The sequence below is a fragment of the Acidisarcina polymorpha genome (assembly GCF_003330725.1).
GTDB lineage: Bacteria > Acidobacteriota > Terriglobia > Terriglobales > Acidobacteriaceae > Acidisarcina > Acidisarcina polymorpha.
Map to the genome: position 1 here is coordinate 807400 of NZ_CP030840.1, position 57671 is coordinate 865070.

49 protein-coding genes and 3 pseudogenes (1 of these 52 running past the window's edge) are annotated in these 57671 nt (G+C 55.7%); 31 read left to right on the plus strand and 21 right to left on the minus strand.

Features of this window, described 5'->3' with window-relative positions:
• Together ACPOL_RS03575 and ACPOL_RS03580 are read right to left on the minus strand one after the other, a co-directional pair.
• Window positions 1-1319, minus strand: the 5' portion of a protein-coding gene (locus tag ACPOL_RS03575) for an ATP-binding protein (RefSeq protein WP_114205848.1). Its footprint begins 160 nt before the window's first position; 1319 of the gene's 1479 nt are visible here — the first part of the coding sequence; the start codon lies at window positions 1317-1319; its stop codon lies off the left edge, out of view.
• Complete coding sequence (locus ACPOL_RS03580; protein ID WP_236657205.1) at window positions 1300-1995, minus strand: response regulator transcription factor; 696 nt, start codon at window positions 1993-1995, stop codon at window positions 1300-1302. Before ACPOL_RS03580 ends, ACPOL_RS03575 begins: the two co-directional genes overlap by 20 nt.
• A 232-nt stretch (window positions 1996-2227) precedes the next feature.
• On the opposite strand from ACPOL_RS03580, the gene ACPOL_RS03585 reads away from it, so the two are divergent.
• From ACPOL_RS03585 to ACPOL_RS03600, 4 genes are all read left to right on the plus strand, one after another.
• The gene (locus ACPOL_RS03585; protein WP_114205850.1) at window positions 2228-3289 is read left to right on the plus strand and encodes a type III polyketide synthase; all 1062 of its coding nucleotides are present in this window, start codon (window positions 2228-2230) and stop codon (window positions 3287-3289) included.
• A complete protein-coding gene (locus ACPOL_RS03590) occupies window positions 3279-3992 on the plus strand; it encodes a methyltransferase domain-containing protein (RefSeq protein ID WP_114205851.1) in 714 nt (237 codons plus the stop codon). The genes ACPOL_RS03585 and ACPOL_RS03590 overlap by 11 nt, the downstream gene beginning before the upstream one ends.
• A 103-nt stretch (window positions 3993-4095) precedes the next feature.
• The gene (locus tag ACPOL_RS03595; protein WP_114205852.1) at window positions 4096-4731 is read left to right on the plus strand and encodes a DUF2306 domain-containing protein; all 636 of its coding nucleotides are present in this window, start codon (window positions 4096-4098) and stop codon (window positions 4729-4731) included.
• Between the two features lie 270 nt (window positions 4732-5001).
• Window positions 5002-5886 (plus strand): NAD(P)/FAD-dependent oxidoreductase, encoded by an 885-nt coding sequence (locus ACPOL_RS03600; protein ID WP_236657206.1) that lies wholly within the window; start codon window positions 5002-5004, stop codon window positions 5884-5886.
• Window positions 5887-5982: 96 nt separating this feature from the next.
• On the opposite strand, the gene ACPOL_RS03605 is transcribed toward ACPOL_RS03600, so the two are convergent.
• Window positions 5983-6243 carry a hypothetical protein gene (locus ACPOL_RS03605; RefSeq protein WP_236657207.1) on the minus strand — a complete coding sequence of 87 codons (261 nt, stop codon included), beginning with the start codon at window positions 6241-6243 and terminating at the stop codon, window positions 5983-5985.
• Window positions 6244-6247: 4 nt separating this feature from the next.
• Between ACPOL_RS03605 and ACPOL_RS03610 the strand changes: the two genes are divergently transcribed.
• Together ACPOL_RS03610 and ACPOL_RS03615 are read left to right on the plus strand one after the other, a co-directional pair.
• A complete protein-coding gene (locus tag ACPOL_RS03610) occupies window positions 6248-6454 on the plus strand; it encodes a YceI family protein (RefSeq protein ID WP_236657208.1) in 207 nt (68 codons plus the stop codon).
• A gap of 539 nt (window positions 6455-6993) precedes the next feature.
• Window positions 6994-7293 (plus strand): hypothetical protein, encoded by a 300-nt coding sequence (locus ACPOL_RS03615; RefSeq protein ID WP_150132893.1) that lies wholly within the window; start codon window positions 6994-6996, stop codon window positions 7291-7293.
• Window positions 7294-8110: 817 nt separating this feature from the next.
• Here the strand turns inward: ACPOL_RS03615 and ACPOL_RS03625 are convergent.
• Window positions 8111-11164 (minus strand): sensor histidine kinase, encoded by a 3054-nt coding sequence (locus tag ACPOL_RS03625; protein ID WP_150132894.1) that lies wholly within the window; start codon window positions 11162-11164, stop codon window positions 8111-8113.
• 863 nt (window positions 11165-12027) lie between these two features.
• Window positions 12028-15378 (minus strand): sensor histidine kinase, encoded by a 3351-nt coding sequence (locus ACPOL_RS03630; protein WP_236657209.1) that lies wholly within the window; start codon window positions 15376-15378, stop codon window positions 12028-12030.
• 694 nt (window positions 15379-16072) lie between these two features.
• Here ACPOL_RS03630 and ACPOL_RS03635 point away from each other — a divergent pair.
• The 5 genes from ACPOL_RS03635 to ACPOL_RS03655 all read left to right on the plus strand — a co-directional run bounded on the left by ACPOL_RS03635 (window position 16073) and on the right by ACPOL_RS03655 (window position 19530).
• Window positions 16073-16363 (plus strand): hypothetical protein, encoded by a 291-nt coding sequence (locus ACPOL_RS03635; RefSeq protein WP_114205857.1) that lies wholly within the window; start codon window positions 16073-16075, stop codon window positions 16361-16363.
• 68 nt (window positions 16364-16431) lie between these two features.
• On the plus strand, window positions 16432-16722 hold the full coding sequence (locus tag ACPOL_RS03640) for an oxidoreductase (RefSeq protein WP_114205858.1): 291 nt from the start codon (window positions 16432-16434) through the stop codon (window positions 16720-16722).
• Window positions 16723-17117: 395 nt separating this feature from the next.
• Window positions 17118-17597, plus strand: a complete 480-nt coding sequence (locus tag ACPOL_RS03645; protein ID WP_161557185.1) for a carboxypeptidase-like regulatory domain-containing protein — start codon at window positions 17118-17120, stop codon at window positions 17595-17597.
• Window positions 17598-17608: 11 nt separating this feature from the next.
• Entirely contained in the window at window positions 17609-18229 is a 621-nt protein-coding gene (locus tag ACPOL_RS03650; RefSeq protein WP_236657210.1) for a hypothetical protein, read from the plus strand.
• A 911-nt stretch (window positions 18230-19140) separates the two neighbouring features.
• A complete protein-coding gene (locus ACPOL_RS03655) occupies window positions 19141-19530 on the plus strand; it encodes a hypothetical protein (protein WP_150132895.1) in 390 nt (129 codons plus the stop codon).
• Window positions 19531-19825: 295 nt separating this feature from the next.
• Here the strand turns inward: ACPOL_RS03655 and ACPOL_RS36820 are convergent.
• Window positions 19826-20035, minus strand: a pseudogene (locus ACPOL_RS36820) (transposase); the annotation flags it as partial.
• A gap of 467 nt (window positions 20036-20502) precedes the next feature.
• Between ACPOL_RS36820 and ACPOL_RS03665 the strand changes: the two are divergent.
• From ACPOL_RS03665 to ACPOL_RS03690, 7 genes are all read left to right on the plus strand, one after another.
• Complete coding sequence (locus tag ACPOL_RS03665) at window positions 20503-23322, plus strand: ligand-binding sensor domain-containing protein (RefSeq protein ID WP_161557186.1); 2820 nt, start codon at window positions 20503-20505, stop codon at window positions 23320-23322.
• Window positions 23319-23945 (plus strand): response regulator, encoded by a 627-nt coding sequence (locus ACPOL_RS03670; protein WP_114205864.1) that lies wholly within the window; start codon window positions 23319-23321, stop codon window positions 23943-23945. Before ACPOL_RS03665 ends, ACPOL_RS03670 begins: the two co-directional genes overlap by 4 nt.
• A gap of 138 nt (window positions 23946-24083) precedes the next feature.
• The gene (locus tag ACPOL_RS03675) at window positions 24084-27266 is read left to right on the plus strand and encodes an efflux RND transporter permease subunit (RefSeq protein WP_114205865.1); all 3183 of its coding nucleotides are present in this window, start codon (window positions 24084-24086) and stop codon (window positions 27264-27266) included.
• Window positions 27256-28479 (plus strand): efflux RND transporter periplasmic adaptor subunit, encoded by a 1224-nt coding sequence (locus tag ACPOL_RS03680; protein WP_114205866.1) that lies wholly within the window; start codon window positions 27256-27258, stop codon window positions 28477-28479. The genes ACPOL_RS03675 and ACPOL_RS03680 overlap by 11 nt, the downstream gene beginning before the upstream one ends.
• Window position 28480: 1 nt before the next feature.
• Window positions 28481-29917, plus strand: a complete 1437-nt coding sequence (locus ACPOL_RS03685) for an efflux transporter outer membrane subunit (protein ID WP_161557187.1) — start codon at window positions 28481-28483, stop codon at window positions 29915-29917.
• Between the two features lie 131 nt (window positions 29918-30048).
• Window positions 30049-30360 (plus strand): outer membrane beta-barrel protein, encoded by a 312-nt coding sequence (locus ACPOL_RS36825; RefSeq protein WP_479686127.1) that lies wholly within the window; start codon window positions 30049-30051, stop codon window positions 30358-30360.
• On the plus strand, window positions 30251-30718 hold the full coding sequence (locus tag ACPOL_RS03690) for an outer membrane beta-barrel protein (protein ID WP_114205868.1): 468 nt from the start codon (window positions 30251-30253) through the stop codon (window positions 30716-30718). Before ACPOL_RS36825 ends, ACPOL_RS03690 begins: the two co-directional genes overlap by 110 nt.
• Before the next feature lie 137 nt (window positions 30719-30855).
• Here ACPOL_RS03690 and ACPOL_RS03695 read toward each other — a convergent pair whose 3' ends face one another.
• Window positions 30856-31137 carry a hypothetical protein gene (locus tag ACPOL_RS03695; protein WP_114205869.1) on the minus strand — a complete coding sequence of 94 codons (282 nt, stop codon included), beginning with the start codon at window positions 31135-31137 and terminating at the stop codon, window positions 30856-30858.
• Window positions 31138-31788: 651 nt separating this feature from the next.
• Here ACPOL_RS03695 and ACPOL_RS36010 point away from each other — a divergent pair.
• Both ACPOL_RS36010 and ACPOL_RS03700 read left to right on the plus strand, forming a co-directional pair.
• A pseudogene (locus ACPOL_RS36010) lies at window positions 31789-31944 on the plus strand (two-component regulator propeller domain-containing protein); the annotation flags it as partial.
• A 465-nt stretch (window positions 31945-32409) separates the two neighbouring features.
• Window positions 32410-34827, plus strand: a complete 2418-nt coding sequence (locus tag ACPOL_RS03700; RefSeq protein ID WP_161557188.1) for a ligand-binding sensor domain-containing protein — start codon at window positions 32410-32412, stop codon at window positions 34825-34827.
• A 561-nt stretch (window positions 34828-35388) separates the two neighbouring features.
• Here ACPOL_RS03700 and arsB read toward each other — a convergent pair.
• Together arsB and ACPOL_RS03715 are read right to left on the minus strand one after the other, a co-directional pair.
• On the minus strand, window positions 35389-36501 hold the full coding sequence (gene arsB / locus ACPOL_RS03710; RefSeq protein WP_114205871.1) for an ACR3 family arsenite efflux transporter: 1113 nt from the start codon (window positions 36499-36501) through the stop codon (window positions 35389-35391).
• Window positions 36502-36915, minus strand: coding sequence for an ArsR/SmtB family transcription factor (locus tag ACPOL_RS03715; RefSeq protein ID WP_114205872.1), 414 nt, complete (start codon window positions 36913-36915; stop codon window positions 36502-36504).
• Between the two features lie 74 nt (window positions 36916-36989).
• On the opposite strand from ACPOL_RS03715, the gene ACPOL_RS03720 reads away from it, so the two are divergent.
• The 4 genes from ACPOL_RS03720 to ACPOL_RS03735 all read left to right on the plus strand — a co-directional run bounded on the left by ACPOL_RS03720 (window position 36990) and on the right by ACPOL_RS03735 (window position 39926).
• Window positions 36990-37466 carry an ArsI/CadI family heavy metal resistance metalloenzyme gene (locus ACPOL_RS03720; protein ID WP_114205873.1) on the plus strand — a complete coding sequence of 159 codons (477 nt, stop codon included), beginning with the start codon at window positions 36990-36992 and terminating at the stop codon, window positions 37464-37466.
• Entirely contained in the window at window positions 37466-37867 is a 402-nt protein-coding gene (locus ACPOL_RS03725) for an arsenate reductase ArsC (RefSeq protein ID WP_114205874.1), read from the plus strand. Before ACPOL_RS03720 ends, ACPOL_RS03725 begins: the two co-directional genes overlap by 1 nt.
• Window positions 37868-37971: 104 nt before the next feature.
• Window positions 37972-38307, plus strand: coding sequence for a DUF1330 domain-containing protein (locus ACPOL_RS03730; RefSeq protein WP_114205875.1), 336 nt, complete (start codon window positions 37972-37974; stop codon window positions 38305-38307).
• A 227-nt stretch (window positions 38308-38534) separates the two neighbouring features.
• On the plus strand, window positions 38535-39926 hold the full coding sequence (locus tag ACPOL_RS03735; RefSeq protein WP_161557189.1) for a DUF418 domain-containing protein: 1392 nt from the start codon (window positions 38535-38537) through the stop codon (window positions 39924-39926).
• Window positions 39927-40340: 414 nt separating this feature from the next.
• On the opposite strand, the gene ACPOL_RS03740 is transcribed toward ACPOL_RS03735, so the two are convergent.
• On the minus strand, window positions 40341-41654 hold the full coding sequence (locus ACPOL_RS03740; RefSeq protein ID WP_161557190.1) for a M24 family metallopeptidase: 1314 nt from the start codon (window positions 41652-41654) through the stop codon (window positions 40341-40343).
• 284 nt (window positions 41655-41938) lie between these two features.
• Entirely contained in the window at window positions 41939-42883 is a 945-nt protein-coding gene (locus ACPOL_RS03745; RefSeq protein WP_114205878.1) for an NmrA family NAD(P)-binding protein, read from the minus strand.
• Window positions 42884-42973: 90 nt separating this feature from the next.
• Here ACPOL_RS03745 and ACPOL_RS03750 point away from each other — a divergent pair, with 90 nt between their 5' ends.
• A complete protein-coding gene (locus tag ACPOL_RS03750) occupies window positions 42974-43708 on the plus strand; it encodes a TetR/AcrR family transcriptional regulator (protein ID WP_114205879.1) in 735 nt (244 codons plus the stop codon).
• Window positions 43709-44079: 371 nt separating this feature from the next.
• A complete protein-coding gene (locus ACPOL_RS03755; protein ID WP_114205880.1) occupies window positions 44080-45273 on the plus strand; it encodes a TlpA family protein disulfide reductase in 1194 nt (397 codons plus the stop codon).
• 118 nt (window positions 45274-45391) lie between these two features.
• On the opposite strand, the gene ACPOL_RS03760 is transcribed toward ACPOL_RS03755, so the two are convergent.
• A complete protein-coding gene (locus ACPOL_RS03760; RefSeq protein WP_150132897.1) occupies window positions 45392-45637 on the minus strand; it encodes a hypothetical protein in 246 nt (81 codons plus the stop codon).
• Between the two features lie 463 nt (window positions 45638-46100).
• On the opposite strand from ACPOL_RS03760, the gene ACPOL_RS34495 reads away from it, so the two are divergent.
• Window positions 46101-46400 (plus strand): hypothetical protein, encoded by a 300-nt coding sequence (locus tag ACPOL_RS34495; RefSeq protein ID WP_236657211.1) that lies wholly within the window; start codon window positions 46101-46103, stop codon window positions 46398-46400.
• 11 nt (window positions 46401-46411) lie between these two features.
• Here ACPOL_RS34495 and ACPOL_RS03770 read toward each other — a convergent pair whose 3' ends face one another.
• The 4 genes from ACPOL_RS03770 to ACPOL_RS35680 form a co-directional block, all read right to left on the minus strand.
• The gene (locus ACPOL_RS03770) at window positions 46412-47749 is read right to left on the minus strand and encodes a M56 family metallopeptidase (protein WP_114205882.1); all 1338 of its coding nucleotides are present in this window, start codon (window positions 47747-47749) and stop codon (window positions 46412-46414) included.
• Entirely contained in the window at window positions 47750-48145 is a 396-nt protein-coding gene (locus ACPOL_RS03775) for a BlaI/MecI/CopY family transcriptional regulator (protein ID WP_114205883.1), read from the minus strand.
• An 852-nt stretch (window positions 48146-48997) separates the two neighbouring features.
• The gene (locus ACPOL_RS03780; RefSeq protein ID WP_114205884.1) at window positions 48998-51748 is read right to left on the minus strand and encodes an ABC transporter permease; all 2751 of its coding nucleotides are present in this window, start codon (window positions 51746-51748) and stop codon (window positions 48998-49000) included.
• 19 nt (window positions 51749-51767) lie between these two features.
• Window positions 51768-52319, minus strand: coding sequence for a PadR family transcriptional regulator (locus tag ACPOL_RS35680; protein ID WP_338026746.1), 552 nt, complete (start codon window positions 52317-52319; stop codon window positions 51768-51770).
• Window positions 52320-52631: 312 nt separating this feature from the next.
• Between ACPOL_RS35680 and ACPOL_RS33945 the strand changes: the two genes are divergently transcribed.
• Window positions 52632-52925 carry a recombinase family protein gene (locus ACPOL_RS33945; RefSeq protein WP_236657212.1) on the plus strand — a complete coding sequence of 98 codons (294 nt, stop codon included), beginning with the start codon at window positions 52632-52634 and terminating at the stop codon, window positions 52923-52925.
• Window positions 52926-52955: 30 nt separating this feature from the next.
• Window positions 52956-53084, plus strand: a pseudogene (locus ACPOL_RS36015) (helix-turn-helix domain-containing protein); the annotation flags it as partial.
• Between the two features lie 45 nt (window positions 53085-53129).
• On the opposite strand, the gene ACPOL_RS03795 reads toward ACPOL_RS36015, so the two are convergent.
• The 4 genes from ACPOL_RS03795 to ACPOL_RS34500 form a co-directional block, all read right to left on the minus strand.
• The gene (locus tag ACPOL_RS03795; RefSeq protein ID WP_114205886.1) at window positions 53130-54239 is read right to left on the minus strand and encodes an alpha/beta fold hydrolase; all 1110 of its coding nucleotides are present in this window, start codon (window positions 54237-54239) and stop codon (window positions 53130-53132) included.
• Complete coding sequence (locus ACPOL_RS36020; RefSeq protein ID WP_114205887.1) at window positions 54236-54484, minus strand: PadR family transcriptional regulator; 249 nt, start codon at window positions 54482-54484, stop codon at window positions 54236-54238. The genes ACPOL_RS03795 and ACPOL_RS36020 overlap by 4 nt, the downstream gene beginning before the upstream one ends.
• Before the next feature lie 231 nt (window positions 54485-54715).
• The gene (locus ACPOL_RS35405) at window positions 54716-54844 is read right to left on the minus strand and encodes a hypothetical protein (protein ID WP_275066506.1); all 129 of its coding nucleotides are present in this window, start codon (window positions 54842-54844) and stop codon (window positions 54716-54718) included.
• Window positions 54845-54913: 69 nt separating this feature from the next.
• Complete coding sequence (locus tag ACPOL_RS34500) at window positions 54914-55144, minus strand: HNH endonuclease (RefSeq protein WP_338026747.1); 231 nt, start codon at window positions 55142-55144, stop codon at window positions 54914-54916.
• Between the two features lie 232 nt (window positions 55145-55376).
• On the opposite strand from ACPOL_RS34500, the gene ACPOL_RS03810 reads away from it, so the two are divergent.
• Both ACPOL_RS03810 and ACPOL_RS36025 read left to right on the plus strand, forming a co-directional pair.
• A complete protein-coding gene (locus tag ACPOL_RS03810; RefSeq protein WP_114205888.1) occupies window positions 55377-55709 on the plus strand; it encodes a hypothetical protein in 333 nt (110 codons plus the stop codon).
• A 138-nt stretch (window positions 55710-55847) separates the two neighbouring features.
• Window positions 55848-56342 (plus strand): carboxymuconolactone decarboxylase family protein, encoded by a 495-nt coding sequence (locus ACPOL_RS36025; RefSeq protein WP_414633331.1) that lies wholly within the window; start codon window positions 55848-55850, stop codon window positions 56340-56342.
• A 104-nt stretch (window positions 56343-56446) separates the two neighbouring features.
• Here ACPOL_RS36025 and ACPOL_RS36030 read toward each other — a convergent pair whose 3' ends face one another.
• Entirely contained in the window at window positions 56447-56629 is a 183-nt protein-coding gene (locus ACPOL_RS36030; RefSeq protein WP_414633332.1) for an ATP-binding protein, read from the minus strand.
• Between the last annotated feature and the right edge of the window lie 1042 nt (window positions 56630-57671).

Sequence of the window (57671 nt, forward strand, 5' to 3'; positions counted from 1 at the left end):
GCCAGGCCGAGCCCGTGGCCGTTCGATTGCGGCCCCTTCACGCGCCGCTCGAAGATATGGGCGGCGATCTCGGGCGCAAAGCCGGGGCCGTCGTCTTCGACCAGGAGAATCGCTCGCCCCTCCTCCGCCCTCAAGGCGATCGCCACGGTCGAGGAGGGCGGCAAGTGCTTCAGCTCATTGTCGAAGAGGTTGGCAATCATGCGATGCAGCAGGCCGGAGTCTGCCCATATTTCGACCCGCTCCGCGCTGCGAAGTTGAATCCGGAGTCCTCGTTCGGACATGGACGGCTCATACAGGTCAACCATCGATCGCAGCAATTGGTCTAGGTCGATCGCGACGCGGTCGAGCCGCAGCGCGTCCGCCTTGGCTTCGGCGACATCAAGCGACTTGTTCAGAAAATCGGTCACCCTATCGAGTTCCTCGATCGCCGTTACCACGCTTTCCGCTTCTTCGCCCGCTCCTCCGGTAAGGGCCATCTCCAGTTTGGCCCGCACCGCAGTCAACGGGCTGCGAAGGTCGTGGGCGAGCGAGTCGGTGATGGTATGCAGTTGATGGACGGAGTTCTCGATGCGGTCCAGCATGGTGTTGAGCGTGGAAGCCAACTGGGCGATCTCATCCTTTCTGCGCGAGGTGGGCACTCGGCTTCTCAGATCGGATTCGCCAATTCGCGACGCTGCTTCGGTGATCCCGCGCACATGCCCCAGCATCCGGCGAGTCGTGTAGAAGACAATGGCCGCGCCAATCAGCACGATCGCCAGCCAGAGAAGAAGGAAGCGGAACCGCAGGCTCCTCAACAGCCGGCGCTCGTCTCTTTCCGACAAGCCAAGATAGATGCGGGTGCCGTCGCCTACTGCGACCGACGCCACCCGAAAAGGGATATCGAAGGCGTCGACGCGCAAGTCGGTCGGCGTGTCGGTCACTCGTCGGCCGTGCCGGATCGCGTCGAGATACGCGACGCCGTTCCCGGCCCCCACCCATAATGCTAGAGAGCCGTCAGCGCCCGTTTGGAGGAAAAAGACCGAATCGTTCTGTCCCTGACTGGAAAGAAGCCGGTTCGGAACCTCGCGGCTGGCGAGCTCGGCGACTTCCCCAACGACGCGTCCGTAGAGCGCGTCTTTGCGGGTTCGTGCGGCGACATCGCCGAGCACCTCCACTTCGCCCGAAAGCCAAGCGTCGCTGCGTCGCTGGATGTCCTTCGATACGAATCGATGAAGAAAGACAAAAACCACCATCGTGCCGCAGGCGAAGGCCAGCGTCGCCCAGAGCGATATGCGCCAAGCCGCGCTGCGCATGGTCGTCTTACCGATCTTTGAGAACATAACCCACTCCTCGCAGCGTTCGGATCAGCGGTCGACGCCCCTCGGCGTCCACCTTGCCGCGCAGCCGGTAGATATGCACATCGACCACATTGGTGTCCGGCTGGATGCGCATGCCCCACACTTGATCGAGGATCATCGAACGGGTGACGACTCGTCCCGCATTTCGGCACAGATACTCCAGCAGAACGAACTCCTGCGGAGTGAGGCTCAGAGTTTCGCCGCCCCGCGTGGCCTCGCGGCGAAGCAGGTCTAGTTCGAGATCGAGCACCCGCAGGCGGGTCGCCTCGGGAGGCGCGGAGGCCTTGCGCCTGAGCAGATTGCGCAGCCGCGCCAGCAGCTCTGCCATGGCGAAGGGCTTGGTGAGATAGTCCCCGCCGCCCTGTTCTAGCCCGTGCACCCGGTCGTCTACCGTCCGCCGCGCGGAGAGAATGAGCACCGGGGCATTCACTCCGAGTTGACGAAGCCGCAGAATCAAACTAATGCCGTCCTCGTCGGGCAGGCCAAGATCGATGATGAAGATGTCGTGGTGGCTTTCCGCTGCGAGTCGCTCCCCGGCCTTGCCGTTGCCGGCGACATCGACCTGATATCCGGCCTCGGTCAGAGAGCGCTTCAGAAATCCCTGGATTTCGATCTCGTCTTCCACCAACAGCAGACGCATGCGTCGATGGTACTGCATCTAGGCAAACGTTTCGCTTCCCGCCACCAATCGCCCCCATGAACAAATCGTCATCCCGAGCTTCGTCCCGAAGTGCTATCAAAAGAGTGAGGGTCTCGTCTCAACGAGTAGCCGTTGTATTGAGAATGCCAAGCCTGTCCTCTCAAGTTGTCGACCGTCGTCGTCTCTTCGTGGTTCAGCTGCTCCCAAAACACACGCGCGACATTTCTGAACCTGCTGAGGCTAACTGTGCATGACTACGGCTTACCTGAATCGCATCGCCACCGCCATACCCGAGCACGATATACATGAAGCCTTCGTCAGCTTCGCCGAGAGGATGCTGGCAGACCGGCGGCTGCAAACCATATTCCGCCGCATGGCGAGCCGGGCCGATATCTCACATCGTTATTCATTTCTCAATCCGCGGAGAGATTCGGACCGTCTGTCGGCGCACGACGCACATGGATTTTATCAGTCAGGCGGCTTTCCCAACACGGCTCGGCGGATGGAGATGTTTGAGCAGTGCGCTCCGGTGCTGATGAGGAAGGTTTTGGATCGGCTAGCGCTCACTGAAGAAGAACGCTCCGGCATCACGCATGTGCTGGTTACCTGTTGTACTGGACTCTATGCGCCGGGGCTAGACTTTGAAGTCCTTGATCATCTTGGTCTCTCAGCCGGCGTGGAGCGCACGATGATTGGATTCATGGGATGCTATGCCGCAATCAATACGCTCAAGCTGGCGCGGCACATCGTGCGCTCTGAGCCGAAGGCGGGTGTGCTCATGGTGAATCTGGAACTATGTACTGTGCACTTACAGGAGACGCAGGATCTGGAGCAGGTGCTCTCCTTCCTGGTCTTTGCCGATGGCGCAGCGGCGAGCCTCATTACCGCTCGTGAGCAGGGCTTCTCGCTGGACAGCTTTAAGGCGGTGATGGTGCCAAACACAAGGGAGCTGATTACTTGGAAGATCCGTGGATTGGGTTTCGACATGCTGCTCTCCGGGCAGGTGCCGGGTGAGCTGGGACGTGCGCTGCATGACGGCGAACTAATGGCCGAGCGGGATGGCATTAATCTCTGGGCGGTGCATCCTGGCGGGCGGTCGGTTCTGGATGCGGTGGAAAAGGGGTTGGAACTGCCAACGGATGCGCTGGCTGCGTCGCGCGAAGTGCTATCGTCCTTCGGCAACATGTCGTCGGCGACGGTAATGTTTGTGCTGGAGCGGATGATGCAGCAGGCAAAGCCGGGGCAGCATGGTTGTGCGATGGCATTTGGGCCGGGCCTAGCAGCGGAGACGATGAGATTCCATGTCGTCTAGCGCACAGCTCGACTTCAGTAGGCGGGTTTCTCCGCGTGAGTTACCGGAGTGGCTGGATGGCGACTGTAGTTATGAGGATTTCCGCGACTGCATGCGCAGTCTGGAAAACGTAAATCGTTGGCTGCTGGGTTATCGGCCAACGCTGGCCTGGCTGGAGCGTCTACCGCTCGGACTGAGTGGGCCTACGCACATCGTCGATGTCGGCAGTGGCGGAGGCGACTATCTGCGGCGGATTGCAGCCTGGGCTCGGCGAAGGGGCATCGCTGTCCGGTTGACGGGCATCGACGTGAATCCTTATGCGGCGCGTACCGCCGCCGACTCAACCCCTAAGGAGCTCGGAATCACATGGGTGACCGGTGACGCGATGTTGTACAGGCCGGAGAAGCCGATCGATATCGTGGTCAGTTCACTCATGACACATCATCTGGAGGACGACGAGATCCTCACGCTGCTGAGGTGGATGGAAGCGACGGTGCAGGTAGGTTGGTTTATCAATGATCTGGAGCGGGCTGCCTGGAGTTCTCGATTATTTGGGTGGGGGCCGTGGCACCGGATTGTGCGGCATGATGGACCAATATCGTTCCGGCGGGCCTTCCGAGAGGAGGATTGGCTAGGGCTGCTGGCGGCGGCTGATATTCCCCAGGAGGCAGCAACGGTGGAACGTTGGCGGCCGGGACGGTTGTGCGTTGGGCGGCGGAGGTGAAGTTAGTGAGTCTCACCCGTCTCATTGGACTCAGAGACATACAGCGTATTGTCCAAACCTTCGTGACGTACCTCATCACGTCTATTGATCCGAGAGGCGAATAATGGCATCTTCCACTCTATCTACACCGAGTGCCGGCCGCTCTAGATTCAAAGCGGCTCTCTGGATCTTTCTTGGTGTGACGACGCTCTTTGTCTTCATCACGTCAGAGGTCCTTCTCCTCACCGATTACCCGATGTACCATGCTTATCGCCTGCAGGTCATAGCCGACCGCGGACTCCTCATCCCGCACACGCTTTGCGGAACCTTTGCACTGCTGACCGGCCCTCTGCAGTTCTCGACGCGCTTTCGGCAGCGCCACCTGAAGCTCCATCGGGTGCTAGGGCGCATGTACTTCGTCTCAGTGATTATTGGCGCCTTTAGCGGGATTGCCCTTGCTAACGGGCGTCCGGGGCTGCCAGGAACGTCTATGCAGGGCGCTGCCTGGATCGTCTGCACTACCGCGGCCGTGATCGCCGCGCGGAACCGCCAGATTTCTGTGCATCGCCAGTGGATGGCCCGCTCCTACGCGGTGACGTTTACCTTTGTCTCCAGCCGCGTACTCAATCTGGTTCCCGCCTACTGGAGCCATCTTGGCGACGTACTGTCGGCGGTTGGCGTGATCGCTTTCACCCTGGTTTCCATTCTTCTGGTTGACCTCGGCCTCAACTGGCACGAACTCACCTCACGTCGTAACTGATCGTCGGCCGGCGATTATGAGAGTTTAAGATGTGGGTTTGCAAAATGTCCTATTTCATGAAGCTGGTCCCCACCAGCCGATTCAAGAGCACGGCTCGCCAGCGAGTTCCGGGATTCGCCTTGTTGAGTCCGGCGGGCCCGATACCAATCTCAAGATGACGATTCGGACAGAATGACGTTCAAACCGTTTTTCGAACCGTCTACCAGGTTAGATAGCACTAGAGAACCTCACTATGGATAGATAGAACATCCAGTGAACCAGGAGCAAAGCTTGCACGATGAAGTTCTCATCCTCGGCGGTGGAGTGGCAGGTTGTGCCGCTTCGATTGCACTCGCCCGCAAGGGACGAAGTGTAACGATGATCGAACGCGAACCCACACCGCGCCATAAGGTATGCGGAGAATTCCTAAGCGGTGAGGCGCTGGAGGACCTCCATGCGCTGGACATCGATGTGGCCTCGCTTGGTGCTGTACCCATCAATTACGTTCGCCTTGCCGCGGCCAGGCGCTCCGCTCAGGCTCCGCTTCCTTTTCCTGCGGCCTCGCTCACACGCAAAGCGCTTGATACAGCGCTCATTGCCAAGGCCATAGCCGTGGGAGTCCGCGTCGAGCGCGGCCGCAGTGTGCAGTCGCTCAAGCGGACGACAGGCAATCTCTGGCAGGCTATGCTCAGCGACGGAGCCACATTCGAAGCTCCAACCGCCTTTCTCGCCACGGGCAAGCACGACCTGCGCGGCCGCGGTCGTCCGAAGGACCCTCACCAATGGGTCGCCTTCAAGATGTATTACCGAATGTCTGCAGCCCAGACCGCTGAACTGGCAGACGCCTCCGAGTTGACACTCTATGCGGGAGGCTACGGTGGTATCCAACCGGTGGAAGACGGCATTACGAATTTCTGCTGTGTGGTGCAACGGCGGTATTTCGCATGTTCGGGTCTTCGCTGGAAAGGCCTTCTCGCGAAGATGCAGCAGGACTGCCCCCACCTCGCGATGCGGCTTGACGGAGCGGAGCCGCTGCTCGACAAACCGATCACCGTCACTCATATTCCGTACGGTTATCTCCGCCGCACGACCGAGGATGGACTCTACTGCATCGGCGATCAGGCAGCCGTAATCCCCTCGTTCACCGGCGATGGCATATCCATCGCACTGCAGTGAGTGTGACCGCGAGAGCTACGACTGCGAGGGATTTCACTGCATTTCTCTCCTGTAAGGTTCTGACTATCGAGAGTTGGTTCACGGCGTAGCTCGCTTTCAGTTGGCGAACGCCTGCGGAGCAACAGAGGCGCCCTGGGTCACGCGTGTGAGCCTGGCCGTTATGCGCATCGCGCCGGGCCAGACCCTGAGACAGAACGGCAGTACAGCGCGCGCGAGTGCGTTGCTTAAGCCATTGGCGGCGAGCTCGGCAAGGCGCATCTGGGGCAGCAGTGCGGAGCGCAGTTTCGGCTGAAAGACCGGTGCCGGCTCTGCGGCAAGATAGGCAGAGGCAGCACTGCGGGCAGGAGACTCGACCATTCAGGTGAACGGAGTGTTCACTCTGGTGGGTACGCCCCACGAGCTGACGATTCCGATGCAGATTCATGTACATGGATCGAAGGTAACGGCAAAGGCGCAATTCGTCGTTCCCTATGTGCAGTGGGGTCTAAGGAACCCAAGCTTCTTGATCTGGAAGGCTGAGAACGACGTGGCGATAGACCTAAGCCTCGTCGGCAATATCGCCAGTTAAGACCTCCGTTTGACTGGCTGGTCTGTTGCAGGCATGGCGGAGACGCGGAAGTAAGAGCAGGTTTGACCCAAAACCCCAAAAACCTAGGGCTGATGAAGATTCGCTGACGGGCCTACATCTGTGTAGATATGGGCGAGTTTCCCGCCACCGCAGAGAAGGCTTCCGGTCACCCTTCTCTTCCAGGTCTAAAAGTCGACATAGAGCTGTTCGAGATTACCGTCATGCTGATCCAGCGTCACCGTGATTCCGAAGTTTTCGGCAGTTCTAATGAGCAGCCCCAGACTCCGTAGTTGATATAGGGCAACACTTCGAATTCCACAGTGTATTCGCTTTTTCTTCGCTATATACTGATCTCATGTTTCAAGGGCCGAGTTCGTCCTTCCACGATTTTGTGATCACGTGCAAGCGGTGCAGCGAGAACCTGGCGGCGCGCATCCAGACGATGCCCGACGACTGGATCATCGAGACTTGCCCGTTTTGCCTTGAAACCCGGCGCTACCTCCCGCAAGAAATCTTTCGAGGGAGGATTTCCCACAAATATGCTGCACTCCGAGTGCGCCGTGGGCCTTGAGGTGGGAGGCTACAACGAACGCCCCGACTGGCCGAAGCTCGGCCCATCACTCCTGGTTGCCGCTTCAATGATTCTCGCGATCCGGACAGCGAAATGGGCAGCCCGGCACGATGAACGCCTCAGCAATCTGGATCTGGCTGTCGAGATTGACTATGCCGTCAGCATGGCGGGTGCCGTACTTTCAAAGCTGATGGCGAAGAATGACGCAATATTCCCGCAGAGGAAGGAGCCTTGGTATCAGGCGACGGATGAGGATACCCCGAAGTAACGGTAAGCTCGCTGGATTTAGCTGACTTATCCAAGCCTAAAAAACACCGTTTAGTTGGCTTTTTTACAGGATGTATGTTGTCGACGATACGCCGCCCAACGATCCTACAACGGTTAAGTGAGTCACTGAGTGGAAGACGATTCAGTCTTTCAGGAAACGCTTTGAACACGAACAAACATCTAGCTATACCTCATGTTTGCTGGTAGCCTTCAAGGGGAAATAAGTTGGTATGCGAATGAGTAACCAGGCCGATTACCCAGGGAGAAGAAAGTACCTAAACGCTCAGCTGCTACACAGGTTCCTCGTCTGGATGGAGGAGCGAGCCGCAGAACGGGTGAGGATTCGCCGTGCCAATTGCCCCTGGTGACTGCCAAGTCCAGGCGCTCTCGAACCGCAAAGCCTGTTCGAGTCGCAGATCTTCGCGACCGCCGTCAGCCAGAGCCGGCGCCCACGTTCCTTGACCTCTCAAAAAGGCTCCTTAATTGAGAGAATTGATCAACATACACGATCGGATGCTTCAGCCGATCGCCGATCCTCGGGTGGGATGCATTCCAAGCTATAGAAGCAATGACGCCGCCAAATTGGAAATGATGACAAGTGGCGCGAACTAAGCTTGTCGATTGACTTTGTCTAAGCCGGTGACAGGTAATAGAGCGAGCGTTTATCGAGTGTATACACGCGCAAAGACCTTATTTCTATAACAGGTAGTCCGGCTTCGTGCGATCCACAACCTCCCCACGAAGGACTCGCATGCTGCTCGCGCAGTTTGGGCTTCGTCAATCTGCGGGTAATGTCTCGATAGACAATGCAACCGAACTTACAAAGGATCATGGTTTCGAATGGCGCGGCGATAGAGATGACGGATCCTCGAGAATATGCCCGTGCCGGGGTGCAGGAAGCTCACGCTGCCGGGTACGATCACGGAGATATCGGTACCGGATTCAGCGGAACTAAGAATTGTCAGTCTTCCCTGAATGCGGGCAGCGCGCTCGCGCATGCCTTGCAGGCCATGGTGCCCCTCTCTTCCGCTCATGGCATAGCTTGGATCGATGCCGACCCCGTTGTCCCGCACATGAAGTGTAAGATCATGGCCATAGGTGAGTCCGATTTCCAGGTAGCTCCCGTGGGAATGCGCTTTTGCATTCAGAATCGCTTCGTGTCCGATTCGATATAGTTCGTCGCGAACGATCGGATGCAGCTCTTGCGCATCGCCAATGACCGAAGCCGAGATGGTCATCCCCTCAGGGACCACTCCACTTTCCGCGACCTGCCGCAACGCCGGCCCAAGCTCGTTCTTCAATGTCGTCGAGGACCGCAGCGAGTTCAGTGCCGCACGGCCCTCCGTAATCGCCTGCTCCAGCCAACCGGAGACCTGCCTCAATGCACGGTGCATTTTCTCCGTGTTCAAGGGTTCCTCAAGGCCGTCGTCGACTACGAATTTGCTGCCTTGAATCGTCTGAAGGAAGGTGTCGTGCAACTCGCGCGCCATGCGTGTACGCTCCGCGAGCCGTTCATCGAAGCGCACGCCGATGGCCATAGAGACCTGCCACACGCGAATGCGGTGCAGAATCCACCCGATGAGCATGACGAAGGCGAAGCAGAAGATCCGAAACCACGCCATCTGATACCACATCGGCGCAATGCTGAAGTCCAGAATTGCGCCCTCTTCATTCCACACTCCATCGTTGTTGCAGGCAATTATGCGGAACTGGTAGGTGCCCGGAGGCAGATCACTGTAAAACGCTTGGCGCCTTGTCATAGGATCCTGCCAGTCCCTGTCGCGACCCTCCAGTTTGTAGCGGAAGCGGACCTTCCCCGGGACCACAAAGCTAAGCGCCGTGTAGTCGATTTCAAGATCGCGAGTGAGCGCGGGGAGGCGGACCTGATCGGTCGGCGAATAGTTCTTTCTGTCCGCTACGATCTGCTCGATATGGACTGGCGGCGGGAGACTGTTTGTCTCCAGATGACTGGGATCGATCATCTGCACGACATTTTCATTGGCAAACCACAAGCGTCCGTCGGGAGATCGAGAGCCATGGGGTTGAAAAGCTGCAGACCACGGCCTAGCGCCGTCGAACATGTCGAAGGTCTCTGCCTTTACACTCGCCTTGGCGCCATTCCACCATTCCCTCAGTTCCGTATCTGCAACCCTAACCAGGCCACACTGGGCGTAAAGCCAAAGAGCATTATTGTTATCCGCAACCAAGCCGTACAGACTGTTGCAAGGAAGACCATTCTGGTTGGTGAGCGTCCGCAGCCTTCCATCCTTCCACTCAATAAGTCCAGACGAGGTCGCGCCCAGCACGGATCCATCAGCCCGAATAAGCATCTCACGCACCTGGGATCCAGCTGCGCTCCCGGGGGAAAAGGTCTCAAGCCGCCCCTGGCGATATCGAGCCAAGTTGCCGTCAACGAGGCCTAGCCAGATACCACCTTTAGGATCGGCGGCGAGCGAAGTTGCGGCTGGCATTCCGGGCGCAGGAAGTTCTTCACGGACCTCGCGACCTTGAATGCGAAGTAGTTTTGCGGGACTGCCAATAACTTCCGCCCAAACGTTAGTTTCCCGGTCTTCGGTCATCGCAATGACCGTCCCGATCGCAATGTTATTGGATCGCCGGATCGGATCGAATCTACCGTCCTCATAGACGTACAGACGATCCTCAAGTCCCACCCAGAGGCGGCCCGCATGATCTTCAAGCAGCGACGTCACTCGCTGGCCGGGCAAACCATCCTTCGATTGAATGGATGACAGCCGGTCTCCGCGAAGGTACTCCAGCGCGCCCAGATTTCCGATCCAGATCGTTCCATCACCCGCCGCGAGGACCGAATCGACTAGATTGGCGCTGAGCCCTTGGCGGGTTGAAAATGTTGTGACGCGCTCATTTCGAAAACAATCGATTCCCTCAGTCGTCGCAACCCACATGTTTCCTTCACGGTCCTCATAGAAGCCGCTGACGGAGTCGCTGGACAGACCGTCGACGCTGGAAAACCGATCGACCTTATTTCCGCGCAGGCGATAGATGCCCTGATCTTCGGTCCCAATCCACAGCGCGTCCTGGCGGTCTAGAAACAGCGCACTGACTTGCAGGGCGCTCCCGTGTAACGTAGGGTTGAGGGGCGTGGAAACGCCATGCACGAGCCGCTGCAACCCAAGGCCTGGTCCGCGGCGATCCCTTCCGCTCCATATCGAACCATCCGGCGCGGCGACGATGGCTTGAACACCGCTTAGTCCTTCTCCGCTCTTCGATGCTGAAGGAGTAAATACAGTGGACGAGCCTGCGCTCCAACGTGTCAGAAGGCTGGCGCTGCCGAACCAAAGACTTCCCTCGGAGTCCTCAGCGAGTGGTCCCGCATAAGGAGAATTGATTCCGTCGGCCACTCCATAGCAGCGGAGCGATGTGTCTTGAACCTCACAAAGTGGTCCCTTGTCATCATGAACTCGTGAGCGAGTGATCCAGATTCTTCCGTCGTGGCCTTGGATGATGGAATTGATGCGCCCTTGCCCGTCCATATAGTTGGTCAGGTTGCCGTTCTGAAGATGGGCGAGGTTCGCGGATGTTCCAATCCACAAGCCGCCATCCCTTGCTGCCAGGAGCGCAAAGATGCCGCTCGACAGAAGCTTTCCCTTCGGTGGAATCCACGGAACAAAGCGAACCCCGTCGAAACGGACGAGCCCGTTTTGCGTTCCAATCCAAAGGTATCCGTCGGTTGTTTGTGCAATAGCGTTTGGCGCGCCGCTGAAGACGCCGTCCTGAATTCTCCAAACCGTGTGCCCATATTGCGAGATCCGTGTGTTGGCATCGACTGCTCGGGCGGAGCAGGTTGCCAGCAGCAATGTCAAACCTAGTGCGAGTGAGCGTGAGGTCTTCAACTTGGCCGCCTTGTAGTTTCTCCGCTACTACTCCAGGGTCGATCTTCGGGTTAGCTTTGGTTCAGACGCGTAGAAGAGGTCGTTGCGGACTCTGCAGGATCATCAATTCAGTCCACTCAAAAAGCATTCCGAGGTAGCGATTCACTTTAGTGATATTCAATCGCTCATGGAACATCACAATCTTTAGTCGCGAACCTGTAGTCCACTACAGCCACAAATATCTGATGCTTGGGAGTCATTCAGAAGGCCTCAGCACTCATCCTCTCCGCCATCGAATTCGCCCCGGTCGAAGATGCCGCGACCGAAGCCAAACTCGCCCAGGCGGACTAACCCCCGAGTTCCCTCTTTCTATGGGCGGATCGCGCACCCGTCCGCTCCGCTTCGATCGCACGTTCCAACCCGCCTGTGTTCTTTCAAGTGATGGTCGAGATGGCTACTAACAGGGCTGGTGCACCTACAGGAGCTTTAGCCGGCCTCTTCGTGGACCCGGCGGCTGCAGGCGCTCCACTATATTTCTGGCGATGCGGCGATGTTCGTTGCACCGCATGGGAGTATAGACGAACGCTCTTTGAAGCTGGGCGACAAGCCTCGAATTCCACAGCGTTTTCGCTTTTTATTCGCTACATACTGGTCTCATGTTTCAAGGGCCGAGTTCGGCCTTCCACGATTTTGTGATCACGTGCAAGCGGTGCAGCGAGGACCTGGCGGCGCGCATCCCGCTCGGTTGGGAGCACATCAACCTCATCGGCGACTACCAATGGAAGGGTACCAGGTCTGATTTCTCCGAGGTTGGTCCGGCTTGAGGAGAACTACGCCAAATATCGATCAAAGCTAGGACAAAAAGCACCTCAAGCTACACGCAATCAATTGTTTCTTCGAAAGCGTCGGCGTCGGACGTTGGCCACAGCACCGAGCCAATGGCCTATCGATGTTCCCCGCCAATTCAAATAAGCAATGGTTCCGGGAACCTTCACTTCTACTTCCGTGCCGGCACCGAATCGATTCCACAATCTAAGTCGTGCGCCCATCTTCTCCGCGCGTTCCCGCATTCCGGAGAGACCCCAATGTCCCACGGAGCCACCGGCCCGCAATGTATCCTTCGAAATACCTTGACCGTCATCTCGAACGCGGAGGACCACAGCGGATGGATTAAATTCGACCTCGACCTCGATTCTGGACCCTTGCGAGTGGCGAAAAGCATTAATGATAGCCTCTCGCCCGATGAGATACAGCTCATCACGAATGATGGAGTTAAGCTTTCGAGGAACTCCTGTCGCAACGGCTGCAAGAACAATAGAACTATCCTTTTGGAGTTCCCGCGACCCTTCGGCCAGCGCTTCAACCAATGGTGTCTCCGGCCCAGTCTCGTGACGTAGATCCCGGATCCGGTCCCGGCTTTCATTAAGCAGGATGTCAGCTCGGTCTAGCGCATCCTCCAACACGGAATGCGCCTTAGAATCCTCGGAAATTAGATTCATCGCTACCTGGAAGCGAAGCATCAGACCGTGGAAGCCTTGGAGAAGTGTGTCGTGAAGCTCGCGAGCAATCCTGACTCGCTCTCCTACACGCTCTTCGAGGCGTAAGGAGTATTGCAGTCTCAGCTGATGCACACGATACAAATAGATCAACGAGACCAGGAGCGAAAGAAAAGAAGCGTATATAGACCGGAACCACCACGAGTTCCACCAAGCCGGCCGAATTAGTATCGTTAAAGTAGCCCCCGGTTGGCTCCATACGCCGTGACCCGTTGTTGCCTGAACTCTGAATGTGAAGGAGCCAGTAGGAAGGCTGGTGTACGTCACCGCACGTTGGTTGCTCCCCGTCTGATTCCAATCAGAGTCAAGTCCACCGAGCTTGTAACGATAGCGGGTCGACGACGGGTTGAGGTAACTTAGCGCAGCAAATTCCAGTGAAAGCATGGTCTGATTATGATTGAGTACTAGCTGATCTGACTGTGTGATCACTTGTCTGAGCGGTGAACCTGGCCCGACCGTTATGTCATGGCCTAACACGCGAACGTCCGTGAAAACCACCGGCGGAGCCCAGGCCGTCTCTGTTATTAGTTCGGGATGGAACGCTACGCCTCCGCTGAAACCACCAAAGTACATTTCTCCATCTGGGCTCTTGTAGCATGCAGCCCAGCCGGTAAGATCAGGACCCGGGAGGCCGTCCGCTGTAAAGTAGTTTCGGAACATCCGGCTTTGCTGATCAAAGCTAGAGATCCCTTTGTTCGTACTCATCCACAGCTTTCCTTGTCCGTCTTCGCGAATGCAAGAAACCACATTGCCGCTGAGTCCATCCCGTTCGTAGTAGGCTTCGGCTGCTCCGCTGCCGGGATCAAATTTATTTACCCCGTTTTGCGTGGCAAGCCACATAGTGCCTAGATGATCAACGAATACTGAATTCACCCGGCTGTCACTGACGCTTGTGTGGTTTGCGGGATCGTTCATGTACTCACTGAATCGGCTCGTGGCGGGATCGAATCGTTGGACACCATTGGCGTCAGTTCCAACCCAAAGCATTCCGCGACTGTCCTCTGTAATCCCCAGAAAAAGAGGTACGATATCTGAACCCGGCCGATATACCGTAAAGCGGTCGACCTCGCGGTCGAAACGGTCTAGGCCGTCCCAGGTCGACGCCCAAAGAGCTCCAGAATGATCAATCAGCAGGAATGTCACTATATTGCTGCTTAGGCTTGATTGGTCCGCCGCATCGTGGCGATAAGTCGTTACATGTCCGGTTCTCTTGTCAACACGGCTAAGGCCATCACCGAAAGTTCCCACCCAGATGCTACCATTGCGATCTTCGACCATAGAAATTACATGATTGATGGTGTCGAAGTTCGTGGTTATGTAAGTGGTTGATTCGCTAGCCTGCCTCCTGAGCCGGCGCAAAATCCTTTGACCTATCCATAAGTCGCCACTTGCGTCCTTCAAGACTGCGCCAACGAATGTGTCTCTTCCGTACTCCGCGGTCGCCGGTAGGAGGGGAAGAGATTCAAATGGCGTCTTTGTTGTAGAAAACAAGTTTGGTTCACGTGTTCCCATACCAAGCCAGATGTTTTGTTCCTTGTCTTCGTAGAGAGAAACAACAGAATTTTCCGCAAGGCTATTCGGATTTCCTGACTCATTGCGATACTGAATGAACCGCCCATGGTCACGATCAAAACGGAAGAGGCCGCCACCTTGACTTCCGAGCCAAAGCACCCCGTCGTGGTCCTCAAGGATGGCGACGAACCCGGAAAGAGCCGTAGGTGAAGAAGAGCTTTTGCGTAAATGAACTGGTGTCAGCGTGTTCGTCTTCTGATTGAAGATCGAGAGACCAGTCCCTAAGGCATGGATCAGCCAAAAGACACCATAACGGTCTTCGTAGAAGAAGCTCTCCCGTGGCTCGTATTGAGGAACATGGAGCAGAACCTTACCCGTCTTGCGGTCAAATTTATCTAATCCTTCGCGGGTTACAGCCCAAAAATTGCCCTCCCGATCTTCGCCACTTGACTTTACGTCGTTGCTGCTAAGGCTAGAGGGGTTGTTGGGGTCATGGCGATAGGTTTTGACGAGACCCGATACCGGGTTAAGTGTGAAGAGGCCGTTAGTGGTAGCGAGCCAAAACGCACCGTCGCTGTCTTGGCTAATGTGCTTGATGGTGAGTTGCTCGTGCCTTGCCTGAGAACTCTGGATCTGGTAATGGGAAAACGTCTCAGTAAACGGATCATATTTATCAAGGAACTGATTGCACCCGACCCATATAGAGCCGGACTTGTCCTTGAACAAAGCAGTGATATACACCCCACTCAGGCTTTTCGGATCTGCTGAGTCATGGAGGAAGACCTTGACTTTGTAACCGTCGTACCGATTGAGTCCGTATTGTGTGCCGAACCACATGAATCCCTGGTTATCTTGCACTATTTGGGACACCCTGACCTGAGAAAGCGCGTCACCTGTTGCCGCACGGTAAAAGCGGATATCCGATCCAGTCATCACGGGTGGCCGAACAGGCAAAGTCTGAGTAATCTGCGTACCTGAAATCAGATGAGTAGCTTGAGCTCCTAGGTCGTGCGTCTCGGCAATTGCAGGCATGCCCAAGACCAGCCAAGCGCAGACACCCCAAAAGCTGTTCAAGCGAAAGCGCCAGCGTGACTGAGTCCTCAACTCTGACACCGATTTAGCGAATGAGTCTCCGCAACCAACCTGCTGGTCAGGGCAGGTGTTCATACCACCACACGGCATTCTCGCCAGAACGGCGTCCGAGAGCATTTGTGCCGGCATGGAAGCGTGTTTGGTCTGCAGAGTAGCTCTCCCTCACCGACGGTGTCCTGCCGGCACAATGACTTGACGTCTGCCGTACAACCGGGCATCCGCGGAATAAGCACCCAGACCTAACACCCCCAGTGCACTCATCACGGTTAGTACAAAACACCAGTTGATTGTGTCACAGACTCACAAAAGGCGAGCTCCACGTTACCCTGCCTCGACCGGGGCGGCGTACATCGAGGCAGTAGGCGTCCCTCAGCCGATCAACCGTCACATAGTGGAGCAAAGCGGTAAACCGTTCCTTCTTTCTCAGCTGCGCTGCTTCTCGTACACGATCAAGCCCCGGGACACGTTTTTCCGGCTCTGTGTCCGGCGCATGTGCGGCTCTCCCGTGTTTCCCTCGGCCCTCTCCCTTCGCTCCACCGTCTCCGCCACCGGTTGCCCGGATTTGTTCGCCAGCTTCATCGCTACTATGGAAAGGTCTGACTCCTCCGACCCGTGCCCTTGTCGGCTTCGACTCCTCGTCTTCCCGATGCGGACCGCTCGGCAAGGGGCTAAACGGTTTATAGGGTGGGAGAAGCCGGAGGTCATCAACACGGACAAGGCACGCCGACCTACGCGATCGCAATTTCTGAGTTGAAGGCCGAAGGCAAATGTGGAGGGAGAAACATGGCGCAGGCTCAAGGTCACCGTTCCTGACAATGTAAAGAGTCACACCCAAGAGCAGATCTCCTGCTTCGGCCCTGACGGATTGCTTCGGCGGCATGATTACACCGTTGACATTCTGGGTGGAGCAACCGGCCTCAACTATGCCTCCGAATACCGAGACATGGATGGCATTATCATTCCCACGAAGCGACGGATCTATGCATATGAGGGTGACTACAAGCCCGTGATGGATCCGCTTTTGGTGAAGATCGATATGGGCGAAATCAAGGTTTCGTAGTCCCTAATTGCTCCAACCCCAGCCCTTTGCTTGATTACGGCCTTAAGGAACGCAGACGGGAAAATCTGATGAATCACGACCCCCTATTCGCTCCATTGCAACTCGGTACCATCCAAATGCCAAATCGGATCATCATGGCGCCCTTGACTAGAATGAGGGGCGGCGCCGGGAACGTTCCGACGGCACTCAACGCAAAATGCTACGAACAGCCTGCGTCGGCCGGTCTCATAATCGCCGGGGGCACAGCTGTAAGTCATCAAGGACAGGGCTATCCAGGCGCACCTGGGATTTATACGGAGGATCAAATCAACGGATGGCGCCCGGGAACGGACGCGGTTCACTCCAAAGTCGGGGAGTGAAACCCTCAACTCCCTGAAGTCGGGCCTGCATCTGTTCCGCAGCGACAAAGATGAAGGTCTCGTCATCGTGCGGTTGGATGCGTGTCATTTGCTGTTGCTACTATCAAGACACCGGGCCGCTTGAGGTTCGCCATGCGGATTGCAACAGTTGCGGGCGCTGAACGGAGATAAAGAATTCGTCATTTCGCCCAGCGCCAAACTTTCACCGTAGATCTGCGGACAAGCGGCGTAAGCTTCGATCTAGGTGATTACGGCCACGCTGTCCACGGGGACTTCCGAGGTCGAAAAAGAAGCGATCGACTTCGGCCGCATTGCGCCCAAAATGAGCGGCTCCTTCATCATAGCGTCGGCCGCCGTAGACAACGCAGCTATCACACTTTCCAGGAAACATGCCTATGTACAACGCGTTCAGCAGGCCGAAACGGGCTATTATCCCCTCGCTGCTCTTGCTGGGCGCTTTTTCATTCACGCTGCGCGCCCAGCAGGCGGGCAGCGCTCCACCAGGAGATGAAGCTGGACTGCCCGACGCTCCAGGCATCGAAGACGGGCAGAACGGTTTCAGCGCCCAAGTGCCTCCGCGACAGGCCGCTGGCACCCTCTATGGCACAGTCTTAGACAAGACGGGGGCAGTCGTGCCAGGCGCGCATGTGTTGCTTGCGGGACCGGGCGGCGATCGCGAGGCCCTCTCTGGGAGCGACGGATCGTTCCTGTTCGCTGGCCTGCCTGAAGGCAAGTTTCGGGTCACGATAACTTCCAACGGCCTGGGTGCCTATGCGTCGCCCGAGATCACTCTCGCCACTGGGGAAAATCGGGAAGCCCCCGAGATCATCCTGCCTATCGCGCCAACGAACATTGACATCCGGGTGGTTTTGTGACGCAGCAGGAGTTGGCCACGGAACAGGTCGAGGCGGCCGAGCAGCAGCGGCTATTCGGCGTTTTGCCGAACTTCTATAGCAGCTATGTCTGGGACGCGGCACCGCTGACTACCAAACTGAAATTCAACCTTGCGCTTCGCTCGGCCACCGATCCTGTAACCATTCTTTCTAGCGGTTTTCTGGCAGGTGTGCAGCAAGCCGGCAACACCTTCCCGGGATACGGCCAGGAGTCTGGCGGCTACCTGCAGCGGTTTGGCGCGGCATATGGCGACGACGTGATCTCCAGAATGCTTGGCAGCGCCATCTTGCCATCGATGCTGCGGCAGGACCCCAGATATTTCTACAAAGGGTCGGGAACAAAGCGCTCTCGCATTCTCTATGCCATCGCGGCGACAGTGGTCTGCAAAGGCGACAACGGTCACTGGCAGCCGAACTACTCTTATCTCGGGGGAAGCCTTGCCGCTGGCGGCATCGCCAATCTCTACCACCCCGGCGGGGACCGAGGGACATCACTGACGTTCCGCAACTTCACCATTGACACCGGCGGTCACGCGCTCAACAATCTCATGCGCGAGTTCGTTTTTAAGAAACTCACTACGAAAGTGCCAGCTTACTCGCAGGGCAAGCCCTAGGGTCGACAGGCTAACCTCTCCAGGCTTCGTAGGAGGACAAACAGATGCAATCCACCCATCCAACGACGCTCTCGAACAGCAGCACCAATTCTACGCGGAGGAGATCCGAGCGATTGCAAATCTCTCCTCTCAGGCGTTGGTAGCCGCCTTTGCTCGAGTGGAACGAGAGAATTTTATGGGGGCGCCTACTTGGCAATTCTCCCGGGAAGGGTTTCTAAGAAAGGCGCGTGCGGCTAGTCACCTAGCATTCGACCCTTTTACCCTGGCCAGGCCTGCCGAACGCCTAAGATGCGGACCCTTCTACCTCTTGAGAGACTTAGATATACCAGTGAGCTTGAGAGACTTAGATATTCCAGTGAGCCGCGATATCGTAGCATCCGTCTGCCTGAAACTTCGGTACGTAACCAGTAAAAATGCAGTAATCATGAAGCTTTTCTCGTGAACGAGCGGACCTTTGCGTACTATATCTCCGACTACCGAGGAGATGGAATCACTGGGGTGTGCTGCAGGCTCCGCTCTGGAAATATGCCGGGGCCCTGCTAAGCCTCCTCTCGCCATAGTTCACTCCTGCCAGCGTAGAGCTAAATGGTTGGATAGGACTTCGCTTAGACCGAACAGCTGCGGATTGGGGCGAGGTGTCCGATCTTGTCCGAGGCAGTTACCTCCGTGTGGCACCGGGGCGTGATCCGAGAACTCGGTTTACAAGATTTTTAGGCCTCATGTGCAACAGATCGATCGGCCTAACGTTCACTGGATTAAGTTCGATTGCAGCAGCCTCACCGAGAGGATGAGTTTACCCATGAGTAGAATCGACGAGCTCAAGCAAGAAATGAGAATCTTGAAAGCCGAGTTCAAGTCTAAAATGACCAACTCCACACGTTGATCTATATCGGGTGCGGCAGTTGGAAGATGTGAGCGACGTTAGGTCCCGGCGGCGGGCGGGAGTGTGTCATCAGATTCCCTCCGGTGACCGCCTTGCTGGGTGTGCCCGATTTTCAGTCCGTCCTTATGACCCCTTTAGTTTTCACCATTACTTGATTCATAAGAAAGAAGCGCATTACAGGGGCGAGCGAGTACCGGAGGAGAAATCGTTCTACGAAGAGGTTGCAAAGAACCTGCTGCCGGCAAATGACATCGTTCTGATCGGACATGGCACCGGCAAGAGCAGCGCAGTCGACTATCTCACGGAGTATCTAGAAGAAAACCATCACGATATCTCTCGGCACGTCATCGCCACAGAAACGGTAGATCTCTCTGCCCTGACTGCCCCGGGATTGAAGCCATTGCAAAACGTCACATGATCGCAGCCGTTTAGAGGAAGACGCCATGCTCCGGCTGCAAGGATAGACCTAAGTCTCGTCCGATTTCCACAAGACCGAAAACGAAACGGAGAAGTATGCCAATCCTCACCGCTGGTGTAACAGCACCATAATTAAATCTCCCAAGGGGCGACGTGGCGTTCGTCTCGAGCGAGTTTCATTTGAGCGAACGCGCGGCCTGCAAGCTGCTGGGGCATGGAGCGGTCAAGCTACCGGTACGAGCCGCGGCCGGACCGGAACGCGGAGCTGCGCGAGGCGTTGGTGAAACTGGCCCGGCAGAAGCCGCCTCCAAACGACGCGAAAAGCGAATTTGGTTCAGATAGCCGTATAGAAAAAGTTTCAGCAAATCGCGCGGATCGTAGCCGGGTCTGCCTGTCTCAGCGGCCTGAGCGCGTTCGAAGTCAAGCTTCGACATCATAAGGTTTTCAACAAATGAGTGAATCGCGCGGCACACATGATCGGCTGGCACAAAGTCGTCGAGTACCACGGGGAACAGTGTTCTCTGATCACGCCCTTCGCCTTGGATATAACCCTAAGAACAGATACCTCTGCGTAGAAGGCAATCTTCTCATTCACCCCTGTTTAAAAGGAAGAGATAGCACAATCACGAAATTGTTTTCTAACTATGTAGAAGCAGAGCCGCTCTCGTCCCATTGAGAATGGGATATCCGTGATCCACCTCTTGGAGGTTAGTTGATTTTCGGTGCTATTTTTCCTTGATCCGTTTTTCCCTTTCGTAGAACTAGCTGCGTCATTCCCACGTCTTCGTTGCTGATACTTCGACGCTACAGAAAACGTGGGTTCGCACGCCTAGTGGGCGTCACCTAAACAACCGACGAAAGAAGAATTTGACGCACCGTCAGACACCGTTGTTGCTCTTGCTGTGCGCCCCATACAATTATCTTGATGAATCGCCTGTCTTCATGGACCGTCAACAAGGTTGCGCAGATGTGTATGGCGGGATTGTTTCTCATGACAGGGCCGATCTCAGCCCAGCAGTTCTCCGTCACGAATTGGGGGCATAAGGACGGGCTTCCTTCGACGACCGTGTATGGCATTACCCAAACATCTGACGGGTTCCTCTGGATAGGAACTGGAGACGGACTCATCCGCTTCGATGGCTTCCAGTTCGTTCGATCGGAGTTGCCCGGCGTGGGTATCGGATCACTCGGGCAGGTCACCGCGGTCAAATCCACAAAATCAAACGATGTTCTCGTAGTTGGGACAGCTACCGGCCAGTTGGTCAGTTGGAGCTGGAGTTTGAAGGTAAGTACTATGCTTGGATCGCCCGTCGAGCATATTGAGGAGCTAAGCGATCACACTCTCCAGATAGAGACCCGCAATAAAATCGTCCGACTCAAAGAGAAGGATCTTTCAACGATTTCATCCTCTCCGCGGAACGAGTTTTTCATGGATGCGGCAGATCGTCCCGCGGTGGGGGAAGGGCGCACGGAGGAGCGTTCACCTACCCGAAGAGCGTTGCTCGTGATTTCGAAGCAAAAACCACTCGTTCGAAGACTCCTACGTGACGCCAACGGAGCCACTTGGATAGCCACTGAGAACACCGGACTCTTCAGAATTGCGCCAAGTGGAGAGGTGCAGCACTACACCCACTCGACAGGACTCCCAAGCGATCACATCTGGGACATTTTTGAGGACCGGGAAGGTAACATCTGGGCGGGCACTCAGAATGGCCTTTCCCGCCTTAGGCAGGATAAGTTCATCACCTATACTCTTCGCGATGGATTACTGTCGGACATCGCCAGTTCGTTGACTCCTGCTCGGGACGACGGAGTGTGGGTCGGCTCCCGGTCAGGACTTGAACACTTCGCTGGCACAGCAGTCCCCCACAATGTGCTGCTCAAGGGCACGCCCATAACCAGTTTGCTTCCAATCAAAGATGACACTCTTTTGATCGCCACGCAAACCGGAATTCAAAAGCTCTCCCGAGGTAACATTGGTCGGCTAGAAGCGTTCCAAAGCACACCGCATATTGAGCAAATGGCTGAATCGGAAACCGGTGATCTGTGGCTGTATGGACAGCAGGCTGGTTTGTGGCACTCGAAAGTCAACTCAAGTCCGGAGCGCATCAACGAGCCCTCCCTTGCCGGCCAAACTATTACTAGCTTGCGGGGCGCCCAGCGAGATCAGGTTTGGCTTGGACTGGAGAATGGCGATGTAATCCTGCGCCCGCCTGCAGGCTCCCACATCTTTACATCTGCGAATGGATTGACCGGTGGAGCGATTCGGTTCTTGTCTCCTCAGCCTGACGGGACTCTGTGGGTAGCTTCCGACAATGGGCTCGCCTACTTTGACGGGGAACACTTTCGTCACTGGGACCACGAGTCGGGGCTCCCACGGAACCGATTGATATGGACTCTCCCAGATCAGCGCGGAAACCTCTGGCTTGGATACAGTACGGGTATCGCTCGACTCAGCGTCAACGATTTATTGCACACTTCTCCAGAGACCCGGCATCTGCAGTACGACTTCTACGATGACGGCGACGGATTGAAGAGCAATCCGGAGGCATACGGCGGCGAGCCGGTCGCTCTCTCGCCTGATGGTCGTCTCTGGGTGTCCATGTCTGAGGGCATCGGTATGATCGACCTCGCCCGTATGCGCCGCAATTCGGTTGTCCCGCCGGTTCACATCTTGGGTCTCAGTGCTGACGGACGAAGCCTGGCTCCGGCAAATGGACTGAAGATTCCTCCGCATACACGGAACCTGGAGATCTCCTACACCGGCATTAGTCTTTCTGAGCCTCGAAAGGTACGGTTCCGATACCGGCTGGAAGGTTTTGAGTCTGGCTGGCAAGATGTAGGAATACGGCGTAATGCGTTCTACACAAACCTGCGTCCCGGTCATTATCGATTTCAAGTGCTCGCGGCAAACAACGACGGAATCTGGAATGAGACGGGCGACAGCATCTCGTTCGAGCTTCTGCCCGCCTTTTATGAGACGCACGGGTTCCTCGCCCTCTGCGTACTCCTGATTTCGTCCCTCGCATTCCTGCTCTATCGCCTGCGTGTGCGATCGGCCGCGAGGGAGCTTCAGTCCCGCTTTGAAGAGAGGATGTCAGAACGCACTCGGATTGCCCAGGACCTCCACGACAACCTCGTCCAGGAGATGATGGGCATCAGCCTGCAGTTGGAGATCGCAGACGAGGTGACGTCTCCCGGATCTACCGCGAAGGGTCCGCTTCGGCGCGCTCTGGATTTGTCGCGAACGGCGCTGGCGAACGGCAGGAGCGCCCTGCACGTCCTCAGACAGAGGCCTTTTAGCAGCGCAGATATTGAGAGTACGCTGAGGGATACAGTTCAGAGCATGGGATCGCAAGAGGCCATACAAATCCTTAGCTCCGGAAAAGAACGCCCGATCCAACCCGTCCCTGGAGAGGAGATGGTACATATAGTCCGTGAAGCGCTGAGAAATGCCATTTGGCACGCAGGCCAGAACAACGTTGTCGTGAACTCTGAGTATGGTGACCATTACCATCAATTTACCGTCCACGACAACGGCCCGGGAATCAGCGAAAGCATTCTGCAAGGAGGCACGCCTGGTCATTTCGGTATTCCCGGAATGCGAGAGCGGGCCGCTCGCATCGGCGCATCGCTCACTGTCAGTTCATCGGCTTCTACCGGCACGCAATGGACGCTTCGTGTCCCAGCGCAGGTCGCATATGAATCGGAGGACAGGGTGAACCAATATCCGTTACCCCAAGGGCTCCGAGGATCGCTTAGTAGACTTTCGGGAAGAAAGGATCGGCGATGAATCAGAAGCCCATTCGTGTATTTTGCGTGGACGACCATCCTATAGTCCGCGAAGGACTGGCCGGCATATTGCATCTTCAGGCCGACATGGAACTTGTGGGGGAAACCGGATCGGGGCACGAGGCGATCGAGCTTTATTCCCCGATGCAGCCAGATGTGTTACTTCTCGATCTGCGCCTCCGAGACATGACGGGATACGAAGTCATGGAGAAGATCTTCACAAGATTCCCCAAAGCGAGAGTTCTAGTGCTTACCTCTCTCGAAGGCGATGCAGATATCGAGCGCGCCCTTGCTCTTGGAGCCAGTGGGTATGTCGTCAAAGGCAGTGGCCGGGATGAGCTGGTTCGTGCAATACGGTCCGTCTATGCAGGCAAGAAACACATTCCGGCTGAAGTCGCACAACGCCTGGCAGAACACCTTGCCTCGGAAAAGCTGACCTCACGTGAACTTGAAGTGCTCACCCAGATGGCTCGTGGCAAACGGAATAAAGAGATCGGTGCGGAGCTATCCATCGCCGAAGACACTGTCAAAATGCACGTCAAGAATATCTTGGCTAAGCTCGAAGTAAACGATCGCACAGAGGCAGTCACGATTGCCATGCGGCGCGGCATACTTCATCTCTAGCCTTCCCGACACACCCGTTCGGGTGTAGTGCCTTACACCTACATTCGCGTCTCGAAGAGGGCGCCTCCCCTTCTAACGTTAGTCCTGAAGATAAACGCATGGATTCCTGCACGACCTCCGTGCCCTACGAGGACTGCGATGTGGATTGTTAAAATAGCGCTCTCACGGCCCTACACCTTCGTCGTTCTAGCGTTGCTCCTGTTTCTGGTGGCGCCTGTGACGATTTTGCGCACGCCCGTGGATATCTTTCCGTCCATCAATGTGCCGGTTGTCAGCATCATCTGGACCTATACCGGGCTTGTGCCGGCGGAGATGGAAAACCGCATCACTTCCATCTATGAACGCGCACTGACGACAACGGTCGATAACATCGAGCATATCGAGTCGCAATCCCTGAATGGTGTCGCCGTTGTAAAGGTGTACCTCCAGCCAAATGCGAATGTCGATGGAGCGATTGCAGAGGTGATCGCAGAAGCTCAGGCTACGCTGAAGCAGTTGCCGCCCGGCATCACTCCTCCCCTGGTTATCCGCTATGACGCATCCACGGTGCCGATCCTGCAATTGGGATTAAGCGGACAGGGCCTCTCAGAGCAGCAACTGAACGACCTTGGAGCGAACTTCATCCGCCCACAACTCGCAACGATTCCTGGAGCTGCCGTGCCCATCCCTTATGGGGGCAAGGTTCGACAGATCATGGTCGATATCGATTCGCAGCAACTGACCGCCAAGGGGTTGTCCGCCACCGATATTGTAAATGCCGTGAATGCTCAGAACGTCATCCTTCCATCTGGCACCGCGAAGATTAACTCGACGGAATATAACGTCGGCCTCAATGGCACCCCCGTCACCATAAAAGAACTCAACGATCTCCCGGTTAAGTCCGTGAATGGAGCAGTCGTCTACCTGCACGACGTTGCCCATGTACGGGATGGATATGCCGTGCAGACGAACATCGTGAGGCAGGATGGGCAGCGCGGCGTTCTTCTCAGCATTCAGAAGGCAGGTAATGCCTCAACTCTGGCCATCGTCTCTGGCGTCCGCGCTTTGCTTCCGAGGATCGCGGCCTCTATGCCTTCCACACTGGTCATGCGGCCTCTGCTCGATCAATCGATCTTTGTACGCGCTTCCTTGCAAGGCGTACTGCGCGAAGGCCTAATCGCCGCGGGATTGACCTCCATCCTCATTCTCATCTTCCTCGGGAGTTGGCGCAGTACGCTCATCATCTGCATTTCAATTCCTCTATCGATCCTTACGTCGGTGCTGATCCTTAGCGCGCTCGGAGAGACGATCAACATCATGACCCTCGGGGGACTCGCGCTAGCGGTCGGTATTCTGGTCGACGACGCTACGGTTGAGATCGAAAATATCGAGCGTCAACTCGGACTAGGCAAAGATCTTCGTCAAGCTATTCTCGATGGCGCCCAGGAGATCGCAGGACCTGCATTTGTCTCGACCCTGTGCATCAGCATCGTCTTCGTCCCCATGTTCTTCCTGAGCGGCGTGCCAAGGTATCTCTTCGTGCCATTGGCCGAAGCGGTCGTGTTTGCTCTCCTTGCGTCCTACTTCTTCTCGCGCACCATCATTCCAACGCTCGTAATGTTCCTTATGCGGAAGGGAGCCGAAAGGAAACGCAGCGGCGCCTCCGAAGCCGAGCAGGGCAGGTTCGCTCGACTGCACCATCGTTTTGAAGCGGCCTTCACCAAGCTTCAAGGGGGCTACTCTTCTTTGCTCCAACTCTGTCTAGATCATCGTGCGCTCTTCGCTGCCTGTTTCGTGCTGTTTTGTCTGGCAAGCGTTTCTCTTGTTCGGGTGCTGGGAAATGATTTCTTTCCCACCGTGGATACCGGACAATTCCGCCTTCATGTTCGCGCCAAGACCGGCACCCGCATCGAAGACACCGCGCGTCTCACAGATCAGATCGAGCGTTCTATTCGAAGTAAGATTCCAGCCTCGGAACTGAGTGGGATACTGGACAACATCGGTCTTCCCACCAGCGGAATCAACTTGTCCTACAGCAATGGTGGGACCATCGGCAATGCAGACGCAGAGATTCTGGGTTCGCTCGATGCTAAGCACCAGCCAACGGCCGAATATATCGCTCGCCTGAGAGATGAGCTTCCGAAGGAGTTTCCCGGAACCGAGTTCTTCTTTCAACCCGCAGATATTGTGAGTCAGACGCTGAACTTCGGACTCCCTGCCCCTATCGACATCCAGATTGTGGGCAAAGACCGAATAGGGAACTTCGCGCTCGCTTCGCAGATCGCACAAGAGATGAGAGCGATTCTTGGAGCGGTGGATGTGCATGTTCAGCAGCTTATGGATCAGCCCCGACTTCAGTTTGATCTGGATAGGGTGCGCGCCCAACAACTTGGATTGACCGCCCGAGATGTATCGAGTGGGTTGCTGATCTCGTTGAGTTCAAGCTATCAAACCAGCCCAAACCTATGGCTCAATCCACAGAATGGCGTCTCCTACAACATCGCAGTCCAGACACCCCAATACAAGGTAAGCTCGCTCGACAACCTCCGCACGATCCCAATCACCGGAACCGATAGCGGATTGGCTCCCCAGCTCTTCGAGAACCTGACCAGTATGCGTCGGATGGAGGAGCCTTCCGTCGCAAGCCACTATAATGTGCAGCCGGTCATCGACGTCTATGCGAGCGCGCAAGGTCGCGATCTTGGCTCGGTCGCTTCGGAAGTCAAGAAGATCACAGATAGGGCGACCACGCAGCTTCCCAAAGGCAGCTTTCTCGCGACTCGCGGCCAGGTTTCGACGATGCATTCTTCGTTCATCGGTCTGTTCGGAGGGCTGGCTTTCGCCATCGCTCTGGTCTATCTGCTTCTCGTCGTCAACTTTCAATCCTGGAGCGAGGCCTTCATCATCATCACCGCGCTACCAGGAGCGCTTGCCGGAATCTGCTGGATGCTCTTTCTCACCCACACGTCACTGAGCGTCCCTGCCCTGATGGGAGCGATCATGAGCATAGGCGTGGCCACCTCGAATAGCGTGCTTGTAATCACCTTCGCGAACGAACATTTTGCGGAAAGCAAAAACGCTCTGAAGGCTGCACTTGAGGCAGGAGCAACTCGATTGCGGCCAGTCATGATGACGGCTCTCGCAATGATCATCGGCATGGTTCCGATGGCGCTCGGGCTCGGCGAAGGCGGGGAACAGAACGCTCCGCTGGGACGCTCTGTCATCGGCGGTCTGCTCTTTGCAACGGTAGCAACTCTGTTCTTTGTGCCCACAGTTTTCGCGATCGTTCGCAATCGATCTGGAGCAGGTCTCACCTCGGAGGAGGCATCCCATGGAAAATAGAAACTTTGTACCACCAGCCGGAGCTGGAGCGCCGTTAACGAACCTTCACAGGAGTGAAAGCAGGACTCCAGGTACCAAATTGCTCTGGTTTCTGGTCATTCCAGCCCTACTCTGCGTTTTTGGCCTGATCAGCCTGCGAGGACGATTGCACAGCGACAAAGTGCTCGCGGCGAAAACTCAGGCATCGACCGCTACGCCCGTCGATGTGATTCAGGCAAATCAAGGCGAAGCCACGGATGAGATCGCGTTGCCAGCGACGCTTCAGGCATACGATGAATCCCCCGTATACGCTCGCACCAGCGGCTATATCCGCAAATGGTACGTGGATATAGGACAGCATGTGAAGAGCGGCCAACTGCTCGCGGTGATCGATGCACCGGAGGTCGACCAGCAGCTTCTGCACGCCAGGGCGATGCTAAGCCAGTCACAGGCCAATCTGACCCTGGCAAGCATTACCGCAAAGCGCTATCAGGAGTTGATCAAGGACAATTCCGTGGCCCAGCAACAGGTGGACCAGAACGATCAGAACCTCGCTGCTCAACAGGCGACTGTCGCAGCAGCCTCAGCGGACGTATCTAACCTCGAACAGCAACAGATCTACGAGAAGGTCGTTGCCCCCTTCGATGGCGTTATCACCGAACGCCACACGGACACTGGCGACCTGATCAACTCCGGGAATAGCGGTGCCGGTGCCGAGCTGTTTCGTGTCTCAAAGACCAGCACTATGCGCATCTTCATTCCGGTGCCCGAAGGATGTAGTCAACAAATTCACGACGGCATGCACGTCAATGTAGAGCTTACGGAACTGCCTGGCCAGCGCTTTGATGGTCAGATCACACGAAGCACGCGGGCCATCAACGTATCGTCGCGTACTCTCTTGGTCGAGGTCGATATTTCCAATCCCACAGGAAAGCTCATGCCGGGTGCCTATGGGCAGGTTCACATCAAATTGGCAGTTCCCAACCGTCCATTGCTCGTTCCCGCAGGGGCGATCTTATTCCAGTCCGCGGGACCGCAGATAGCAGTCGTCAATGCGGAACACAAGGTCGAGCTTCACAAGGTGACGATTGGCAACGACTTCGGGAACACGGTCGAGATCACCGGCGGCATCACGGCGCAGGACGCCATTATTGCCAACCCTCCGGACTATCTCGTGAATGGGATGCCGGTCTCAGTTCAAAAGAGCGGCGACAGCACAAAAGGGCAGGCCTGACATGAGCGAACAAACAGTAAAGCCATTCTTAGTGGCAATCACGGCCCTCTGTGCCTCGGGATTGCTGCTCTCGGGCTGCACAGTAGGTCCGAACTACCAGCGTCCAGCCGTACCTGCTCCTCCGGCCTATCAGGAGCCTGCGCCGTCTTCCAACCAGGCAGCGGTTCCGTCCCCGGTTGCCTGGTGGGAGGTCTTTCATGATCCCAAGCTGAACGACCTCGAGGCTCAGGCGGAAAAGGCAAACCGGGACATCGGCATCGCCGTTGCGCATGTGGACCAGTCGGATGCCGCCAGGCGTTCTGTGCGCTCCAACGTATATCCAACAGTCGCGGCACAGCCTTCCGTCTCACGCACTCGTGAGGCGCAACAGCGCCCGAACAATGGCAATACAAATGGACTGGCAGCGACCTATAACGACATACAACTGCCGTTGACCATGAGCTTTGAGATCGACGCCTGGGGACGCGTACGGCGCATGGTGCAATCGGCCACAGCCGCGGAACAGGCGACACAGGATGACCTTCGCTTCGTCAAGCTGACAGTCGCGGCCTCCGTCGCAACCGACTATTACCAACTCCGCGAAACGGACGCGGAAGTTACCATCATCGAGGAGACAGAGAAGGACTTGCAACGCGGATACGACATCACTGACGATCAGTTTCGGCGCGGATTGATCAGTGAGCTGGCAGTCAAGCAGGCACAGACTTTGCTCGATCAGACTCGCGCTCAACTCGACGGGCTGCATATCCAACGCGACCAACTGGAACACGCCATCGCCGTGCTGGCCGGGCAGACGGCGGAACGTTTTCATATCAGTCCGGACGTGGTGCTCATGGACCTGCCCCATATCCCTCCCGGGCTGCCGTCCGATCTTCTTGAACGCAGGCCGGACGTCGCCTCCGCTGAGCGCTCAGCGGCTTCCGCTAGTGCGCAGATTGGAGTCGCGAAGGCCGCCTACTTCCCGCAGTTTTCACTAACGGGCCTCGCCGGCTATGAAAGCAGCAATTCGATCTCGCTCCTCAATTGGCAGAATTCAATTGCATCGCTGATGGGATCGGCTGTGGCGCCCATCTTCACAGGCGGCAGATTGCGGGCCAATATCGACCAGGCACAGGCTACCTATCGCCAGTCCGTCTTGCAATATGAGAAGACCGTCCTCGTTGCCTATGGTGACGTGGAGGACCAACTGGCAGCCATCCACTATCTTGCCCATCAGTCCCAGTCCGAAACAAGCGCCGTTTCAGATGCGAAGCGCGCATCCGAAATTGCGCTGCACCAATATCAAGCCGGCCTGGTGAGCTATCTGGACGTGGTCGTTGCCCAACAGACTCTACTTGCCAATGAACAGGCCGCTACGCAGGTCAATGGCGCTGAGGCTGTGTCCACGGTTGCGCTCATCCGCGCACTGGGAGGAGGTTGGAAAACATCGACTCCATAAGCGTCAGTGCTGAGGCGGAATTCGGTCAATGGTCATCAGCGTGAACGTTCCGGGTAGTATGGGCCCTCTATGGCCACCGTCAGGGATAGGTCCGAACTTCGCCGAACGATAAACACGCGATGACTTGAGGACTGCGATATGACTTTGCGACGCCTGCACTCGAGGGTGCGAACAACGTGGCGAACTTCAATCCCGCGGGTGCGGGTTCACTCAACTTCGGCAGTTCCGGTTCATTGTCACAGCGAGCCCTAGTGCAAACCAAGACTAAGGACTTCGGACCACGTATCGGCATCTCCTATTCCCCTGACCAGAAAGCCGTTTTGCGTGCAGGCTATGGCCTCTACTACATGCGGGCATCCGTTCACCGTAAATGCCGGTGGCACACTGACCGATTCCTTGGATCCCTACGGCTACGCGACAGCAGTTCCGTTCGTTATCGGTAAACCGCATCTGGTGAAAGATCCGACATGCTGGTTCTTCGTCGGGGCGAACAAGGCATGCCAAAAGCTATCTCCAAATCAGGCCGACGCGTATGCTCTGCCCGCACCTGGCCAGATAGGCGACAGCGGACGAAACACCCTGCGCGGACCTCGAACAAACGTCTTCGACGCCTCTCTGCTGCGGGAATTTCCATTGGGTGAAGTCGCAAATCTCGAGTTCCGCTGGGAGGTGTTCAATGTCACCAACACGCCAGAGTTCGGACAGCCGAGCGGCAACTTCAGCAGTTCTGCGGCAGGATCAATCACTACCCTTTCCGGGGATCCGAGGGTGATGCAATTCGCCCTGCGTCTATCGTTTTGAGGAGTTGAACAGGAAGAATTCCACTACCACTGGATCGCGAGACAAGGCTGTCACCACGCAGGCTTGTCTCCATCTTGGTCGAAAGTGCTGAGCGAATCATCTCTCCTGCACCGAAAAGGCCTGAATGCTTGGCTTTATCAGACTTCTGCGAATCCAGGAACTTTCCCGGCATCTGGTTCGAAGTCGTTGTAGCTATTGTAGGCGGGCGGGTGTTCGGCAACCGCCATGCTCAGGTCAGAGGTGTAATCCCACTTGCCGGACTTTCGGGCGATCCGGCACAAGACTACTTCGCTGATGGGACCATAGATGATCCGATGGCTCACTGAAGCCGGAGACGCAAAGCAAGACAGTCCAAAACCAAACGATCCAGAACCCTGTTGCTCTCCCTCAACAACCGCAGTCTGAGGCCCAGCAGCCATCGCACCGCAACCTACAATCCGCATCCGAATTGGACGGTAGCAACCAACCCTACACCAGTAACGGTTCACGAGACATCATTAACTTAAGGTTATGAGAAGCTGAGGCGATGAGAGCACCTGAGAAATACGGCAGTACCGTTTTCCGAATGAAGTGGCAAAGCATTCTGTTTAACTGTACTTCCCGCTTCGCCCTGAGCTATCGCGACGTCGAACAGAGATGATGGCTCAACGAAGGTCCAGCTCACGTCTTAGACCCGTTTAAGTTGAGGTCGTTGACTTGCTTCTTGCTTCCCTCAAGCCCTCAAGAAAATCCGTGAGGATCGTTGGAGTTCGAAAAAGCAGTCACTTTGGCAAAGGAAGAATGGCTAGGTGCGACGGGGATTACTCGAAATCTGATGCTGTTCTGTAGAAAACTATAGGCTACTACCAGCAGTTCGTAGGATTCCACAAATGCCGAAAGTCAGCTACCCTGAGACGCTGTAGCGCGCGATAACGCCTGCCGCAGTTCCGACTGCTGATACCGCTGGTTTGCCGCAACGAAATAAGACTACCCGCCAGAACCGCGCAATGTAAGAGCTTAAGTCAAGAGCAGGGCAGAGAAGACAAGGGGTCAAGTTGACGATCTCGCATTCAATCCGACTATGTTTCTTGATGTTCTGGGTAAGCTGTACTGCGTGGGCGGCTGATCCGGGCCGATACCTTTCCCAATATGCTCATTCCTCTTGGACCATCCAGGATGGGTCGTTTAGCGGCATACCCTTCGCTATAACACAGACTAAAGATGGTTATTTGTGGATCGGGACCGAGTCTGGGCTGGTGAGATTCGATGGTGTACGATTCGTGCCCTGGGTCGAACCAGAAGGCAAGCACCTGCCGCAGCCCAGTATCTACTCCCTGCTCGGTGCGACGGACGGAAGCCTATGGATTGGTACCGGTCATGGTATCGCCCGTTGGGCGAACGGCGAACTAACTACTTATGCGTCCGTCGTGGGGAGGGTCAATTCAATCCAAGAAGACGACTCTGGAACGATATGGATGGTTCGAACGCGACTTTCGGGCCAAATTGGCGTCCTTTGCGGAATAAAGGGTAGCAAAGTTCAATGTTACGGGCCATCGGATGGACTGCCATGCGCGAATGGAGCGAATGATTTGACGCTCGACCAGCGGGGAAACCATTGGATAGGAGGATCCGAGGCACTTTGTTGCTGGAGGCCGGATTCGTCCAGCACTTATCTACAAAACGATCTGAAGACAACTGCAGGCCTGATTGGCGTGTCTGCTGTCGCAATAGGGGATGATGGAGTCGTGTGGCTCGGGATCCCCCGCGCCGGGAAGAAATTTGGGCTCCGTCGACTGATCGATGGAGTCGCTACAAGCTATGCGGTTCGTGGGATGGATGGCGCCACGCTATCCGTCAATTCGTTGTTTCTCGATCGAAACAAAGCGCTCTGGGTTGGGACAGTGGGCCAAGGCATCTACCGGGTCTACAACGGAGAAGCAGATCACTTTGGTAGTTCGGATGGCCTTTCAAGCGATGCAGTGCAGCACTTTTATCAGGACAAGGAGGGCGATGTATGGGTCGTCACTTCTAAAGGAATCGACCGGTTTCGCAATCTTCCCGCGAAGACCTTCTCCCTGCGTGAGGGACTCACGGCAGATAGTGTCGGTTCCGTATTGGCGACTCGCGATGGCGCCTTGTGGATTGGGAATCAAGGCGGCCTCGACATCCTGCGACACGGCACATTTGCGAAGATGAGTTCACATGATGGCCTGCCCGGGCAAGACGTGACAGCGTTGCTTGAAGACCATGGGGGCAGGGTATGGATCGGTGTCGATGGAAGTCTGGCAGTCTACGATCATTACCGATTTAGGTTGGTAAAAAGGGAGGATGGAGGCGCCGTTGGAGTGATAGTTGCCATGGCCGAAGATGCCGCCCATGATATTTGGGCGTCATACACGGGAGTTGCTGGTAATCCGCCCGGGCTGCTTCGCATTCGGGATCTCAAAGTCATAGAAAACATTTCCTTTCCGCCCGACGGGGGGGCACTCACTCTTGCGTCGGATCATGAAACGGGCATATGGCTAGGTCTGAGGAATGGCGGTGTGGAGCGATATCGCGGTGGGCACTTCGAATCAGTAGCTAAGAGTGGTGATGGCCCTGAAGACGCGGTGGCGAATCTACTCGTGGATCCAGACGGATCGCTATGGGGAGCGACCGACCATGGACTCATATGGTGGAAGGGAGACCGGGCAGCGACTCTAAATTCCAGGAACGGATTGCCTTGCGATTCCGTCTACTCGCTGATCCGCGACAACCTTGGCTCGCTTTGGCTCTCGACAAGGTGCGGATTTATCACAATCCCAGCGTCAGAGGTTTCGAGATGGCAGGAACAACCTGAAGGCGCCGTGAAGATAAGGTTATTTGATATGTTTGACGGAGCCCAAACCGCTCATACTTCCTTCCACCCGAGCGTATCCAGGACTGTGGACGCGAGATTGTGGTTTGCAAATGACAGCTTCGTGCAGATGATTGACCCCAGTCATCTGGAGACAAACAATCTGCCTCCGCCTGTTCATATCGAGCAGGTCATGGCGGACAGAAAGAACTACTCGCCGACCGATGAGGCACGCCTCCCCGCGCTCACGCGCGATCTCGAAATCGACTACACGGCGCTGAGCTTTGTGGTCCCAGGCAAGGTCCGCTTCCGCTACAAACTGGAGGGGCGCGACACCGACTGGCAGGAACCAGGAACAAGGCGCCAGGCTCTTTATAGCGATCTTCGTCCCGGGAAGTACCGATTTCAGGTGATCGCTTGCAACAACGATGGTGTGTGGAATGAAGAGGGCGCCGTTCTCAACTTCAGCATTGCGCCTATGTGGTATCAAACGGCATGGTTTCGAATCTTATGCCTCGCCTCCATCATGGTCATCGGGTGGATCCTGTACCGCATTCGCGTGCGGCAGGTCGCTAAGGCCATCGGCGCGCGCTTCGATGAACGGCTCGCGGAGCGCACGCGCATGGCGCGAGAGTTGCACGACACCTTCCTTCAGACGATTCAAGGCAGCAAATTCGTAGTCGACGACGGCCTTGAGGAACCTTTGAACGCGGAGAAAATGCACCGCGCATTGGGGCAGGTCTCCGGTTGGCTCGACCAAGCGATTCAGGAAGGCCGCGCGGCACTGAATTCGCTGCGGTCCTCGACGACATTGAAAAACGAGCTTGCGCCGGCGTTGCGGCGGGTTGCGGAAAGTGGAGTGGTTCCTGAGGGGATGACCATCTCGGCTTCGGTCATTGGCGATGCGCGCGAGCTGCATCCGATCGTTCGCGACGAACTGTATCGAATCGGACACCAAGCGATTCAGAATGCAAAGGCGCATTCCCACGGGAGATCTCTAGAGATCGCCCTGATCTACGGCCATGATCTTACGCTTCATGTGCGGGACAATGGGGTCGGGATCGATCCAGGCTATGTGATGAGCGGGAGAGAGGACCATCATGGCCTGCAAGGCATGCGCGAGCGCGCTACCCGCATCCAGGGACAACTAACGATTCTTAGTTCCGCTGAATCCGGTACCGATATCTCCGTGGTCGTACCCGGTCGCCTGAGCTTCTTGTACCCCGGCACGGGCATATTTTCGAGGATCCGCAATCTCTATCGCCGCGCCATTCGAAACCATGATCCTTTGTAAGTTCGTTGCAATGTCGATCGAGACATTCCCTGCAGATTGACGAGCCCAAACTGCGCGAGCAGCATGCGAGTCTTTGCGCTGAAGTTGTGGATCGCAACGAAGCCGGAATTGCCTGTAAGAGAAATAAGGTCTGCGCTACAAAGCACTCCATCCAACTTGAGACAGTACTAACTTAGCCATAGTAGGTAGTTGGGTGACGCTTGACGATATCTGAGTGGGCTACTCAGATTCTCGATGTTTTCGCACTATGGCTCGACAACTTGGGAGCAGGATTGTTACGCCGGAAGCCAAATCCTGAAGACGCTTCCACTCTTGCCCGGAGTTACTCGGCTGCGCGCCTTTATCCTTCCACCGTGACGTTCAACAATCCTTTTCGAGAGAGCGATGCCCGTCGCCAAGTGTAATTCCTCTTTCTGTGAAGCAAAACGGCTTCGCTTTACCGCCTGGGAGAACAATATGGGGCACTTCAAATGGACAGGGCACTTCAAATGGTGAGATACCATCTGTGTAACCTGCTTCAACGTGCAAGCGGCGGCCCACAAAGGGTCCTTTTATGTTCGCTCAGGGAGCATCTTCGACGGGCTGCACCAGAAAGCCCGCTGTCTCCCCACCGAAGTAGCGCCGTCGCATCCAGAAAGCGACAATGACCAAACCGATGAGCGCCGGGACTTCGATCAGCGGGCCGACGACACCCACGAACGCTTCCCCTGAGTTCAGACCGAAGATGGCCACGGAGACAGCAATCGCAAGCTCGAAATTATTCCCCGCCGCCGTAAAGGAGAGGGTTGCCGACTGCGCATAGTTTGCGCCTAGCCGCTTGCCCATCCGAAAGCTCACCAGGAACATGATGAGGAAGTAGATGACCAGAGGGACGGCGATCTTCACCACATCGAGCGGCAATCTTACGATCAGATCACCTTTGAGGGAGAACATAACCAGAATCGTGAACAGCAGCGCGACGAGCGTTAGAGGGCTGATGCGAGGAATAAAACGGGTCCGATACCACTCCTCACCCTTCAGTCGCAGGAGAATATAGCGGGTTAGAAACCCGGCAACGAACGGAACGCCCAGGTAGAGTCCGACGCTCATTGCAATCTGACCGATACCGATAGGGACAACGCTTCCCTCCAGGCCGAACCACTTTGGCAGCACCGTCAGGAAGGCCCAGGCGTAAAGACTGTAGAAGAGGACCTGAAAAACGCTGTTGACGGCAACGAGCCCGGCCACATAATCCGTGTCGCCTTCGGCCAGCTCATTCCAGACCAGCACCATTGCGATGCAGCGGGCAATGCCGATCAGGATCAGGCCGCGCATATAAGCCGGCTCACCCTTGAGAAAGATGACCGCGAGGAGAAACATCAGGACCGGCCCGATGAGCCAGTTCTGCACGAGCGAGAGGCCGAGGACGCGCTTATTGCGAAAAACCTCACCCAGCTTTTCGTATCGGACTTTAGCCAGCGGGGGAAACATCATGATGATCAGGCCGACTGCTATCGGAATGTTCGTCGTACCGGATTGAAAGCGATTGACGAGGGCCGCAAATGACGGAACGAAGTGACCCACGGCAACGCCTATTGCCATTGCCAGGAAGATCCAGAGCGTCAGGAAGCGGTCGAGGAAAGAGAGCTTCTTGCGGGCGCACACCTGCCCTTGCGTGTACGGGGTGGGAGACAATCAGCAGACCTCGCATGATGCTTCTGAAACGGTTGTGGGCAGAGGAGCGCCATCGAGGAGAGGGTATTTAGCCGGAGAGCAGTAGGCTTTGGAGAGCCGTGCGCGGTCAGCCTGCAAGGAGCGATCTTCTTTCATCCAGGCGAGCGTATCTCTCAGGATGTTGGCCGCGCCGATGTGCTGCGGGGTGACAATCCTGTAGTGCATCCAGGTCCCCTGCCGGCGAACGGTTACGATTCCGGCGTGTCGCAGGGAGGCAAGATGCCGGGAAATCTTCGGTTGAGGCTGGCCCAGTACCTCAATGAAATAGCAGACGCAAAGCTCCTGGTCGCCCATGAGGTTTAGGAGCCGGAGCCGCGTGCTATCGCCGAGTGCCAGATAGAACCGCTCCATATCGAAAGTTGCTTGCTTCACCATGCCATCGAATATATTCGTTTTGACAGATATACTCCATCGAAATATATTCGATCCACCGCATATAGGCGGGGCGCATGACCACCTTAGCTCTCAAAGCCCATCTCGCAATTAACGTCCACAATCTGGCAGCCAGCGTCAATTTCTACCGAAAGCTTTTCGGGGCCGAGCCTTCAAAGGTCCGCACCGGCTATGCAAAATTCGACCTCACTAACCCCTTGCTCAACTTTTCGCTCAATGAGCAGCCGTTCAACGAGGCTGGCGCGCTCTCTCACATGGGGATTCAGGTACGGTCTACAGAAGATGTTTTGGCGATCCGCAAGCAGTGGCACGAACGCGGCCTCTTCACCCGCGACGAGATGCAGACCGATTGCTGTTTTGCCACGCAGGACAAAACATGGGTCAAAGACCCAGACGGCAACGAGTGGGAAGTGTTCGTGGTGCTCAAGGACAGTCTACCGGAGCACGATCAGCCCGAGGCAGCAGCGTCATGCTGTGCGCCGACCTGCTGCGCTGAGAACCAGGAGCAATCCGTAGAGGTGACAGCAAACTGATGAAGACCTTTATCTTCGCCTGTATTCATAATGCTGGCCGGTCTCAGATGTCCGCAGCTTTTTTCAATAAGCTGGCGGACTTCCGGCTAGCGCGGGCTGTATCCGCAGGGACGCAACCAGCCGAGAAGGTTCATCCAATTGTGGTCGATGTCATGCGCGAAGTCGGCATTGATCTTGCCCAGACTAAACCACAGAAGCTCACCCAGGAGCTTGCGCAGGGGGCGGATGCCCTAGTCACGATGGGGTGCGGAGATGAATGCCCTTACGTGCCGGGTTTGCGTCGTCTGGACTGGCCGCTTCCCGATCCAAAGGGCCTACCCATAGAAGAGGTGCGCTCGATCCGGGACGAGGTTCGGCTTCGCGTTAGTCATCTGGTCGAGGCCGAGGGACTGCAGCTGTAGCCCTTCGACCGTCCCGTACAGGGTCAGCGTGGAAACGCCATCCGTCCTGCGATAGCCTTAGCGAAGAAGCCTCGCTGAGCGTGGCCAAGCTGAAAAGGAGAGGCATGTCCGCGTACCTGATTTCATTGTGCAGGCAGGTTAGTGATCGAGAGCGCCTGGAGGATTGCTGGGCAAATGTTGCGCCAGCGTTCAAGGGTGTTCAAGCCAAGCCGCTCGTAGCCTACACTCCGTTCGAAGTTCTTGAAGGAGATGGCAACTTCCAGGGGGTGGTGTTGTTTGAGTTTTCTTCAATGGAAGAGGCGCGGCGGTGGTATAACAGCGCGGCCTACCAAGAAGTGAAAAAGCTCCGCGAAGGAGCAGCCGACTTCGATCTTCTTCTCGTGGACGGCGGCGTCGTGTCGGCAGCAGTGCAGCAAATGCCGCAGTCTCACAAAGGGTAAGTTTTGACCCACGACTTCCCTGCCCTATTTCCAATGGCTTGGCGGGTCAAAAGATGCATCCGGAAGCCACCTCCATCCGAGCCAATCGAGTAATGTAGCCTATGGTGATGGTGTTAGTAAATTAGATCAATTCGGGAAAAAGGAGGGGCAATTCAGCCTCTCCATTTCTCGACGAAAATCTTCTAAGGGAACTGATAATGGAAGGCACTGCGAGCCTTGGAGCAGTATTGAACGCGCCTTTTTCGCGCACTCTTGGGGGCGAAGAATCGCCTAGCCCTCTACAGGGAAGTGTTGCCCCCGTCAAACGGGGGGATCGCATCGCAAGTCTCGATGTGCTGCGAGGTTTCGCTCTTCTCGGAATTCTTGTGGCCAACATAGAAGGTTTCGCAGGGTTGGAAGGGCGATTCGAGATACCCATTGGAGTAGCAAAAAACGCTTTTGTAGGCCCACATACGCATTTGAATCTGGTCATTCTATTTCTGAAGTGGATCTTCATTGAAGACAAAATGCGCGGACTCTTCGCGATGCTCTTCGGCGCAGGCGTGGTCTTGCTCACGGAAAGAATCGAAAGAAACAATGGGCAAGTAAACTCTGCCGATATATTTTTGCGCCGCAATATGTGGCTGTTTGTGTTTGGCGTCCTGCACGGAACATTCATATGGGACGGCGACATCCTTGCCGAGTATGCTTTCAATGCACTCTTCTTTCTCTATCCATGTCGAAAGCTCAAAGCCAAGAGCCTATTCGTTGTCGGCACGATTGTGTGGATAGGAATTGGCACCCTTGCTTCGTCGGTCGCTGAGGGCGATTTTGAATATCTACGGTTGTCGCGGCAGAAGTCCGCGTTAGTGGCGATTGAGAAGTCAGGCACGAACCTGACTCCGGCACAGAATGAAACCAAGAAGGAATGGCGGGCGCTGATTACAAAGAATGAATTGCGGAGCACTGATGAGGCGAACGCCAATGCGGCGAAACGACGCAACGGGGGCTATATCGGATATGTCAAAGACAGAGGGACCGGATTTGTACGGCATTTAGGCGACTTCGAAAGTGGATACTATTTTGCCGATATCCTTGGTGCGATGCTTATTGGCATGGCTCTCTACAAGAGTGGATTTTTAATCTCCAAATTACCGTTAAGCACTTATCTGTCGACGGCGTTTGTAGGGTTTCTCATCTCCACCCCGCTCTATGTTGTGGGGATATGGAAGGCGTACGGCAGCAGTTTTTATTTTGCCGTGATAGAAAAGTGGATCGTATTCCCTCACAACTTAACTGCTGAAGCCGGTACACTGGCGAACGCTGCGCTCTTGATGATCCTTTTCAAAGGCAGGGTGCCGCGTACACTTTTGCGTCCTTTTGCCGCCGTTGGTCAGACTGCGCTCACGAATTATCTTCTTACCAGTGTTCTGTGCCAATATCTCTTTGTTTTCGGACCACTCGAATTATATGGCCGGGTTGAGTATTACCAGTCTCTCTACTTTGTTCTCGCGGTCTGGGTGGTAAACCTTGTAGCCAGCTCTCTCTGGCTACGCCACTTCGAATTCGGGCCGGTTGAGTGGCTGTGGCGCTCCCTTACCTATTGGAAATTACAACCCATGCGCCTTCGCAGTAAGTAGCTGGTTCTGTCGAAGGCATTTCTTCTCCGTCATGTCCATACCGATTCTGATGGGGCCGCGGATTCTCCCTGCAGGATACGGCACCCTCCGCGCCGGTTGCGATTATCAATCAGAGGCTGGCACGCGAGTTCTTTCCGAATACGAACCCGATTTGAAAGAGGTTCTTCCTTGGATGGGGTGACAAAGAACGCCGTTGGACAGAGATCATTGGGGTCTAGGCCGATTGTCATTACGGTGACATGCGGGATGAGCTGTCTCCGGTTCAAGGTGAAGTATGCCGAGGTCCACCCAGGAGCGGACCTTGTCTCCTACGGCAAGCAGCGCCAGTTGGCTTTCCGGCATTCAGGAGCGCAATGTCCTGGGCGCGGGATCGGGACAGCTCCGACGACTAGTATGTGAGAAGACTAAAGCAAATCAGTGCATGGACGCTTCGATCTCCTCCGCGGTATAAGGAATTCCAGGAGTCAGCAGTTCCGCTCCGTTGCGGGTGATTCTGTACATGTCTTCCAGGTAATAGCCCTGCCCGTCGATGGAGGCGACGGGCGCGAAGTCGATAACGGATTCTGCGCTTAAGGGCCCTTTCACGTGAGCAGGAAAAAGATGGGTATAGTGAACTAACCAATATGGATCGTTCTCCCGTTTAGACCAGCTCTCAATAGCTCTCAGTGCAAGTGAGCTTTTGGCGGATGCGCGATGGCGAAGAAGCTCCGTACTCCAGGCATCGAAAACCTGTCCTTCTGTGACGCCTTCTCGGAAGACGCTGACGCCTGCCCGATAAGCAGCTATGAAGATATTCCATGTCTCCCGCTGATCGTCAGTGAAATGGCCCGATACGGGGACTGTCCGTCCCAAGTTGCCCTCATAGTGACTCGACTCGCAGCCAACGTCGAAGTGAATTAGATCGCCTGCCTGCATGGCAGTGTTGAGATGGTCATAGCGCAAGGAGGAGGAGTACACCTGCGGAACCACACCATTCTTGCCGGCCGCGACGATTGGCCAGTACGACACTCCATGCGCGCCAGCTTGCCAACAACTGTCTACGATGGCGAGTTCGACTGTTCGTTGCGATACTCCAGGACGGACCACCCTTAAGCCGGCTTTCATTGCGGACACCGTCGCTTTGCCCGCAGACCGCAGTGCAGCGACTTCATCGGCGCTTTGAATTGCCATCACTTCATGCATACCTGACGTTTCGTCCTTGAGATGAAACGTGGGCCACTCCTTGGCGATGACCACAGCCCACGACGGAGCCTTTGCGTTTGTTGACCCTACGATATTCTCCGGCAAGTCTGGGAGGCTCAAAAACGGCACAGTGTAATAAAGATTTCTCGGTGTGACAGCACGTTCCGTCAGAAATTGCCGCAGCGCTGATATATCAACCACATGATCGATGCCTAGCAGCCTCTCCGCTTCCGGACCGGGTGCGACTTCAGATCCCGCAGCGACGGAAGTTGAGGCGAGAAACAACCAACTCTCGCCTGAGGCGCCATCGATTGCCAGAAAAGCGCCCAGCGCGTTCTCCAATCCGACAAGGTAGTAGAATTCTGCCGCTTGATGCAGCCCATCTTCATAAGCGTCCATTTGGGAAGTTGCGCGAACCAACAGGATGCCGTCATGCACCTTGGCGGCGGCGCGGTAGCGTCGGTTCTGAAGCTCTCCACGATCAGCAGCAAATGCTGACAGTAGGCAGGGTAAGAGAAACAGCAATGATAGAAGACATGAAAGCACCGTCTCTTTCCGTAGCGGGCAAATTACCGATGCCGCTTGCAATGATTCTTCATGTGCGTTCATTTCAAATAGGAGCGATGCTCTCACACTTAATTCAATAAATAACACGAAAGCAGTCTGGTTGATCAATCGGTAGCAGCTCACTCTGGCGCCAGGGCTTCCAATTCGGCCCGGTTGGGTGGCTATAGCGTTCTCTCACCTACTGAAGACAACAACCCATGCGTCTTACCCGATGAAATCAGGGACCGCGATTGCAGCCCTTGATTTCATCGGTTGGCAGAGGCTTATACCGCTTCTTGGAGCTTCCGCGTACCTGCGGCTAGTACCGCCTCGCGGTTCTGCTCGACCCATTGGCGTAATCTCAGAGGCTTTCGTCTCGTTAAATCTTCTACGGTCGTTGTAACCCCTCCGAAGTTGAGCAAGCCTTCATAGGTTTGACGAACCCATTCGAGCATACTCGCAGCATAGGTAGCCTCAATCGACGGTGGAAACGTGATCGCGCCGGCGGTCACCTGAGCTATCAGATCTTTGGGCGTGAGTACCACTCCGTGCACCGGCTGTCCGAGCCCCGCAGCGATCTCCGCGGCCGCTTCTGTTCCGTTCAATACATCTGTAGAGAGCCAATATTGCTTCCCTGAGTGACGTTTTGGCCCTTCGGCTAACACCTGAGCGGCGACAGCAGCGAGGTCGTCCGGAGCGATCCATCCTACGGGCTGATCTCCTGCAAACCAAAAGAACTTACCGTCAACGATAGGTGTAGTCGTTAATAAATTGTCCATGAAGAAGTGAGGGTGCAGATGGGCCCACGCGACACCTCTGCCTTCGATGTACCGCTCAACCATCTCATGCCATGCAAAGTGAGGATCGGTCATACGACCATTTCCGAAAATACCCAAATGAACGATGAACTGCACGCCAGCGTCCGCCGCTGCGTCCACAATGTTCTTGCTTTGATGGACCATCGCTACGGTATAGCCGGTCGCGAGGAAAAGGCGGTCAATCCCGACCAACGCAGCAGGGAAGGTCTGCGGGATATCCAGGTCAAGATGCACGGCTTCCTTGCCTTCGCGCTTCCAGGCTTCTACCTGCTCGCTATTTCGCGACGAATATATAACCTCAACACTATCCCGCATGTGTTCCAGATTGGCGATCACAGCCTTGCCCGTGCGACCTGTTGATCCCAAAACCAAAATCCTCGGTTTACGTTCAATGTTTTCGTTGCTACCCATTTTGAACCTCTCTCTCTCACGTGACAACGTGCGTTATACTTGATGTGATAACGGTCGTTGTCGATTCATCGAAAATATGAGCTGCAGCGAATGCCCGACACGGGAGTTCATAATGCCTGGCATTTATCCCGCGAAACTAGACCATCTATAGGGGGTGCTGCATTGAAGCAGTGGTCTCGAGACAATCCCAAAGCCGCCATGATGGAGCAGAAGCGCTCCGCTGTGGTTGCGGCAGCGAGGCGCTCGTTCCTGGACAATGGATATTCGCAGACTTCGATGGACGCAATCGCAGCACTTGCCGAGGTTTCAGTCAAAACAATCTATCGTCACTTCGAGAACAAAGACGAATTGTTCAGCGCTGTAATGCAGGCAGTCTGTCGAGACAATGGTGTTTCATCCGGAGACGATGACGCCGCAACCTTCTCTCACCGGTATCCGTGGTTTGATGACGCCTCTATTGAAGGCTTGTCGGCCGGAGGTAGAGAATACCTCGACTATGTCTTGTCTGAGGAGCAACTGTCTCTCTATCGAGTGGTGATCGGAGATGCCCACCGTTTCCCGGAGCTTGGTCGTCGCTACCAAAGAGAAGTAGTGAATACAAGGACAGGCATCTTTGTGAGGTATCTGGATCACTTTGCAAGAGTGAATAACTGGAAGCTGAGGGATACAACCAAAGCTGGAGCCGTGTTCGAGGCGCTTCTGCGCGGAGGATTCTTCGAAGAGGTTCTTCATGGAGTGCGGAATGTGGGGACGAAAGAGAAGATTGCCCATGCTCGGTCGGTCGCGAAGTTAATGTGGAAGCTCCTTCAGGCTGAGATACTTTAGGTCGACTCTGAGCTGCTCTCGACTCCTTGACGTGAGCACCCTGGGGAACAACAATCACCACCTTTGCCTGATCTGACAAACCGGGTCGAACGGGGCGGATCCCGGCGTGGAACGATACAAGAATGGCACCCAAACCGTCTAAGCGAAGGCGGCCATGAAAGAGCGGGTGGGAAGTCATAGGAGTTCAGCACGGTGCGTCAATTGATGAAATAGAGGCTGCGTTCCGTGGAAAGCCGAAGAGGCTGCGCTTGGACTGGTAGAAACGATGCCGCGATGACAGAATTAAATGCCACACCCCAAGCGTGGAGCATTCTCAGCGACCGATGCGATGAGGCGCATCCAGAGCCCTTGGAGCAAAAGGATTCCGCGGCGTGGGACCAACATCGGAAGGAGTTCAAGGAGGCATTGGGGGGAGGATTCGCGGCTATCCGGACAACACCTACCTGCAGCGCCGAGCTTGGTTCCTTCTTGCGGTTCAGGATGACACAATTCCAGAAAAGGACGGCATTGCGGCGGTGGATACCTTTCTGCGTGCGGTCGATCCTTACGATGGGCCCAGCTCGCGCTGGGCGTTTTACCCGGACGCGGCTCAACTTCTGGTAAAGCGGGGCGGCCAGCCGGAGCGGGAGATCGATCTGCTGAAGCAGGCGAAGTCAGATGATGAGAGCGGTTGGGCGCGCGGTAACAACAGCGACAATCTTAGCGACGTTGAAGTGAAGCGAAGACTTGACTGGCAGAGGCAACAAAGGCAGTACCTGAATGGGCTGATGCTGAAGGCTGCGATGCAAGCGAACAAGCCAGAAATCGCTGCGGAGTTGCGTGCTGCCGTGGAAGGCCCGCCGCCGGACGATAAGAAACTGTTGCAAGAGTACCGGGCGAATCACGCGCGAGTTGCGCTGTTGACGGGAAACAGGATCGACGCCCTTGCGTATTATCAAATGGTGCTTCAGACGAAGTTGGAAGCTCCAAAGCCCTTCAAGGGAAGGTTTCGCGATGACCTGGGCGATGAGGGTCATGCACTTTGGAAGCAGCAGGGTGGAACAGAGACGGCCTGGGCCACCGGGAGCAAGATGCCGTCCGCGGATAATACGATTCTGGCCGAGGGTCGGTGGGAGAAACCGAAGAGATCCATTCCAGACTTCGAGCTTATCGATCTTTCTGGCAAGACATGGCGGCTGAGGGAGTTGAATGGAAAGTCGGTGCTGATCGACGTGTGGGCGACATGGTGCGGTCCGTGCCAGGCGGAATTGCCGAATCTTCAGAAGCTTTACGAACAAGTAAAAAGCCGTAGCGATATCCAGATACTCGCCTTCAATTACGACAGCGACGTAGGCGTGGTTGGACCGTATTCGAACGAAAAAGGCAATACATTTCCAGTGTTGCCGATCGTGAACGCTGCACAGATCGAGGACGCGGTTAATGACAACGACATTCCGCAGAACTGGGTCGTCCTGGACTGCAGCGGGATATTCCTGTGGCGACAGATCGGTTATAGACCAGAGAACTACGACGACTTTTCGAAAGATATGCTGACACGGCTGGGCGCTGAGGCTGCGAACGAATAAACGACGACCGGGGCATCGCGATTTCTTCGGCCGATGAAATGTATATATTTCACCTGTTTATACAATTTATGGTTGTTTACTGGGTGCACCCTTAGCCAACGAGGCGGAGACCGTCCCATCAGCCGACGCTCCTTAAGAATTTCTTCGTGGCTTCCGCCGGCGTCAGGATTTCGCTATCGACGAGCATCCGGCCAGAATAGCCCCCACTTTCAGCGAACTCCCAGGCCACTGAATGCCCTTCCCCCGCCAGCTTCGCCCACTTGGTCCGTTTGGTGGGATTCTGTTCAATCCAGTAGCCTCCGTCGTCTGCCTTGAACGACCTCAGGCGGTCATCATGGGCAGTGCGATCAGTCCAGCTAGACATGTCGGCTAGCGTCGGCGGCATACGACATGATAGCTCGCTGCCGGGGAGACCGGTAAGGATTAGCAGCAAGCGTCGCTGCGCTTGACCATCTCGTCCTTTCCGGCTATCCGATTGTGGCGTCTTCCAACCGCCAGAATCGTCTGATCTAGCGATAGGAGAACAGAATGCCAGAAAACAGCCTTGCAAGCGAAACTTGACAGGTTGCAGGCGGAGAACGATCGGCTTAAGAACAGAAGTGAACGGGGGATTACCCTCAAGGTAAGCGAGAAGGGAGCCCCCTCCCATTATGGACTGGGACGATTTTTGTTCACTCTCTAATAAGGAACAGTGGCGCCGCGTGATCGGCTGCGGAGATCGAAGCCTACATTCAGGAAAACGACAGTAAGCTCAAAACGAAGGAGTGAAGCTGTTTGGATGTTGTTCTAAAAAGCCAAGGTAACCGCGGTTCTACGGAGAATGGCGCTTGGATACGCCCAGCGAGTTCGCAACCCTATGCAGCGGAGGAAAGGCGGCGACCAAGCCGCCTTGGAAAACGCTGTGCGTTTCCCACTTTGCCTCCGCACGGCTGCGGCTGGGTTTCTCTGAAAAACAATCCGTCTTTAAGCCACTTGTTGAACGCCGTCAATTGAGTTACATTAACTGCAAATCTGCTTGTAAATCCGGCACCAATCGAACCACGCAGGCCGAAATTTCCAACCTCCTGCGGCTCAGTTCGCGGGGCGGGTCATCTCTTGCCTTGTTTATAGGGTTTCAGAGCCACTAAAACGCTCTCATTCAATATTTCTGGTAATTGACCTCAATATTGATTGAAACTGCGACAGGTTTTCCTAAGAGCTTTGCCGGCTCAAAGTTATATTGCTGAACAGCCTTAATAGCATTTGCATCGAAGTCAGGCGCCAGCGGCTTTACGATATGAACTTCTTTGGGCATGCCGCTCGTATCCACTACCAAGCCTACGATGCACACTCCTTGAAACATCCCTTTAGTGTTGCGGCCATCTGGAAATTGCGGATCGACTGATTTAATCACGGTGGGAGCGCCTACTCCGTTACCGACTTTATAAACAGCAGAAGATGTCTCCGGCGAAGCCGCTCGTTGTGTGACCGGCTCGATGGTTACGGCCAGTGCCGTCCCCCACGCTGTTATAGCTCCCATGAAGATCATCGTCGCAGCTGTCAGGGCGTACGTCGCCCAAGGACTGAAGTTCCATGTTTTCGTTTTCACCACCATGACTCGCTTCTCCAAAATGTCAGCATCGAAAATTCCGATGGCGTGTGAGGTCATAGCTCGCGAGTTTGTGCGAATCATCGTCGCGAGCCGCAGCAAAGACTCTGTGTAATCGAAAGGGGTGAGAAGTCTTTCCGTGGCCATGCTGTCACATACCATCTCGCGGGTTTGTGCTATCCGTGACTTCAACACCCAGGTAATCGGATGGAAACATAAGCTAAGGCTGAATAGTTCATAGAACAGATTTTTTATAAAATCATGGCGCTTCATGTGAGCAGATTCGTGAGCAAAGGCAGCTAGCAAATCCTGTGAAGAACAATTTTCAAGGAAGTCTGGGGGGAAAAGTAGGACAGGTTGACCAAAGCCTAGAGCAACTGGCCCCCTCACCCGTTCTGAGATCCGCACTTTAATGGGTTTAAGCGAGTAGAACTGAGTGCAGCGACGCCAAAGGTTCTCCTGTTCCTCAGTAAGCAAGGCTGGAGAAGCGTCATAGATAAGCTCCTGTGTATTACGGATCGACCAGCCTAAACGAATGGTGAAGTAGAGCAGCACCAGAAGATAGGAGCAAATTAGGCCATATGCCGCAGGGGTCGGAATACTCAGTGCTCGACGAAGAGGTGTCTCTGCAGCCTGAGCAGCCTCAAACGCTATCGAGGAATGTGTGGGGAAGCTGGAGGAAGTTGCCAAACCTACAAGAAACCGCAATGGAGGGATGGCCGGCATTGAGACGGCCAGTGAAAAAGTCACCACCCATGTGGCGTGTTCCGAGCGTGAGCCAAGTTTCTGAAACACAAGGCTAATCAGCCACCCCGCGCCGGAAATAAAAGGCAATTCCCAAACAGAATTCACCAGGTACGACGTGATGAGGCTGGAGACGCTACTCATTTATCCTCCCCCTTGGCGCAATGCCGCGATAGTGCGACTTAGATCAGCAATTCGTTCAGGATCCACTTGCCGGCTCTTGATAAGGCTCATAACCAGCTCTTCCGAAGATCCCCCAAAAAGGCGTTCTACAAATTCACGCACAGCTTGCCCGAGGACAATTTCCTTTGAATCTGTTGTGCTGTACACGTAGGCGCGTCCGTTGATCCTGCGCTCGACCCTACCTTTACGATGAAGAACATTCAGCATCGTTTGAACGGTGTTGTACGCCAGGTCATTGATCGGCGCCAGGCTCTGCTGCACCTGCTGCACCCCACTGGGCCCGTTCTGCCAAAGAACCTGCATAATCTGCAGTTCTAATGGCGTCAGAGCACCCGAGCCTTTTTTTCGACCTCCCATCCCGCATCTCCTAAATTAATAGGAGATTAGTTTAGAGGCACGAAAGCTGTCAACCTAAATATTTAGGTATGAGCTTTGCATGGGTGGGGTGGTGTTGAATCTAGTCACACAAGCCCCGCGCCCAAGCGCTTCATAAAAGCCCACGACAACCGGTGTTGTCGTGGCGCTAAATGTAGTCAGCACAACCGAAACCGTATGTGGGATGGGTGTCGCTGGTTGAATTCCGTAAGGAAGATTGGCCAGTAAAACAAACAAAGCACAACTGACAAACATTAGGGCTATGAGCGGAAACACTGGAGCGGGGCGATCTAAGGTGGTGTGATCGTGCTGCGTGCATGGACATCCTCCCACGACCCGTTGGAGCATGCCCACCGAGGTTGCCTCTCTGAAAGTTAAATGCGTCTGATACCCTTGACCGGATTGGCTGCACCGCGCCGAACGCGGCCAACAGCCTTATCTTTCGAGTGTCCTAACGTACATCATAATTTGCGTCGCATCGCTCTGCGACATGTCGCATTTCTCATCGCTATCTTCCATACTCGTGGTTGACCTCGATGGGAAAGCACATGCCTCCTTTTTTTCTGGTTCTCTCTATTATTTGCTTCGGCCTTGCATTCGCTGAAATACTTACCAACCGTTCCCTCCTCAGGCAATTCACACCTCGAGGCGAATATCGTCGCCTAAATGTCCTACAAAGGGTAAGTTCTGACCCACAGCGTCCTGCCTCTTCAGGGCTTGGAGGTCGCAAGCCCTAATGGAAAATTAACCAACACGGAGGATCAAATCGATGGATGTCGCGCATGCTATGACCTTTAACATGCCGGGTTAAAGGAGTTGCTGTGTCACGGCGGATCACTCATAGCGTAGCGCTACCATAGGATCCACGCGCGTAGCTCGCCGCGCGGGCACCAGGCAGGCAATTATTCCGACGGCGATCAGCAACGCTGACACTCCGGAGAGCGTCATCAAATCGGTGGGTCGCACGTCATAGAGCAGGCTCGCGAGCAGGCGTGTCACTGCGATTGCGACCACCACACCCCCGACTCCTCCTGCGATCACGAGCACTACGCCCTGCCGGAGCACTAGCAGCCACACATCTCGTCGCTGCGCGCCAAGCGCCGTCCGAATACCAATCTCTCGTGTGCGTCGCGCCACTTCATACGACAGCAACCCATAAAGTCCGATGCACGCCAGGACTAGCCCTAAACCGCCAAAGAGGCCGAACAGCCGCGCAACCAGCCGCTCGTTGAACAGCAACCGGTCGATGCTCTCCGACTGTGTCCGCATCCGAATCAGCGGCAGATTACCATCCGTTCGGTTCACTGCATCGCGAACCGCCGGCATCAGTTCTATTGGATTAACGACCGTCCGCAACTCGAAGGTCGCTCCACCTTCGCTCAGCGGCACATAGGCCGTCGGTGCCTCTTCTGCCCGCAACGTGGCATACTTTGTATCTCCCACTACGCCCACAATTTCCCACTGTGGGTCCTTTGCCTCCGTTCCACCAAAATGCAGACCAATCGGGCTCTTCCCTGCTGCGTACTTCTGCACAAACGCCCGGTTCACCAGCGCTGCCCGCGCAGTCGCCGCCATATCGGCTGCCCCAAGCATCCGCCCGGCGGCCATCGGAATTCTCATCGTTTTGAAGAACTCCGGGCTCACCCTCATCATCTGCGTCCCGACTGTGGCCTTATCGCTCTGCCCCTGAACATGAACATCCTCCGACCACAGATCCCCATCCAGCAGCGCGTCCGAAGAATAACTAACGCTCGCCACTCCCGACAGCGCGGCCAGCTGTCTCTGCAAACCCGTATAAAGCTCCGGAATGCGCTCTCCCTTATAACCCGCAAGCTCCGGTTCCAGCGAGAACAACAGCACGTCGCGCGTGTCGAATCCCGGATCGATGCGGTGCAACTTATCGAGCGTACGCAGCAGCAGACCCGCGGCCGTCAGCACCACCATCGACAGCGCAACCTGCAGTATCACCAATCCGCTCCCCAACCCGAACCGTCGCCCGCTCCCGTGTCCCGTTGCCGTACTGGCCGCCGAGGTACCCTTCAGTTCCGTCGCCACGTTCGCCCGTGCTCCGCGGAATGCGGGCACCAACCCAAACCCAATCCCAGTCAGTACCGCCGAGCCAATCGTGAAGAGCAGCACCCGCGCGTCGGGACGCAAATCTATCTGTAGCGGAGAATACGAATTCTCCGAAAGGAATGTTGCCAGCCCCTTCGCCCCGACATACGCCAGAGCTACTCCCAACGCCGCGCCCGCAAACGAGAGCAGCAGGCTCTCCGTGAGCAATTGCCGGATCACTCGTCCTCGTCCGGCGCCCACCGCCAGCCGCAACGCCATCTCCTTTTCACGAGAGGAGCCGCGGGCCAGCATCAGCCCCGCTACGTTCGCGCAGGCGATCAGCAGCACGATTCCCACTGCCGCCATCAGCAGGATCAGTGGCTGGCCAAACTGTTCCCGAATTCCGACCAACCCTTTCTGTGCCGGCACAAACTCCAGATGCGGATCGTCTCCCTTCTTCCACACCGGCTTCGCGTCGTGGCGTGTGCCACTATCCACCACTTGACTTACAAACCAGGGATTCAGCGCCGCCTGCCCCTGCGTCCGCGACACGCCGGGCTGCAGCCTACCCACCACCGTCAGCCACCAGTTGTTTGGCGTACTGCGGCCTGCCCACTGCAGCCCTAGCGAAGCAGCCTGTGTCAAGGGCACCCACAAATTTACCGACTTTCCCGGAGTCAGGCGGGTGAATCCGGGATTGGCCACCCCAACGACAATGAACACAGCGTTGTTCAGCCGGACTGTCTGTCCAACAACCCCTGCTGCACCGCCGAAGGCGCGCTGCCAGTAACCGTAATCCAGCACCGCCACTGGCGTCGCTCCCGGCTTGTCGTCTTCTGGCTCCAGCGTCCGGCCCAGCGCGGCTCCAACACCCAGAGTCTCGAAGTAGCTCCCTGAAACCAGTTCGCCGTGTGCGATGCTCGCCTGCCCATTGCCGCTTAAATCCAATACTGCCGGCCCCGCAAACGCCGTCTCACTCGAAAATACGTCCTTGCGCTCCCCTATCTCCTCGACCATCGAATTAGACAGCGAGCATCCACTCGCCCCAGTCGTGGTGTTCTCCGACCCGCAGTCTCCAAAGCTGCTCATTCCTAGGTGATGCGGCTGCGAATGCGCTGCCCACTGCAGCACCACCAGCTCGTCCGGATTTCGCACCGGCATCGACCGCAGCATTACTGCGTTGACCAGGGAAAAGATCGCCGTATTTGCGCCAATCCCCAGCGCCAGCGTCGACACCACAACCGCTGTAAACCCAGGCCATTTCCGCAGCATCCGTAGTCCGAAGCGGACATCCTGAGCTAGCGTTTCGACGAAGGTCACGCCGCGCGCCTCCCGACAATCCTCTGTCACCTGCGAAACGCCACCGAACTCCAATCGGGCGCGATGCTCGGCCTGCTCTGGGCTCAGCCCCGCCCGCACATACTTCGCGGTTTGCTCCTCGAGATGAAAGCGCAACTCGTCATCGAGCTCCTCGTTGACGACGCCGCGACGGAAGAGAGAACGAAGGCCAATATAAAGATCGCTCAGCATAAGGAACTCCCGGCTAGATCTAAACCTCTCGAAGAACCTGACCGACGGCAGCCGTTAGCTTCTCCCACAGGTCCTTTTCGACCTCCAGCTGTTTCCGGCCACTCTTGGTTAGCTCGTAATATTTCGCTCGGCGGTTGTTGTCCGAGATCCCCCACTCTGCCTTGATCCAGCCCCGTCTCTCCAGGCGATGGAGCGCTGGATATAACGAACCTTGCTGGATTCGCAATACATCGCTTGACATCTGCTGGACGCGCTCCGATATCGCCCAGCCATGCTGTGCCCCCAACGCTACGGTACGCAAAATGAGCAGGTCCAGGGTGCCTTGGGGAAGATCAATGTGTTTGGTCAACATACCTGCTTCAAGCTCCTCTTTCACTTCTACAAAAGAAACTAAATTATGTAGTGTAGAAGTGCAAGGGTAGCAATTAACTAATGCCATCGGACCATGAAAACTCTCGACAAAATGATGAACAAGCGGAAAACCAAGATGACGGGCGGAGACGACAGCGACCGCAAGCAGGTTTGACGTTGAGAGGAAGAAACCGCCGCCAGTTGTTCGCTGCTTAGTCAACCGCATTGCTCAGGAAGATCCTGTACTCGAGCGACGAACCGATATGCGGCTAAACGGATAAATTGATAAACCAATCGGCGTATGGTGCGTTGATCGCCATGTGACGATTTCAGTCAGGTGCACCGTCGTCCCACCAGGCCGGTCCCCGCTCGCCCAATTGATGTTTCGTTTCGTCGACCTTCCGCCGTGCTGCTTCGCGGCCCAACCCGTCTGAATTACGCATAGCCTCACCCTTGGTCCTCCGCGCCTGCATCAGCTCTTCAAACCGAAGAGCTGAAAGAGGCCGGTTGCACTCGCATCTTCCGCGAGAAAGTGTCGGGGGCCCATCGCGACCGGCCGGAACTGAGCCGGATGATTGATCAATTGCGCGAAGGCGATGTGGTCACCGTTTGGAAGCTCGACCGACTTGCCCGTTCCACGCGGAACCTGCTCGAAATCGTCGAAACAATCAACAGTACCGGAGCCCGGTTCCAATCTCTTTCAGAACCTTGGGCGGATACCACCACTCACGCTGGCAAAATGATCATGACCATCTTTGCCGGCATCGCCGAGTTCGAGCGTGATCTGATTCGCGAACGGACCGGCGCTGGCCGCGCAAATGCGTAAAGACGTCGCGTCCGCTTTGGCCGGCCAAAGAAAATGAACGCCGACCGGCAGACACTCGCTCAACGTTTACTCAAGGAAGGGAAATCCGTTCGAGAAGTCGCTCGCACGTTTAGCGTTCACCCGGCAACCCTCTACCGCCTCCTCACGCCTGCAGCTTGAGCGAATGCGCGAAGAGCAGAGCAGTTTGGCTGGTGCACCTTGTGCTCAGTGAGTACTAGTGAGTATCTGCTTGTTCACGTCTAGGATGGCTTGGGAGATTGCTTCCGGCTTTTGCCGATGCATGGCATGCCCTGACCCAGCTATCTGTCGTAGCTCACCGTATTTGGATCTATGAGAGAGGTCAACCTGGAAGTCATGCCAAGCTAAGTTGATCTGATCGCATTGATGTTGGCTGAGTTCCGGAAAGGCCCCACATGTAGGGAGATCAGTCCTCTCGAGAACGACTAATGGCACATCATCACGCCATCTCAGGCGTTGCTCCGGAGCCAGCAATCCATTGCCTTGAAGGTACTTAGTGTTTTTCCACTCTGGATCAAAATTTGGGGCGATTGCCGCGTCTCGCCACTCTTGCTCCTCATGTGCAGAGTCCACAAAGACGAGTCCCGCAACATCGGTATGATAGCGCTCTTCGTACCTTCGGATCAGAACACCTCCGAGGGAAGCGCCTACCAAGATGTAAGGTCCTTGCAACTGAGCCGCGTGGAAAAGGTCATGCATGTTCTCGACTACTTCGCTCATTGGGTGTGCTCCCTCGACGTGGTCGCTCTGACCAAAGCCAAGCGGATCGTAACTGCATACGTGCGAAAAGGTCTCGACCCGCGACTGCACCTTCGACCACTCCTGGTAGGGACCAATGCCGCGACCTGTAGCCAAGATCACCGTTGCACCCTTATGCGAATCTCCAGTGCATTCCAGAAACATCTTGTAGCCGCCAGAAGCCGGTACTAATCTCCCTGACTGAGTTGCAGACGGTTCCTGTGACGGGTTCTCTTTCGAGCACCCATGCACGACGGGGACTGCGGCGTTGGAGCAAAAACCTGCAAAGAAGCAGAGGGTAATAGCTGAGGCAGCAAGGGTGGAGATAGCCACGAGACGCGCGTTTGCCAGATAGACAGGCCCTATCAGAGAGATCGTTTCATATGCGACTGATCGACAGACACTGGCGACGGTGCCCCTTCCAACCTCGTCAGCATCCCTGAGTTGTTCCCAGAACAGATGCTTCATCTCCTCGCCATACTGCATGCGCAGGCTATCGCCGTGGAGCGAAAGAAGCCGATCGTAAATCCAGCTAGCGAACCGGTGAGAACGTGTCATGCTTTGTCTCCAAGAAGGAAGACGTTCCTTGTTTTGGCCAGTATCAACACGTCACTCTGCCTGACAAATTCTGCTCTAAGAAGGTGCTTTCCCATCTGCGTCAGGCGATATATGCGTCGTCGGTCTCCACTTTGGGTCTCGATCTCTTCTATAAACCCCTGTTCTGAGAGTTTCTGGATCATGTTATAGAGCGTTGCTGGTCCCAATCGAAGCCTGTCGGCAGACAACATCTTTACATCTTGCATGATCGATATCCATGCTTGTCTTCACCAGCCAATGCGAACAGCACAAAGAAGGTAGTGGTGGGGAGAGGCAGTAATTCGGCTATTCCAGCTATACCCTGATCCCGAGGTGACATCGAGCCTCCGTATATCGGTTCTGGTTATATCGGAAACCGATATACAAGGTAAAGCCAGTCGGCGGGTATAAGTGCTCAGCCACTTGCTAGATTGCCCCTGGTGACAGCAATGTTGGGTCTACCCCGCCAGCCCACCGACAAGGCGCTGCCTGACTTCGGGAGGAAGTGAAGGGTTGGTGCATCGCCAGAGACGCCCCTTGACGACGAAGTAGCGTCCATCTGGAGTGACCGGATACTGCGGTTTCATTTCTCCGAAACTTTGATCTCGAACAGAGGGAAGGGTGCGGCTGCGGGACGCTGCACCTTGAAGTCGAGATTAGTCTGCTCGTCCTTTCGGGTGTTGCTCCCGCCAGAGCTTCAGCAAGAACGGAGGCATGGCCGAAAAAGCGGCCTTCGTGCGATGGACTTTCGCATGGCAGCTAGGGCAAAGCGAGATTATCAAATTTAGAACTGACTTGCCGGGAACCCTATGGTGAACGATGATGGAACGCTTGTCCCGCCCCGAAGCATCACACACTCGGCACCCCTTGCCGTCCTGCTCCAACACGGCCCCGCGCAGGCCGACTCCGCGGGCGTCCTTTGGAGTTTAAAATTCAGCGTTAGCCGGATTTAGGAGAGGTCCTGTGAGCGACCATACGTTCGCCTCTGGCCTTTACCTGGTCTCGGATCATTCTGACTTCTTCGGTGGGCAGACGTTCTCAAGAATTCGTTTATTGCGGCGTGGGGTGCAAGTGATCTAACATTTTGTCGCGCGCTAGCCGGTTCGGCTTGGAGGGCAAGTGTCGGATATCGAGAATGCGCGAAGAGCGCTCATACAGCGAATCCTGGAAGGTGACGGCAAAGCGGCCCGTATAACGCGCAACGCGGCCTTCGACGATTCCGGGCTAAGCGGGCCCGCACAGATAATGACCGATAAGGTTGTCAACAACGCATACCGGGTCACTGATGGGGACATCGCCGCGGTCAAAGCGTCAGGCTTGAGTGAAGACGAAGTTTTCGAAGTGGTAGTGTGTGCGGCAGTTGGTCAGGCGGCTAGGCAGTACGAGGCAGCCCGTGCGGCTCTCGAAGCGACTTTCGGGGAGGATGAGCGTGCGCCTTCAAGTCCTCGATAACGGTCACGGTTTCGGCACAAAGGCACTCTTCGGGATGATTCAGACTCTGTCACGTCAGCGTGTACTGGACGTTGTGAAACTGGTCAAATATCGACCCGATTTTTACGGGGACCCGATGTCAGCCGTGACTCAGGAGCAATGCGCGGTCCATCTCCCTGGTCTGTAGCGGATCGCGAGTTAATGGCAGCGTTCATAGCGAAAACAAACAAGTGTGAGTTTTGCACGAAGGCTCATTCGGCAGTGGCGGAACGGGCGTCCTCCAATCGAGGAATGATCTCTGCCTTCTTGTCTGATCAAGATACCGCATTCATCGGAGAGCCGTTGAGGGCGACACTCCTGATGCTAGGGAAGCTGACGCGTGAGCACACTGTGAATGCAGATGATATGCGGCCCGTACTCAAAGCCGGTGCCTCGCGCGAGCAAATCGAAGATGCTCTTGCCGTCTGCTTTTCATTTAACGTCATGCACGCTTGGCCGACGCCTTTGGATTCTCGGTCCCGGGTCCTGAGGCTTTTTCCGCCGGCGCGAAATACCTGCTCGCTCGCGGATATTGATGAACCCCGATTGAGGTCGTTTCTTTCAGGAGCGGCCTTGCGGGCTGGAACGACCCGTTACGAACCTCCATCGTACTAACTTACCGGAGATTTTTTCCGCTCTCGCCAAAGCGATGCAAAAGCACGCTCCCCGTCATCAGCAATCTCACCCCGAATGCTGCCCTAATGTGCTTCAACCGCCCACTATGCAATCGCTAAACCTAGACCCAGTCCTCCAGCCTCCCGGTTGCGAGATCTGTCGATGCGATAGAAGCGATCAAAGACGCGGTCCTTCGACTCAGGAGGAATTCCTGACCCCTGATCGGCCACGCTAATCTCCACACGTTGTCCACCACACTCGATCCGGTCAACGATGCGTACGGACACGCGGATCGTGCTGCGACTAGGCGAATACTTGACGGCATGTCCAGAGAATTGACGACAGCCATCCGCAGGAACAAGCGATCTGCCAGAAGCTCGCAATCGCTGCTCTCAGCCATGAGGATTGTCTGCGCCTTGTCTTCTGCCAAGACCTTCACGATGGCGATGGCTTCTTGGACGAGTTCCATTGCTGAAAATCTAGACCGGGTGAGGGTCACCTCTCCAGCATGAGAAATGGTACGCAGAGTGTCAATCATGGTGGTCAGTCGGGCGACCTCTTCCAACATGCTCGCAATGCTGAGATCGTCAAGGACAATACGCGATGGAGTATCTGGCGAAACCCGCCGATACAGTGCCCGGATGCGAGCCAACAACTCGGGAAGCGCAAATGGCTTGATGAGGTAGACACAAGATGCAGAGGCCTTCAAAGTCCGAGTGCAGGGCTTGCAAAAACGCTACCTTTGCGTGCCGTTATTGACCAAAAGCCACTTCAGTATCCTCTGAAAGGCTCTTCATGGCGTCCCCTCGGATGTGTGTTGAGGCGGCCAATCCGACCGGCACAATCACATGGCAAGAAGCTAAAGTCGAAGAGGTCGTGGTCAGAACTAACCGGACGGCAGCCAATTCTAGGTTTACTCTTCCCGGACATCCCCCCGCCTATAAAACGTAGGGCAAAGAACCGAGGGAACCATGCCTCGAAGCCGCGCCAACCCCATGGTGAGCGGGTTCAGTAGCAGAGTAGGGTGGTTTCTCTGGCCTGCGGTATCGGCCTTGTCTTTATGATCTTGCTACTTTTATTTTTACTGCGCCGGCGAAGATGATGTTGTCTTACATTCGCTGTAGAGGTCTCGGTCGGTCGTTCCAATACTCAGGAGGTTGCTTCTAACCACTTATCTAAGAAACCCAGTAATTCTTCAGGGGGCCTTAGCCAAATATCGGCAAGCGTCTCTCGAGGTTCATTATGCACATATACTCTCAATCCTCTGCCTGTCAAAGCTCGAAACGCTTCTTCATCGGCCATATCGTCGCCTAAATAGGCCACCACCCC

Bases quoted from the DNA above. Each gene is read 5' to 3' on its own strand.
- ACPOL_RS03580 (WP_236657205.1), bottom strand. From the start codon at position 1,995: ATGCAGTACCATCGACGCATGCGTCTGCTGTTGGTGGAAGACGAGATC.
- ACPOL_RS03585 (WP_114205850.1), top strand. From the start codon at position 2,228: ATGACTACGGCTTACCTGAATCGCATCGCCACCGCCATACCCGAGCAC.
- ACPOL_RS03605 (WP_236657207.1), bottom strand. From the start codon at position 6,243: ATGGTCGAGTCTCCTGCCCGCAGTGCTGCCTCTGCCTATCTTGCCGCA.
- ACPOL_RS03630 (WP_236657209.1), bottom strand. From the start codon at position 15,378: ATGAACACCTGCCCTGACCAGCAGGTTGGTTGCGGAGACTCATTCGCT.
- ACPOL_RS03795 (WP_114205886.1), bottom strand. From the start codon at position 54,239: ATGACACGTTCTCACCGGTTCGCTAGCTGGATTTACGATCGGCTTCTT.
- ACPOL_RS03715 (WP_114205872.1), bottom strand. From the start codon at position 36,915: ATGGTGAAGCAAGCAACTTTCGATATGGAGCGGTTCTATCTGGCACTC.
- ACPOL_RS03760 (WP_150132897.1), bottom strand. From the start codon at position 45,637: ATGTCTAGCTGGACTGATCGCACTGCCCATGATGACCGCCTGAGGTCG.
- ACPOL_RS03595 (WP_114205852.1), top strand. From the start codon at position 4,096: ATGGCATCTTCCACTCTATCTACACCGAGTGCCGGCCGCTCTAGATTC.
- ACPOL_RS03675 (WP_114205865.1), top strand. From the start codon at position 24,084: ATGTGGATTGTTAAAATAGCGCTCTCACGGCCCTACACCTTCGTCGTT.
- ACPOL_RS03665 (WP_161557186.1), top strand. From the start codon at position 20,503: ATGGCGGGATTGTTTCTCATGACAGGGCCGATCTCAGCCCAGCAGTTC.
- ACPOL_RS36020 (WP_114205887.1), bottom strand. From the start codon at position 54,484: ATGCAAGATGTAAAGATGTTGTCTGCCGACAGGCTTCGATTGGGACCA.
- ACPOL_RS03750 (WP_114205879.1), top strand. From the start codon at position 42,974: ATGCCCGACACGGGAGTTCATAATGCCTGGCATTTATCCCGCGAAACT.
- ACPOL_RS03615 (WP_150132893.1), top strand. From the start codon at position 6,994: ATGCTGCACTCCGAGTGCGCCGTGGGCCTTGAGGTGGGAGGCTACAAC.
- ACPOL_RS03770 (WP_114205882.1), bottom strand. From the start codon at position 47,749: ATGAGTAGCGTCTCCAGCCTCATCACGTCGTACCTGGTGAATTCTGTT.
- ACPOL_RS03670 (WP_114205864.1), top strand. From the start codon at position 23,319: ATGAATCAGAAGCCCATTCGTGTATTTTGCGTGGACGACCATCCTATA.
- ACPOL_RS36025 (WP_414633331.1), top strand. From the start codon at position 55,848: ATGCGCGGTCCATCTCCCTGGTCTGTAGCGGATCGCGAGTTAATGGCA.
- ACPOL_RS03730 (WP_114205875.1), top strand. From the start codon at position 37,972: ATGTCCGCGTACCTGATTTCATTGTGCAGGCAGGTTAGTGATCGAGAG.
- ACPOL_RS03590 (WP_114205851.1), top strand. From the start codon at position 3,279: ATGTCGTCTAGCGCACAGCTCGACTTCAGTAGGCGGGTTTCTCCGCGT.
- ACPOL_RS03720 (WP_114205873.1), top strand. From the start codon at position 36,990: ATGACCACCTTAGCTCTCAAAGCCCATCTCGCAATTAACGTCCACAAT.
- ACPOL_RS03685 (WP_161557187.1), top strand. From the start codon at position 28,481: ATGAGCGAACAAACAGTAAAGCCATTCTTAGTGGCAATCACGGCCCTC.
- ACPOL_RS03775 (WP_114205883.1), bottom strand. From the start codon at position 48,145: ATGGGAGGTCGAAAAAAAGGCTCGGGTGCTCTGACGCCATTAGAACTG.
- ACPOL_RS03680 (WP_114205866.1), top strand. From the start codon at position 27,256: ATGGAAAATAGAAACTTTGTACCACCAGCCGGAGCTGGAGCGCCGTTA.
- ACPOL_RS03695 (WP_114205869.1), bottom strand. From the start codon at position 31,137: ATGGCTGCTGGGCCTCAGACTGCGGTTGTTGAGGGAGAGCAACAGGGT.
- ACPOL_RS03725 (WP_114205874.1), top strand. From the start codon at position 37,466: ATGAAGACCTTTATCTTCGCCTGTATTCATAATGCTGGCCGGTCTCAG.
- ACPOL_RS03745 (WP_114205878.1), bottom strand. From the start codon at position 42,883: ATGGGTAGCAACGAAAACATTGAACGTAAACCGAGGATTTTGGTTTTG.
- ACPOL_RS03645 (WP_161557185.1), top strand. From the start codon at position 17,118: ATGTACAACGCGTTCAGCAGGCCGAAACGGGCTATTATCCCCTCGCTG.
- ACPOL_RS03690 (WP_114205868.1), top strand. From the start codon at position 30,251: ATGGCCTCTACTACATGCGGGCATCCGTTCACCGTAAATGCCGGTGGC.
- ACPOL_RS03640 (WP_114205858.1), top strand. From the start codon at position 16,432: ATGAATCACGACCCCCTATTCGCTCCATTGCAACTCGGTACCATCCAA.
- ACPOL_RS35405 (WP_275066506.1), bottom strand. From the start codon at position 54,844: ATGAAACCGCAGTATCCGGTCACTCCAGATGGACGCTACTTCGTCGTC.
- ACPOL_RS03780 (WP_114205884.1), bottom strand. From the start codon at position 51,748: ATGCTGAGCGATCTTTATATTGGCCTTCGTTCTCTCTTCCGTCGCGGC.